Annotated in this window: 38 protein-coding genes and 1 tRNA gene; 26 read left to right on the top strand and 13 right to left on the bottom strand. The window is 71.7% G+C overall.

Going from position 1 to position 44,620, the window contains the following annotated elements:
* Positions 1-212: 212 nt before the first annotated feature.
* Together ACFV9H_RS16250 and ACFV9H_RS16245 are read left to right on the top strand one after the other, a co-directional pair.
* Positions 213-1,586 (top strand): hypothetical protein, encoded by a 1,374-nt coding sequence (locus ACFV9H_RS16250; protein ID WP_385398216.1) that lies wholly within the window; start codon positions 213-215, stop codon positions 1,584-1,586.
* 67 nt (positions 1,587-1,653) lie between these two features.
* Positions 1,654-1,729, top strand: a tRNA-Ser gene (locus ACFV9H_RS16245).
* A 22-nt stretch (positions 1,730-1,751) separates the two neighbouring features.
* On the opposite strand, the gene msrB is transcribed toward ACFV9H_RS16245, so the two are convergent.
* The 4 genes from msrB to ACFV9H_RS16225 form a co-directional block, all read right to left on the bottom strand.
* Positions 1,752-2,159: a peptide-methionine (R)-S-oxide reductase MsrB gene (msrB, locus tag ACFV9H_RS16240; protein ID WP_385398214.1), complete on the bottom strand. Its 408-nt coding sequence runs from the start codon at positions 2,157-2,159 to the stop codon at positions 1,752-1,754.
* Between the two features lie 15 nt (positions 2,160-2,174).
* Complete coding sequence (gene murC / locus ACFV9H_RS16235) at positions 2,175-3,572, bottom strand: UDP-N-acetylmuramate--L-alanine ligase (RefSeq protein ID WP_385398212.1); 1,398 nt, start codon at positions 3,570-3,572, stop codon at positions 2,175-2,177.
* Positions 3,573-3,640: 68 nt separating this feature from the next.
* Positions 3,641-4,108 (bottom strand): indole-3-glycerol phosphate synthase, encoded by a 468-nt coding sequence (locus ACFV9H_RS16230; protein ID WP_385398210.1) that lies wholly within the window; start codon positions 4,106-4,108, stop codon positions 3,641-3,643.
* A 148-nt stretch (positions 4,109-4,256) separates the two neighbouring features.
* Entirely contained in the window at positions 4,257-5,039 is a 783-nt protein-coding gene (locus ACFV9H_RS16225; RefSeq protein WP_385398208.1) for a pyrimidine reductase family protein, read from the bottom strand.
* Positions 5,040-5,123: 84 nt separating this feature from the next.
* Between ACFV9H_RS16225 and zapE the strand changes: the two genes are divergently transcribed.
* The 5 genes from zapE to ACFV9H_RS16200 all read left to right on the top strand — a co-directional run bounded on the left by zapE (position 5,124) and on the right by ACFV9H_RS16200 (position 10,197).
* Entirely contained in the window at positions 5,124-6,185 is a 1,062-nt protein-coding gene (zapE, locus tag ACFV9H_RS16220; RefSeq protein ID WP_385398315.1) for a cell division protein ZapE, read from the top strand.
* A gap of 60 nt (positions 6,186-6,245) precedes the next feature.
* Complete coding sequence (locus ACFV9H_RS16215; RefSeq protein ID WP_385398206.1) at positions 6,246-6,674, top strand: OsmC family protein; 429 nt, start codon at positions 6,246-6,248, stop codon at positions 6,672-6,674.
* A gap of 102 nt (positions 6,675-6,776) precedes the next feature.
* On the top strand, positions 6,777-8,135 hold the full coding sequence (locus ACFV9H_RS16210; protein ID WP_385398204.1) for an alkaline phosphatase PhoX: 1,359 nt from the start codon (positions 6,777-6,779) through the stop codon (positions 8,133-8,135).
* 266 nt (positions 8,136-8,401) lie between these two features.
* A complete protein-coding gene (locus ACFV9H_RS16205) occupies positions 8,402-9,238 on the top strand; it encodes a PPK2 family polyphosphate kinase (RefSeq protein WP_385398313.1) in 837 nt (278 codons plus the stop codon).
* A 17-nt stretch (positions 9,239-9,255) separates the two neighbouring features.
* Complete coding sequence (locus ACFV9H_RS16200) at positions 9,256-10,197, top strand: polysaccharide deacetylase family protein (protein ID WP_385398202.1); 942 nt, start codon at positions 9,256-9,258, stop codon at positions 10,195-10,197.
* Positions 10,198-10,208: 11 nt separating this feature from the next.
* Here the strand turns inward: ACFV9H_RS16200 and ACFV9H_RS16195 are convergent, their stop codons facing one another.
* Both ACFV9H_RS16195 and ACFV9H_RS16190 read right to left on the bottom strand, forming a co-directional pair.
* Positions 10,209-10,409, bottom strand: coding sequence for a hypothetical protein (locus ACFV9H_RS16195; RefSeq protein WP_385398200.1), 201 nt, complete (start codon positions 10,407-10,409; stop codon positions 10,209-10,211).
* Positions 10,410-10,449: 40 nt separating this feature from the next.
* On the bottom strand, positions 10,450-11,124 hold the full coding sequence (locus ACFV9H_RS16190) for an AIM24 family protein (protein ID WP_385398198.1): 675 nt from the start codon (positions 11,122-11,124) through the stop codon (positions 10,450-10,452).
* A gap of 71 nt (positions 11,125-11,195) precedes the next feature.
* Here ACFV9H_RS16190 and ACFV9H_RS16185 point away from each other — a divergent pair, with 71 nt between their 5' ends.
* From ACFV9H_RS16185 to ACFV9H_RS16165, 5 genes are all read left to right on the top strand, one after another.
* Positions 11,196-11,972: a peptidyl-tRNA hydrolase gene (locus ACFV9H_RS16185; RefSeq protein WP_385398196.1), complete on the top strand. Its 777-nt coding sequence runs from the start codon at positions 11,196-11,198 to the stop codon at positions 11,970-11,972.
* Positions 11,973-12,096: 124 nt separating this feature from the next.
* The gene (locus tag ACFV9H_RS16180; protein ID WP_385398194.1) at positions 12,097-13,407 is read left to right on the top strand and encodes a DUF692 domain-containing protein; all 1,311 of its coding nucleotides are present in this window, start codon (positions 12,097-12,099) and stop codon (positions 13,405-13,407) included.
* Positions 13,404-14,417 (top strand): TIGR04222 domain-containing membrane protein, encoded by a 1,014-nt coding sequence (locus tag ACFV9H_RS16175; RefSeq protein WP_385398192.1) that lies wholly within the window; start codon positions 13,404-13,406, stop codon positions 14,415-14,417. The genes ACFV9H_RS16180 and ACFV9H_RS16175 overlap by 4 nt, the downstream gene beginning before the upstream one ends.
* An 85-nt stretch (positions 14,418-14,502) precedes the next feature.
* A complete protein-coding gene (locus ACFV9H_RS16170; protein WP_385398190.1) occupies positions 14,503-15,288 on the top strand; it encodes a TIGR04222 domain-containing membrane protein in 786 nt (261 codons plus the stop codon).
* Positions 15,289-15,368: 80 nt separating this feature from the next.
* Positions 15,369-17,132 (top strand): alpha/beta hydrolase, encoded by a 1,764-nt coding sequence (locus ACFV9H_RS16165; RefSeq protein WP_385398188.1) that lies wholly within the window; start codon positions 15,369-15,371, stop codon positions 17,130-17,132.
* Between the two features lie 113 nt (positions 17,133-17,245).
* Here ACFV9H_RS16165 and hemQ read toward each other — a convergent pair whose 3' ends face one another.
* Positions 17,246-17,959, bottom strand: a complete 714-nt coding sequence (gene hemQ, locus ACFV9H_RS16160; protein WP_365168680.1) for a hydrogen peroxide-dependent heme synthase — start codon at positions 17,957-17,959, stop codon at positions 17,246-17,248.
* A 4-nt stretch (positions 17,960-17,963) separates the two neighbouring features.
* Positions 17,964-19,460 (bottom strand): protoporphyrinogen oxidase, encoded by a 1,497-nt coding sequence (gene hemG, locus ACFV9H_RS16155; RefSeq protein ID WP_385398186.1) that lies wholly within the window; start codon positions 19,458-19,460, stop codon positions 17,964-17,966.
* A 174-nt stretch (positions 19,461-19,634) separates the two neighbouring features.
* Here hemG and ACFV9H_RS16150 point away from each other — a divergent pair, with 174 nt between their 5' ends.
* Positions 19,635-20,639, top strand: a complete 1,005-nt coding sequence (locus ACFV9H_RS16150; RefSeq protein ID WP_385398185.1) for a DUF4349 domain-containing protein — start codon at positions 19,635-19,637, stop codon at positions 20,637-20,639.
* Between the two features lie 63 nt (positions 20,640-20,702).
* Positions 20,703-22,085: an FAD-dependent oxidoreductase gene (locus ACFV9H_RS16145; RefSeq protein ID WP_385398183.1), complete on the top strand. Its 1,383-nt coding sequence runs from the start codon at positions 20,703-20,705 to the stop codon at positions 22,083-22,085.
* On the opposite strand, the gene ACFV9H_RS16140 is transcribed toward ACFV9H_RS16145, so the two are convergent.
* Positions 22,082-23,206, bottom strand: coding sequence for an NADAR family protein (locus ACFV9H_RS16140; RefSeq protein WP_385398181.1), 1,125 nt, complete (start codon positions 23,204-23,206; stop codon positions 22,082-22,084). The two genes, ACFV9H_RS16145 and ACFV9H_RS16140, sit on opposite strands and share 4 nt — an antisense overlap.
* A gap of 49 nt (positions 23,207-23,255) precedes the next feature.
* The gene (gene hemE, locus ACFV9H_RS16135) at positions 23,256-24,323 is read right to left on the bottom strand and encodes a uroporphyrinogen decarboxylase (protein ID WP_385398179.1); all 1,068 of its coding nucleotides are present in this window, start codon (positions 24,321-24,323) and stop codon (positions 23,256-23,258) included.
* Between the two features lie 91 nt (positions 24,324-24,414).
* Here hemE and ACFV9H_RS16130 point away from each other — a divergent pair, with 91 nt between their 5' ends.
* From ACFV9H_RS16130 to ACFV9H_RS16120, 3 genes are all read left to right on the top strand, one after another.
* The gene (locus ACFV9H_RS16130; RefSeq protein WP_385398177.1) at positions 24,415-25,071 is read left to right on the top strand and encodes a DUF3000 domain-containing protein; all 657 of its coding nucleotides are present in this window, start codon (positions 24,415-24,417) and stop codon (positions 25,069-25,071) included.
* Between the two features lie 268 nt (positions 25,072-25,339).
* Complete coding sequence (locus tag ACFV9H_RS16125; RefSeq protein ID WP_007267191.1) at positions 25,340-26,002, top strand: response regulator transcription factor; 663 nt, start codon at positions 25,340-25,342, stop codon at positions 26,000-26,002.
* A gap of 138 nt (positions 26,003-26,140) precedes the next feature.
* Positions 26,141-27,424 carry an HRDC domain-containing protein gene (locus tag ACFV9H_RS16120; RefSeq protein WP_385398175.1) on the top strand — a complete coding sequence of 428 codons (1,284 nt, stop codon included), beginning with the start codon at positions 26,141-26,143 and terminating at the stop codon, positions 27,422-27,424.
* 36 nt (positions 27,425-27,460) lie between these two features.
* Here the strand turns inward: ACFV9H_RS16120 and ACFV9H_RS16115 are convergent, their stop codons facing one another.
* Positions 27,461-28,633 carry an alpha/beta fold hydrolase gene (locus ACFV9H_RS16115; protein ID WP_385398173.1) on the bottom strand — a complete coding sequence of 391 codons (1,173 nt, stop codon included), beginning with the start codon at positions 28,631-28,633 and terminating at the stop codon, positions 27,461-27,463.
* Positions 28,634-28,965: 332 nt separating this feature from the next.
* Between ACFV9H_RS16115 and ACFV9H_RS16110 the strand changes: the two genes are divergently transcribed.
* The 8 genes from ACFV9H_RS16110 (at position 28,966) to ACFV9H_RS16075 (ending at position 40,515) form a co-directional block, all read left to right on the top strand.
* Complete coding sequence (locus ACFV9H_RS16110) at positions 28,966-30,192, top strand: acetyl-CoA C-acyltransferase (RefSeq protein WP_361754051.1); 1,227 nt, start codon at positions 28,966-28,968, stop codon at positions 30,190-30,192.
* Positions 30,189-32,327, top strand: coding sequence for a 3-hydroxyacyl-CoA dehydrogenase NAD-binding domain-containing protein (locus ACFV9H_RS16105; protein ID WP_385398170.1), 2,139 nt, complete (start codon positions 30,189-30,191; stop codon positions 32,325-32,327). The genes ACFV9H_RS16110 and ACFV9H_RS16105 overlap by 4 nt, the downstream gene beginning before the upstream one ends.
* A 150-nt stretch (positions 32,328-32,477) precedes the next feature.
* Positions 32,478-33,542 carry a signaling protein gene (locus ACFV9H_RS16100; RefSeq protein WP_385398168.1) on the top strand — a complete coding sequence of 355 codons (1,065 nt, stop codon included), beginning with the start codon at positions 32,478-32,480 and terminating at the stop codon, positions 33,540-33,542.
* Between the two features lie 268 nt (positions 33,543-33,810).
* A complete protein-coding gene (locus tag ACFV9H_RS16095; RefSeq protein ID WP_385398166.1) occupies positions 33,811-35,733 on the top strand; it encodes a hypothetical protein in 1,923 nt (640 codons plus the stop codon).
* A 52-nt stretch (positions 35,734-35,785) separates the two neighbouring features.
* Positions 35,786-37,294, top strand: coding sequence for an SDR family NAD(P)-dependent oxidoreductase (locus ACFV9H_RS16090; protein ID WP_385398164.1), 1,509 nt, complete (start codon positions 35,786-35,788; stop codon positions 37,292-37,294).
* 2 nt (positions 37,295-37,296) lie between these two features.
* Positions 37,297-38,103 (top strand): rhamnogalacturonan acetylesterase, encoded by an 807-nt coding sequence (locus ACFV9H_RS16085; protein WP_385398162.1) that lies wholly within the window; start codon positions 37,297-37,299, stop codon positions 38,101-38,103.
* 11 nt (positions 38,104-38,114) lie between these two features.
* Complete coding sequence (locus ACFV9H_RS16080; RefSeq protein WP_385398160.1) at positions 38,115-38,924, top strand: Ig-like domain-containing protein; 810 nt, start codon at positions 38,115-38,117, stop codon at positions 38,922-38,924.
* Between the two features lie 13 nt (positions 38,925-38,937).
* A complete protein-coding gene (locus tag ACFV9H_RS16075) occupies positions 38,938-40,515 on the top strand; it encodes a glycosyltransferase family 2 protein (RefSeq protein ID WP_385398158.1) in 1,578 nt (525 codons plus the stop codon).
* A 61-nt stretch (positions 40,516-40,576) separates the two neighbouring features.
* Here the strand turns inward: ACFV9H_RS16075 and ACFV9H_RS16070 are convergent, their stop codons facing one another.
* Positions 40,577-41,716, bottom strand: a complete 1,140-nt coding sequence (locus tag ACFV9H_RS16070) for a hypothetical protein (RefSeq protein ID WP_385398156.1) — start codon at positions 41,714-41,716, stop codon at positions 40,577-40,579.
* 127 nt (positions 41,717-41,843) lie between these two features.
* Between ACFV9H_RS16070 and ACFV9H_RS16065 the strand changes: the two genes are divergently transcribed.
* Positions 41,844-42,905 (top strand): LCP family protein, encoded by a 1,062-nt coding sequence (locus ACFV9H_RS16065; protein ID WP_385398154.1) that lies wholly within the window; start codon positions 41,844-41,846, stop codon positions 42,903-42,905.
* Between the two features lie 7 nt (positions 42,906-42,912).
* On the opposite strand, the gene ACFV9H_RS16060 is transcribed toward ACFV9H_RS16065, so the two are convergent.
* A complete protein-coding gene (locus tag ACFV9H_RS16060; protein ID WP_385398152.1) occupies positions 42,913-44,409 on the bottom strand; it encodes an amino acid permease in 1,497 nt (498 codons plus the stop codon).
* Positions 44,410-44,620: the final 211 nt, after the last annotated feature.

Raw genomic sequence — 44,620 nt, 5'->3', positions numbered from 1 at the left:
CAGCGCGGCCGCGCGCCCCCCGCACCCCCCCCCCCCGCCCCGCGGGGGTTCCCCCCCCCCCCCCCCCACCGCCGCCGGGCCGGCGGAGCCCCCCCGCCGCCCCCCGCGGGCGGCCCCCCCACGACCAGGGAGCCCACGGGCGACCGCACTGAGGGAAGTGACCGCCGGTTATCCGGTGGAGGTCCCGTGCGCTCGATGGCAAGGTGTGGCGCATGCCTTCGCCCCATGCCGAGCAGCTGCTGCGCGAGTTGCACGCCTCGCTCGGGCTCCGCAAACGCCCCGAGGACATAGCCCAGCTGATCCAGGACCTGTTCGCCGCCCGGCAGGTCACGCTCGACCCCGCCGCCGCCGAAGCCCTGGAGAAGGCCTCCGAGCACTCGCTGCACAGACTGTGGCACGGGTACACCTCCATGCTCGAGGACTTCGCCCGGCCCGTCGGCGCGCAGCGTCAACTCGCCCGCGCCACCGCGTTGTTCGCGTCCGTGCCCGCGATTCCCGAGAGGGCCTGCGACGATCCCGCGGAGATCGAGGCCGTGATCCGCCGGGCCGGCGAGGAGATCCACCGGCAGTACGGGGAGAACGACTTCGGCCTCGACCGGCTGAACCGCGCCGAGCGCGCCGAAGCCGGCATCGGCGAGGTCTCCAAGCGCCAGTACAACAAGCGCTTCCGGCTGCTGCGCCGGATGGAGGCCAAACTGGCCCGGCTCGTCCACGAGCAGCGCCGCCGCGAGGTCACCATGACCGGCAAGGGCGCGCTCGCGCACACCCTGTCGTACGAGCTCTTCGCCGCCGACCCGGACAGCGCGGCCTTCGTCGCGTACCTCACCGCCCGCGCCAACATGCGCAGCGTCTTCACCAACGGCACGCAGCGCCGCCCGTACGACGAGGTCGCCGACGCGCTGTTCCTGCGGCTGCGCGCGGCGCCCGAGCAGGCGAACTGGTACGCCGTCGCGCACGTCCACCCCACCGCCGAGGTGCTGGGGCACCTCTCCGACGAGGAGCTCACCCGGCTCCTGGTCCGCTGGAACGGCTTCCTGCGGAGCGTGGCCGAACTGCTGGAGGACGCCTGGAACCGTTCCCGCATCGAACCCGCGAGCATGATCGTGCGGCGTGGCGACGACTCGTCGACGTGGAACCAGGCGGCGCAGTCCTGGAGCACCGCCCGCGCGCATTGGTTCGCGCTGATGACGGAGCTGGGCCGGGAGGATTTCCTGGAGCGCGTGTGCCCGGGCAAGGTGCCCCGGCTGATGGCGGCCGACGTGGCCTACTGGCACCGCAGGAGCGGCGGCGGGCTGCATCCGGACACCTACGTGTGGGCGGAACTGCCCCGGCCGTGGGAGGTCCTGCGGGGCGAGAAGGAATGCCCGCGCTCACTGGTCGAGGCGGCCTGCAAGCGCAACGGGGTGGACCCGGTGGCCGGCGGCTGGACGGCGCCCCGGCCGGCCGCGCAGGCCGTCCGCTTCAGCCGTACGCCGGAGCTGGTGCACGGCGTGGCGGTCGCCGATCCGCTGATGGCGAGCGCCCTGCGCTCCGCCGGGGTGTTCTCGGGCCGGGGCAAGCGTGCCGCCGCCGAGGAATGGCTGTGACGCGCCGGCCGTCCCGGACCAAAAACGGTTGCCCGCGACGGCCGTGCTCCACGAGGATCGGGGCGGCGGCGAGGAAGCTCTGCGGAGGAGCGCCCGGCTCGACTCCCGGGTGGACGTAGGTTCGAATCCTGCCCTCGCCGCCATCCTCACAGCCGCCCTCGTCCGTCAGCCCTCGTCCGGGGTCAGGCGCAGCGAGATCGAGTTGATGCAGTAGCGCTGGTCGGTCGGGGTCGGGTAGCCCTCGCCCTCGAAGACGTGCCCGAGGTGCGAGCCGCACTTCGCGCAGCGGACCTCCGTGCGGACCATGCCGTGCGAGGTGTCGGCGATCAGCTCGACCGCCTCGGTGTCCTTCGGGTCGTAGAAGCTCGGCCAGCCGCAATGCGACTCGAACTTCTCCGAGGAACGGAACAGTTCGGCGTCGCAGCCGCGACAGGAGTAGACGCCCTCCGTCTTGGTGTCGGTGTACTCACCGCGGAAGGCCGGCTCGGTGCCCGCGAGGCGGAGCACCTGGTACTCGGACGGGGTCAGCTCGGCCTGCCACTGCTCGTCCGTCTTCTGGACCTCGTACGACATGACGTTCCCGCTCCCTCAGCTCGACAGGCGGGCGAGGATCTGCGGTCCCAGATCCGTGACGTCGCCCGCGCCCATGGTGAGAACGAGATCGCCGGGCTTGGCCATTCCCGCGATGACGTCGGCGACGGCTTCCTTGGAGTGCTCGGCGGTGACGTCGGCTCCGGCGGCGCGGGCGGCGGCGATGATGATCTCGCTGGTGACGCCCGGGATCGGGTCCTCGCGGGCCGGGTAGATGTCCAGGACCACGGAGGCGTCGGCCAGGGAGAGGGACTGGCCCATCTCCTTGCCCAGTTCCTGGGTGCGGGAGAAGAGGTGGGGCTGGAAGACGACCAGGATCCGGGAGTCCCCCGCGGCGCCGCGGATGGCCTCCAGGTCGGCGGTCATCTCGGTCGGGTGGTGCGCGTACGAGTCGATGACCTGCACGCCGGCCGCCTCGCCCTTGAGCTGGAGGCGGCGCTTGACGCCGGTGTACTTGCCGAGCGCGGAGGCCAGGTTGTGCGCCGGGATGCCGAGGGCGACACCGGCGGCGAGGGCGGCCACGGCGTTGTGCGCGTAGTGGCGGCCGGGCACGGAGACGGTGAAGGTGAGCATCCGGCCGCCGACGACGACGGTGACCTCGCTGGTCAGACCGCGCGGGGTGATCTTGGTGATCCGGACGTCGGCCTCGGGCTCCTCGCCGTACGTGACGACGTTCAGCCCCTCGCGGCCGGCGACGCGGCGGGCGATCTCGGCGGCGCCCTCCTGGCCGTGGGCGACGACCAGGGTGCCGCCCGGCACGACCTTGCCGACGAAGGTCTCGAAGGACTCGTAGATCTCCTCCATCGACGCGTAGTTCGCGTGGTGGTCGAGCTCCGCGTTGAGGATGATCGCGACCTGCGGCGCGTACTTGTGGAAGCTGCGGTCGCTCTCGTCCGCCTCGGCGACGAAGATGTCGCCCTCGCCGTGGTGGGCGTTGGAGCCGGGGGCGTCCAGGTCCCCGCCGATGGCGTACGAGGGGTCCAGGCCCAGCGCCGAGAGGGACACCGCCAGCATCGAGGTGGTGGTGGTCTTGCCGTGCGTACCGGCGATCGCGATCGGCCGCAGGCCGTCCATCAGGGCGGCGAGGGCGTCGGAGCGGTGCACGACGGGGATGCCGAGCTCGGCGGCGCGGGCCAGCTCCGGGTTGTCGGCGCGGATGGCGCTGGAGACGACCACGCAGGTGGAGTCCTCGGCGAGGTTGCCGGCGGCGTGCCCGCCGTGGACCGTGGCCCCCTGGGCGCGCAGCGCCTGGGCGGTCTCGGAGTCACCACGGGAGTCACTGCCGGCCACCCGCGCGCCGCGCTGGGCGAGGATCTTCGCGATGCCGGACATGCCGGCGCCGCCGATGCCGATGAAGTGGGGCCGTTCCATGGCGGTCGGCAGGCCGGGCTTCATTCAGGTCGCTCCAGGATCGAGTATCGAGTGCTGTGCAATTGCGCTGTCGGGCTCTGACGGCCCACAGCCTATTCGTTGTGGGCGAAGAGCTTGAGCACCGGAACGCCGACCTTGTGGCGGGCCCGGGAGGCCCAGTCCCGGTGGAAGAACTCCTCCACGAAGTGCGGGGCGGTCAGGACGATCACCTCGTCGGCCCCGGTCTCCTCGACCACGGACTTCAGCTTGTCGAGCGGATGGTGCTCGATGATCTGTCCGATGACGTTGGCGCCCTTCTTGCGCAGGGCCTCCATCGAGTGTTCGAGTGCCTGCTCGGCGGGGCCACGGGCGTCCGCGCCCTCGGGTTCGTCGCCCTCGCGAATGGCCTCGGGGAGCTCACCGAGCGCTACGTCGTCGATGGCCCGCAGCAGCCGGTCCTGGTCGCCGCGGGGTTGCATGAGGACGACGAAGGAGACGGAGTCGTCTCCGTGCAGGGTGGTGACGAAGTCCACGTCCACCGCGGTCAGGGGCTGCTCGATCATCAATACGCTCGTGAACACGGACGCCCTCTCCTTCATGGGCCGAGGCCCGGTGGCCGGCCCCCTGCGGAAACCATCCTGCCCCGCTCTCGCGCGGGGCCATGCGCAGATATATGTGCCCAGGTATGTGCCCTGCGGAAGCTAACCGGAACGAGAAATTCCGCCTTTGTCAGATCCGACGGTAACGCGTGAAGAGGAAGCCGGCCTCTTCCAGTACACAGGCGGGCGCGAGCCGGTGCGGAACCGTGACGGAAGGTCCGCCGGCGATCCGCTGGGCGTCACCGGCCGTGAGCATCGGGGAGATCGTCAGGCACAGCTCGTCCAAGGCGTCGGCGGCCACGAACTGCCCCAGCAGCCGGGGCCCGCCCTCGGTGAGCTGGCGGCGCAGGCCCCGCGCGGCCAGCTCCCGTACGACGCGGGCCGCGTCCACGCGCGCGCCCTCGCCCGCCACCACGACCTCGGCGCCGGCCTTGGCGGCCTCGGCCACCCGCCCGGGGGGCGCGGCGGCGCCCGTGAGCACCAGGGTGGGCACCAGGGGGGAGGTGAAGAGGGGCAGCGTGAAGTCGAGGTCCATGCTCGCGGTGACCACCGCGATGACCGGGGCGGGGCCCTGGCCTGCGGCCGCGCGGCGGGCCGCGAAGGCCTCCCGGGCCCGGGCCGGGCGGTAGCCCTCCTGGCGAACCGTTTCCGCTCCGACGACCACCACATCGGCCAGCGCCCGCAGGGTGCCGAAGATCCGCATGTCGGTCTCGCCGGAGATGGGCTGCGAGCGGCCCTCGTGCTGGCCGGCCCCGTCCAGGGTGGAGACCATGTTCGCCCGCAGCCAGTGGGCGTCGGGGCCGAGCTCGGGGTAGGCGTACGCCTCCGCGAGCTCGTCCAGGGACCACTCCCGGTCGGCCAGGGCCTCCGGGGAGGCGGGTGTCTGATCGGTCACAGGGAACAGGCGTCGCATCGGTGCAGTCTGACACGCCCCGTAGAGTTAAGGGCTGTGCCGACATCACTCTCCGCCCCCGGTTCCGCCTCCGGCCGGCCCCCGATAGCCGACGCGGGCCCGCAGGCACTGTGCGCCCGCGAGCCGCGCGTGCCCGCCGAACGGCTGGTGGCCGAGATGGTCCCGCCGCCGCGTTTCGACTCGGTGCGCTTCGACACCTACGACCCGGACCCGACGCAGCCCAGCCAGGCCGAGGCCGTCACCGTCCTCAGCGGCTTCGCCGCCGGGCTCGGCGGGGCGCACGCGAGCGGCGCCGCGAAGAAGCGTTGGTTCTCGAGGAGCCCGAAGAACACGGCCCCGGCCGCCCCGCGCGGGGTCTACCTCGACGGCGGCTACGGCGTCGGAAAGACCCATCTGCTGGCCTCCCTGTGGCACGCCACCCCGGCCGAGCCGGCGCTCAAGGCCTTCGGCACCTTCGTGGAGCTCACCAACCTGGTCGGCGCGCTCGGCTTCCAGCAGACCGTGCAGACGCTGGGCGGGCACCGGCTGCTGTGCATCGACGAATTCGAACTGGACGACCCGGGCGACACCGTCCTGGTGTCCTCGCTGCTCAGCCGCCTCGTCGAGCAGGGCGTGGCGCTGGCCGCGACCTCCAACACGCTGCCCGGCAAGCTCGGCGAGGGCCGCTTCGCCGCCGTCGACTTCCTGCGGGAGATCCAGGGCCTGTCGGCGCACTTCCGGCCGCTGCGCATCGACGGCCAGGACTACCGCCACCGCGGCCTGCCGGAGGCCCCGGCGCCGTTCTCCGACGAGCAGGTCGCCAAGGCCGCGTACGCGACCCCGGGCGCGAGCCTCGACGACTTCCCCCACCTCCTGGACCACCTCGCCAAGGTCCACCCGAGCCGCTACGGCGCGCTGACCGACGGGATCACCGCGGTCTGCCTGACCGACGTGGGGGCGGTGCCGGACCAGTCGACGGCGCTGCGACTGGTGGTCCTCGCCGACCGGCTGTACGACCGCGAGATACCCGTGCTCGCCTCGGGGGTCCCGTTCGACCGGCTGTTCAGTGAAGAGATGCTGAACGGCGGCTACCGCAAGAAGTACTTCCGCGCCATCTCGCGGCTCACCGCGCTGGCACGCGACGCGAAGCCCCTGGTGTCCCACTAGGTTTGGGAACGCCGGGCTCTCGCGGGCCCGGCCGTTTCCACTTCTACGAAGGGATCCACCATGGCCGCCACACGCAACGCCCACGCCGTCTGGGAGGGCGACCTGCTCGCGGGCAAGGGCGTCGTCACCCTCGACTCGTCCGGCCTCGGCAACTACCCGGTCTCCTGGCCCGCGCGCACCGACGAGGCGGCGAACGGGCGGACCAGCCCGGAGGAGCTCATCGCCGCCGCGCACTCCAGCTGCTTCAACATGGCCTTCTCGAACGTCCTGGCGAAGGCGGGCAACCCGCCGGCCAAGCTGACCACTTCGGCCGCCGTCACCTTCGTCCCCGGCCAGGGCATCACCGGCATCCACCTCACCACCGAGGGCGAGGTGCCGGGCATCGACAACGAGGCGTTCGTCGCCGCGGCCGAGGACGCCAAGAAGAACTGCCCGGTCAGCCAGGCCCTGACCGGCACCACGATCACCCTGAGCGCCAAGCTCGTCTGATCGCGTACGGCTCCGGCGGGGCACGCCGCCGCCGGAGCCACCGCGTGGTACCACGGGCCGGTACCCCTCGCACATCGCCGGTTCCAGCACGGGGAGTTGCCGATGCCCGTCACCCGACGCAGCCTGCTCGCCGCCGGCGGGATCGCCTTCGGCGGGGCTCTCGGAGCCCTGTTCGCCGGCTCCCCCGGTTCCGCCCGGGCCGCGAAACGGGGCTACGGGCCGCTGCTGCCCGACCCGCGCGGCCTGCTCGACCTGCCGGCCGGCTTCTCGTACCGGGTGCTCTCGCGCGCGGGCGATCCGCTGCGTTCCGGCGAGGGCACGGTGCCCGCCAATTGCGACGGCATGGCCGCCTTCGGCGCCGGGGGCGGGCGCGTGCGGCTGGTGCGCAACCACGAGAACCGGGTCACCGCCGCGCTGCGGGTGCCCGCCGTCCACGGACTGACGTACGACCCCCAGGCGCTCGGCGGCTGCACGGCCCTGGAGCTCGGCCCGGACGGGCGGGTCACGGCCGAGCGGGTCGCCCTGGCCGGCACCGCCGTCAACTGCGCGGGCGGCCGCACCCCCTGGAACACCTGGCTGAGCTGCGAGGAGACCGAAGACCGGGCGGGCACCTCCGGGTACACCCGGGACCACGGCTACGTCTTCGAGGTGGACCCGGCCGACCCGCACCGCTCGGGCGCCGTCCCGCTCACCGCGATGGGCCGCTTCGCGCACGAGGCCGTCGCCGTGGACCCGTACCGGGGGGTGGTCTACGAGACCGAGGACGCCTTCGTCCGGCCGTTCGGGCTGTTCTACCGCTTCCTGCCGGAGCGGCCGCTCGGCGGGCTCGGCTCGCTGCGGGCGGGGGGCCGGCTGGAGGCGCTGCGCGTGCCGGGAGTGGCGGACCTGTCGGTGGTGGACGAGCCCGGGGCGGAGTTCCCGGCGCAGTGGGTGCCGGTACCGGACCCCTCGGCGGCGGGGACCCCGATCCGGCACCAGGACTTCGGGCGGGGCGGGATCACCCACGCGCAGAAGCTGGAGGGTTGTTACTGGGGCGGCGGCGCCGGCGGGGGGATCCACTTCGTCTCCAGCTTCGCCCGCCGCGGCGAGGGCGCGGAGGCCGACCACCACGGCCAGGTGTGGTTCTACGACCCGCTGCGCGGCAGGCTCCGGCTGGAGGTGCGGTTCGGGCCGGCCTCGGACGTGGCGCTGCCGGGGGACTCCCCGGACAACATCTGCCTGGCCCCGGACGGCGGCCTGATGGTGTGTGAGGACGGCGGCGGGGAGCAGTACGTCTTCGGCGTGACGGTGAGCGGCGAGGTCTACCCGATGGCCCGCAACGCGGACGACATCGGGCGGCCGGGAGCCGCGGAGTTCGGGGAGTTCGCCGGGGTCACGTTCTCCCCCGACGGGCGGACGATGTACGTCAACGCGTACGCGCCGGGGACGACGTTCGCGGTGACGGGGCCCTGGCAGCACTGACCCGACCTCGCGGTTCCGTTCGATTTGGTGCAAGATCGAACGGAATCGACGGGATTGGGGTGGCGACGGTGGCCAAGGACAAGAACAAGGAGCGCACGGAGTCCGCGGATCGGGCCGGGGGCCCGCAGAAGCGCGAATCCCCGCCGGAGGCCGGGGGCAAGGCGGGCCGGACCGCAGGCCCGAAGAAGCGCAAGGCCGGGCCGGAGGCCAAGGGCAGGGCGGGCCGGGACGGGAGGGGCGCCAAGGGGGGCGCCGGGGTCGAGCGGCTGTCGGCGCGGGAGGTGTTGCGGGCTCCCGTCGGCACGACGATCGACCTGGCGGACTTCGATCCCGCCGCGATCCCCCTCGGGCCCGCCGACAAGGCGGCCGGGTCGGCCGCCACCTCCGAGCTGGCGGGGCGGCTCGCCTCGCTCCAGGAGCGGCTCTACGCGGCCAGCACCGCCGGCGACCGGCGCCGCCTCCTGCTGGTCCTCCAGGGCATGGACACCAGCGGCAAGGGCGGCACCGTCAAGCACGTCATCGGCATGTTCAACCCCTCCGGCTGCCGCATCCGGGCCTTCAAGGCGCCCACCCCCGAGGAGCAGCGGCACCCCTTCCTCTGGCGCGTCAGGAAGTCGCTCCCCCAACCGGGCGAGATCGGCATCTTCGACCGTTCGCACTACGAGGACGTCCTCATCGCCCGCGTCCGCGAACTGGTGCCGCGCAGCCGGCTCGGCCGCCGCTACTCCCAGATCAACCGCTTCGAGGAGTCCCTCGCCGACGACGGCGTCACCATCGTGAAGGTCTTCCTCCACATCGGCTACGAGGAGCAGCGCAAGCGGCTCCTGGAGCGGCTCGACAACCCGGACAAGCACTGGAAGTTCAACGCCGGCGACATCGAAGAGCGCGGCGCGTGGCCCGCGTACCAGGCGGCGTACGAGCTGGCGCTGGAGCGCTGCGCCGGCGAGGGCGCGCCCTGGTACATCGTGCCCGCGGACCGCAAGTGGTACCGCAATTGGGCCGTCAGCAAACTGCTGCTGGAGCACTTGGAGGCCATGGCCCCGCAGTACCCGAAGGGTGACTTCGACGTGGAGGAGTGCCGCAAACGGCTACTCGCCACATAGTCATATATTTTGCCTGCGTGACCATTTCTGTGCGCAAAGCGGCGGCCGTAGCCGCCCTCGGTGCCGCTCTCGGCGTCTGCCTTTCCGGTTGCGGGGGCGCTGCCGGCACCACGGGCGCCGGCCGCGAGGCCCGCCTGGGCAGCCCCTCGGCGTCCGCCCCGGCCGCGAACCCCTCCGCGTCCGCCTCCGTGCCCGCCTCCACCCCTGCCTCCGCCCCTGCCTCCACCCCCGCCTCTCCCCAGGCCGGTGCCCCCGGCAAGGCACCCACCATGGCGCCCGGCCCGAACGGCCTGACCCCCGTCTTCGAGCGGGCCGGGCAGCAGAGCGAGAAGACCGTCGCGCTGACCTTCGACGCCGACATGACCTCCGACCAGGGGCCGCGCGCCGCCGCCGGGGAGCAGTTCGACAACCCCCAGCTGATCTCGACCCTGCGCACCCTCAAGGTGCCCTCGACGATCTTCATGACGGGCCGCTGGGCCGAGGAGTACCCCGACCAGACGAAGTCCATCGGCACGGACCCGAACTTCGAGATCGCGAACCACTCCTACAGCCACCATGCCTTCAAGTCCCCCTGCTACGGGCTGCCCGCGCTCGACGGAGCCGCCGCCAGGGCGGACGTGGACCGGGCCTTCGACGCCTTCCGCAAGGCGGGCGCGGTCAACACCGTCCCGTACTTCCGCTTCCCCGGCGGCTGCTACGACGACGACGCGCTGCGGGCCCTGTCCACGGCCAAGGTCACGGCCGTCCAGTGGGACGTGGTCAGCGGGGACGCCTTCGCGAAGGACCCCGGCGCGGTGGCCGAGCAAGTGCTCGCCGGGGTGCAACCGGGCTCGGTGGTGGTCATGCACTGCACGCGCAGCGCGGCCCCGGTCACCGAGGAGGCCATCCAGAAGATCGTCCCGGAGCTGCGCAAGCGCGGCTACCGGTTCGTGAAGGTCTCCGAGCTGATCGGGAAGTAGCCGACGGCCCCTCAGCCGGAGCAGGCGGTGCGCTGCGCGTCCTGCCATTCGCACACCGGGCACAGCACCACGCCCGGTGTCGCGACCCCGTACTCGGTGGGCTTGCCGCACTCCAGGCAGTCCGCGTACGGCGGCCCCGCCACGGCCCCGCCACGCCCGGCCGGGGCCGCCGGGGCGGGGCAGTACGACTCGGTTCCGTCCGACTGGACCATGCGTACGAGCGTACTCGGCCGCGCCGCGCAGCGACGAGGTTCAGTGTGCGGCCACCGCCTCGGTGAGCTCGCTCGGGCGGACGATGACGAAGCCCTCGCCGCTGAGCTTCAGCTGGACCGCCTCGCCGGAGCCGCCGCGGATCATCGAGCCGACCGACTGGGAGCGGTGCAGCGCGGTGTCGAGCCGGGCGCTCCAACCGACCACCGCGTCCGTGTCCACGTACACCGGAGCCTGGGGGGTGACCGGGATGATGATCGGATGGCCGTCGCAGACCACGGCGAGCTTGCCGGTGCCGGTGAAGAGGCTGTTGAAGAGGCCGCCGCCGGTCATTCCGGCCCCCTTCACCATCTTGATCTCGTAGGAGAGGGTCGGGTCGAAGCAGAGCACGTTGCGGCCGTTGATGGTCAGGGCGTCGCCGGGCTCGAAGTCGACGATGAAGCAGTTGCCCGCCTGGTGCGCGAACCAGGCCTCGCCCTGGCCGCGTACGGACATCAGCGCCAGGCCCTCGCCGGTGACGGCGCGCTTGAGCATGCCGCCTATGCCCTGGCCCTTGCGTTCGAACTGGAGGTTGCCGCGGAAGGCGACCATCGAGCCTTGGCGGGCCAGCATTTCACCGTTGACGGCGTACTTCACCGACTTCGCGTTCTGCAGGGTCATGCCGGGTGCGGCGGCGGGCTGGGCCAGGTTCTCGGAGGCGAAAAGGTCACTCTTCATGCCGTCGATCCTCACCCGGCCCGGACCCCCTCGGCATCATCCTGAAGGGGGAGCCTGGCATCCTTGGCAGGATGAGCAGCCAGCACGCGAACGACACCTCAGAGGTACCCGCGGCCGTTCCCACGGCCGTTCCCGCGGTCGGGGCGGACAGCCCGTTCCGGCAGGAGCACGTCCTGCGCGACGAGGCCCCACAGTTCGTCCTCCCGCTGGTGGTGCGGATCGAGAAGACCGAGCCGCCCGCCCGGACGGACGCCCTGGAGACGGCGGCCCGCGCGGTGCTGGTCCTGCTGGGCGACGAGCGGGCACGGGGCGAGGGCGAGTGGGCCGAGGCCGTGCGGGACTGGCAGGACGCGCGGATCCGCAAGGTGGTCCGGCGGGCGCGCGGGGCGGAGTGGCGCAAGGCCGAGACCCTGCCGGGTGTCACGGTGCACGGTGACACCTCCGAGGTGCGGGTCTTCCCACCGGTGCCGCTCGACGGCTGGCCGAAGGAGCTGGCCAAGCTCCAGGTGTCGGGCACCGACCTGGACGACCCCGAACCGGTCGGCCCGGACACCGAGCCGGGGGTGCCCGTGCTGTGGCTCAATCCCGACCTCGACATGTCGGCCGGCAAGGCGATGGCCCAGGCCGGGCACGGCGCCCAGCTGGCGTGGTGGGAGCTGACGGACGCGGAGCGGGGACTCTGGCAGGCCTGCGGTTTCCGTCTGGCGGTACGAACGGCTCCGCGCGAGCGGTGGGCGGAGCTGAGCGGGAGCGGCCTGCCCGTGGTCCGCGACGCCGGTTTCACGGAGATCGCGCCCGGCTCCTGCACGGTCGTCGCGGACCATCCGGCGCTGCGGGCCCGGCTCTAGCCTCCGGGCAGGGCGGGGAACCTCAAATGTTGCTCTGAACGTCCCTTCCGGCGGGTTGGCCCGGCTCCGGCGGGGCCATCACACCGGTGACATCGGCACACGGCCGACGAAGGGGGCGGGGGACATGAAGCCCATGGAACAGCTGGGAGTGGGGATCGGCTGGCGGCCGGAGATCGCGGACGCCGTCGAGCGGCTGCCCGGCCTGGACTGGGTCGAGGTGGTGGCCGAGAACATCTGCGCGGACCACCTGCCCGATTCGCTCGTGCGGCTGCGCGAGCGCGGTGTCCGCGTCGTGCCGCACGGGGTCTCGCTCGGCATCGGCGGGGCCGACCGCCCCGACCCGGCGAAGCTCGCGGCGCTCGGCGAGCGGGCGGTGGCGCTGGGGGCGCCGCTCGTCACCGAGCACATCGCCTTCGTACGGACCTCCTCGCCCGCGTTGGAGGCCGGCCACCTGCTGCCGGTGCCGCGCACGCGCGACGCGTTGGACGTGCTCTGCGAGAACGTGCGGATCGCGCAGGACGCCCTGCCGGTGCCGCTGGCGCTGGAGAACATCGCCGCGCTGTTCTCCTGGCCGGACGAGGAGCTGACGGAGGGGCAGTTCCTGACGGAGCTGGTCGAACGGACCGGCGTCCGGCTGCTGATCGACGTGGCCAACCTGCACACGAACCGGGTCAACCGGGGCGAGGACCCGGCCGCGGTGCTCGACGCGATCCCGCTGGAGGCGCTGGCGTACGTGCACGTGGCGGGCGGTGTGGAGAAGGGCGGCGTGTGGCACGACACCCACGCGCACCCGGTGCCGCCCGTGGTGCTCGACCTGCTGGCCGGGCTCCGCTCCCGTGTGGACCCGCCGGGGGTGCTCCTGGAACGGGACGACGACTTCCCGCCGGAGCCGGAGCTGGCCGCCGAACTGACCGCGATCCGCGCGGTGCCGGCGGCTGCGCCGGAGCCGGAGGCCGAGCCGAAGGCGGGACCGGGGGTTCCGCCGGTGCCGGGGCCGGGGGTTCCGTCGGAACCGGGCGTCGACGAGGCGGTCCGGACCCGGGTGGGGCTCGGGCAGGCCGCCCTGCTGTCGGCGCTGGTGGCCGGGACGCCCGTGCCCGAGGGGTTCGACCGGCCGCGGATCCGGGTGCAGGCCCGGGCGCTGGCCGCCAAGCGGGCCGGCGTGGTGGCCAAGGTGGCGCCCGAGCTGCCCGGGATCCTCGGCGGCTCCGGTCCGTACCGCGAGGCCTTCCTCTCGTACGCCAAGGGCCGGCCGATGACCGGCGGCTACCGCCGCGACGCGCTCGACTTCGCCGAGCACCTGCTGGTCCGGGACCTGCCGGCCGACCCGGCGGCCCGGCGCCGGCTCACCGCCTGGTGGCGGGAGCGGGCCGGAATCCGCCCGCCCCGCCGGATCGTGCGCTGGGCCCGGACGCTCGTGGGGAGGGCGGCATGAGTTCCATCGAGTTCGTCGCTGTTGCGGTGTGGGTCGGGGTCGTCGTCTCGTGCGTGCTGCTGGCGCGCGGGCTGCGCCGCTCCCGGCCCGCGTCCGCCGGGTCCTCGGCCGTACTGCACGACCTGTCCGAGGCCGCGTTCCTGGTGGGCGGGCCGGGGGGCGTCGTGGACGCCGCGCTCGCCGCCATGCTCGCGGACACGCGGCTGGTCGGCGGCGGCCCCGGCATCGTCCAGGTGCGGCCCGGGGCGCGGGCCGACGATCCCGCCGAGCGCGCCGTCCTCCAGGCGCACGCGGCGGCGCCCTCGGGGTGGCTGTACCAGGTGCGGTACGCCGCCATGCTCGACCCCGCCGTCCAGGAGATCGGGGACTCCCTCGCGGCCCGCGGGCTGATCTCCCCGCCCGGATCCGGCCGGACCTGGCGGCGCTGGGGGGTGACCCAGGTCATCGTGTGCGCGGCCCTGATCCCGGTGTCCATTCCGCTGACCATCGTGGGGCTGGTCGCCCGGTCCGACTCGGTGCCGTTCATCGCGCTGGTGCTGCCCGTGCTGCTGGGCGGGATCGTCGTGGGCGGGGTCTGCGCGGCCCGGGCCAAGAGCCGGCTCACCCCGGCGGGGACGCGGGCGCTCTTCGCGATGCGTCGCGGGTACCTGAACGACCAGAGCCCGTACGTGCGGACCGCGCTGTTCGGGCTGCGCGGTCTGCGGGACCCGTACCTGCGGCAGCAGCTGGTGCCGGCCGCACGCGGCACCCGGCTGGCCGCGGCCCAGTCCGGGGCCCGTCCGCACCGCTCGGACGGCTCCTCCGGGTCCGCCCCCGAGCTCGTCCCCCTCGTCTGGTGCGCGGGGAGCGACGGCGGCGGGGGCGGATCGAGCTGCGGTTCGGGATCGAGCTGCGGCTCCTCGGGCAGCAGTTGCGGATCCTCGGGCGGCGGCTCCAGTTGTGGCGGCGGCGGCGGCAGCAGTTCGAGTTGCAGTAGTTCGTCCGGATCCAGCTGCTCCAGCAGCTCCTGACGTCCCATCACGGTCGCGTCACAAAGCCGCTCGCACCCCGACGCACCCCCTGACCGGGAACACCGGCTGCTTGTAGAAAGCGGAGATGTTCTGGGTCCTGTTCCTCCTCGCGGCCTGGGTGGGGGTGCTGGTTTCGTGCACCCGCCTGCTGAGAGCCGCGAGCCGAGCGGCGGAGCCCGCCGCGGGCTCCGCCTCCTTCCCCCACCACGACGAGCTGAGCCTGTACGAGGCCGCGTACCTCGCCGGCGGCCCCACCCGGGTGGCCGACCTGACGCTGCTCTCGATGCAGCGCCGGCGGCGGTTGCTGCTCGCCCACACCGGCTGGGCCACCGTGGTCGATCCCGTCGGGCTCGATCCGCACGAGCGGTCGGTGCTGGGGGCGTTCGGCCCGGACGGGCAGTCCCCGGTGCCGGCGCTGCGGGCCGCGGTGGCGGGGGGCGAGGCCGTGCGGGACCTCGCGGCCCGGCTGGGCGAGGCGGGGCTCGCGCTGACCGAGGGGGTCCGCTGCGGGGTCGGCGAGGGGGTCCGGGCCGTGCGGGGGGCCACCGTGCTGGTGCTGGGGATGGCCGCGGCCGCCCTCGCCGTGCCGGTGGAGGGGACCACGACCACGATCGTCCTGGCGTGGTTCGCGCTGCCGCTGATCCTCACCCTGGGCTGCCTGGCGATAGCCCGCTTCGACGGGTACCTGCACTCCTCCTGGGCCTCCCCGGCCGGGCAGCGGCTCCTGGTCGCCCTGGACCGGGAGCGCGGCGCGGCGGAGTCGCTGACCGCGGTGGCCGTACGAGGCGTACGCACGATCGGCGACCCCGAGCTCCGGGCGGCCCTGGGGTACGGCAACCGGGGGCGGATCCCGAGGCAACGGGGCCAATGAGGCCGACACCGCCCGCCGATCCTTTACACGGGCCTCACCCGGCCGTTTAGTCGGCTCATCGGATGACCCGAAGGGCCGCCATGCGTCTGCCTCCCACCCGCCACACCGCCGCCGCGGCCCTCTCCCTCACCCTGTGCGCTTCCGCCGCCGCCGGCACGGCTGGAGCCGAACCCGTGGCCCACCGCACCCCCGCCGTCGAGGGATCCCGGCCGGCCGACACCGAACCCACGGCCCGCCTGGCAGCCGAGTCGGCCGGAGCCGAACTCGTCGCCCGCCGCGCCACCGCGGCTGCCGCCGGCACGGCTGGAGCCGAAGCCGCACACGCAGGCAAGGCCCACCCCGCCGGAGGCGAAACGGGCGGGCTCGTGTTCGGGGCGTGCCCCGGGGTCGAAGGGTTGCCCGGGCACGTGCAGTGCGCGTCGCTCCGCGTGCCGATCGACTACGCGCGGCCCGACGGGCCGCAGATCCACCTCACCGTCAGCCGGGTCCCGGCGACCGGGGAGCACGGCGCTCGCCGGCAGGGGGCGCTCGTGAGCAATCCCGGCGGGCCCGGGGCCTCCGGGATGGCCTTCCCGCTCGCCGCCGGGCTCCCCGAATGGCGGCGCGTCGCCGCCGCCTACGACTTCGTCGGGTACGCCCCGCGCGGCGTCGGCCGCTCCGCCCCGCTGTCCTGCCAGGACCCCGCCGCGCGCAAGGGCCCGACCCAGGTCCCGACCGACCCCTCCCCCGCGTACAAGCGGCAACGCGTAGCCGCGGCCCGGGCGTACGCCCGTGGCTGCGCCCGACGGGCCGGCGCCGCGCTGCCGTACTACACGACGCTGAACAACGCGCGCGATCTGCACGTGCTGCGCGCCGCCCTCGGCGAGCGGCGGCTGACCTTCATGGGCGGCTCCTACGGCACGTACCTCGGCGCCGTCTACGCCACGCTCCACCCGGGCCACGTCCGCCGGATGGTGCTCGACTCGGCGGTCGATCCCGATCCGGGCCGCGTCTGGTACCGCGCCCAGCTCGGCCAGGTCGCCGCCTTCGAGCGCCGCTGGTACGACTTCCGCTCCTGGGTCGCCCGCCACCACGCCACGTACCGGCTCGGCACCACGCCGGAGGCCGTGCAGGCCGCCTACGAGCGCGTCCGGGACGCGTTGGCCCGTACCCCCGCCGCCGGAACCGTCGGGACCGGTGAGCTCCAGGCCGCGTACCTCCAGGCCGCGTACTACGACGACGTGTGGCCGGACCGGGCGGCGGCGCTCTCGGCCTTCCTGCGCGGCGATCCGGCGGAACTGGTCCGTCAGGCGGCCCCCGACCCGGCGACGGCGGCCGAGGTCGAGAACGCGACGGCCGTCTACACGGCGGTGTTGTGCAACGACGCCCCCTGGCCCGGGGACTGGGCGACCTGGGACCGGGACCACACCGAACTGGCCCGCACGGCCCCCTTCGAGGCCTGGTCCAACGCCTTCCTGAACCTCCCGTGTGCCTACTGGCCGGTGCGCGAGCGGCAGCGGCCTGTGCCGGTCGGAGCCCGCCCGGCGGCTTCGCTCCCCCGCACCCTGATCGTGGCGGCACAGCGCGACGGGGCGACCCCGTACCGGGGCGCGCTGGAGCTCCAGCGGCGGCTCGGGAGCGAGGCGGCTCTGGTCACGGAGGTGGGGGCCGGCTCGCACGGAGTGGTCGGTGGACGCAACGACTGCGTGGACCGACACGTGGAGCGGTATCTGCTGACAGGTGACACCTCAGGGTGGCGTGTCACGTGTGCGCCGCATCCGGAGCCCGCACCGGTGTCGCTGGACGACCGGGCAGCGAGCACCTCGGGGGCAACCCCCAGGGCACTGCTGTCGCCAGTCGTCTGAACTTCCGGGCGGGATCTCCGGCTGCGTCGATTCGGGGGCAGGGCCTCCCGATCCACCGGAGGAGCTCACCTGACGGTGTGGTCGTCCTCCGGTCCTTCCCCCCAGGGGAGGTATCAGGCGAGCCCGGCCACCAGATCGGCGACGGACTTGCGGCGTCCGGTGTAGAAGGGCACCTCTTCACGGACGTGCATACGGGCCTCGGAGGCGCGCAGGTGACGCATCAGGTCGACGATGCGGTACAGCTCGTCGGCCTCGAAGGCCAGCAGCCACTCGTAGTCGCCGAGCGAGAACGAGGCGACGGTGTTCGCGCGCACGTCCGGGAAACCGCGGGCCATCTTGCCGTGGTCGGCGAGCATGCGGCGGCGGTCCTCGTCGGGCAGCAGGTACCAGTCGTAGCTGCGCACGAAGGGGTACACGCTGACGTACTCGCGCGCGACCTCGTCGGCCAGGAAGGCCGGGATGTGCGACTTGTTGAACTCGGCCGGACGGTGCAGGGCCATGTTCGACCACACCGGCTCCAGCGCGCGGCCCAGCTTGGTGCGGCGGAACAGGTTGTACGCGGTCTGCAGCTCGTCCGCCGTCTCGGCGTGCCACCAGATCATGACGTCGGCGTCGGCGCGCAGGCCGGAGACGTCATAGGCGCCGCGGACGGTGATGTCCTTGGCGGCCAGCTGGTCGAAGAGTTCCTGGACCTCGTCGGCGTAGCCGGTGCGGTCCTCCGGAAGAACGTCCTTCAGCTTGAAGACGGACCACAGGGTGTAGCGGATGACCTCGTTGAGGTCCTTCGCCTTCTTCCCCGCGTTGGGAATCTTCTCTGGTGCAGTCATGTGCCTATTGTCCCGTGTGCCGATCAGTGGTCTGTGCCAGGGGTACCGAACGCGTGCCGAGCGAGGCGATCACCGCGTCCGCGGCCTTGCCAGCACTGGCGATACAGGCCGGAATGCCCACTCCGTCATAGAGCGCCCCGCACACCGCGAGACCGGGCAGGGCCGCGACGGCGCCGCGGATCCGCTCGACGCGCGCGAGGTGGCCGACCGGGTACTGGGGCAGTCCGCCGTCCCAGCGGGTGACGGCGGAGGCGACCGGCCGGGCCGCGAGGCCCACGGCCTCGCCCAGGTCGGCGAGGGAGACCTCGACGAGCTCCCCGTCCTCGCGTTTCAGATCGGCCTCGTCGGCGTAGCGGCCCACCGAGGTCCGCAGCAGGAAGAGCTCCGGATCGGCCCCGGCCCAGGCCCACTTGTTGCTGGAGAAGGTGGAGGCCTTGATGGTCCGGCCGTCGACGGGCGGTACGAGGAACCCGCTGGCACCGCCCCCGGCGACGGCGGCCGGCAGGTCGGAGCGGCGGAAGGCCATCGTGACCAGGGCCATGGAGGCGTACTCCACCCCGCGCAGCTCGGCCGCGGCGGCCGGCGCGAGCGCGTCGAGCAGCCGGGCGGCGGGCCCGGCCGGGGTGGCCAGGATCACCCCGTCGGCCTCGATGACCTCGGTGGCCCCGGTTGACCCGGTGTCGGCCACGACCCGCCAGCCTTCGCCCGTACGCACGACCTCGCGCACGGGGGTGCCGGTGCGCAGGTCCGCCCCGGCGGCCCGGCAGGCCTCGGCCACCGCGAGCGGGAGCCGTCCGATGCCGCCGTCGATTCCGGCGAAGACCGGGCCGGCCTGTTGGGGCGCGGCTTCGGCGCGGCGCTGCAGTTCGCGCACGCCGTCGCCGAGCAGGTGGTGGGTGCGGGCGACCTCGAAGAGCTGGGGCACGGCGGCGCGCATGGAGATGCGGTAGGCGTTGCCCGCGTAGACCCCGCCGAGCAGCGGTTCCACGAGCCGGTCGACGACCTCGTGGCCGAGGCGGGCGGCGACGTACTCGCCGACGGCGACGTCCTCGCCGATCTCGACGGGCGGCAGCTCGCGCTCGGCCTCGATCCGCGCCAGGCCCTCCGGGGAGAGCACCCCGGAGGCGGCGAGCGGTGCCAGGTCGCCGGGGACGCCCATGACGTGCCCGCGCGGCATCGGGCGCAGGGCGCCCCGGGTCCACAGGTGGGCGGTGGCGGTGGCGGGCGGCTGCAGGGCTTCGCCGAGGCCGACCGCGCGGGCGAGTTCCACGGCTTCTGGGCGGCGGGCGAGCACGGACTCGGCGCCGAGGTCGACGCGGGCGCCGGCGAGCTCGCCGGCGTACAGCTTGCCGCCGAGCCGGTCTCCGGCTTCCAGGAGCGTGACGCGGGCGCCGTCGGCGAGCAGCCGGTGGGCTGCCGCGAGACCCGCGATGCCGCCGCCGATCACGACGACGTGCCGGGTCCGGCCGGGACGATCCGTACGCATGTCCGCTTCGTGCATGGACACATCGTCTCAGATCGATCTCCGAGGCCGGAACGTGACCGCATCGCGACCGGCCCGGAACCGGGGAAGCGAAACCCGTGCCGGGGCTCCGCGCGTCGAAACGGCAACACCAGCCGATCCTCGGGGGTTTGTATGATGCGCGCTCCACAGAGACACCGTTCCGCGGCGGCCTTGGCCGCCCTTTCCCTGGCCGGGGCGCTCGCGCTGACCGGCTGCGGCGCGGACGGTGTCACGTCCGCCTCCGACGACAAGGCCGCCGTCGCACCCCGGGAGGGCGCGGCCCAAGCGCCCGCCCAGGACAAGGCGGGGGCCGGCGCCGCGGCACCACAGGCGGCGGACAAGAACGGGCAGCAGCCGCCCGCCGTGGTCCGGCCGAACGTCATCCGTACGGCGACGCTGGGCATCGAGACCACGGACCCGCAGAAGACCCTCGCGGCGGCCCGTACCGCGGCCGACGGGGCGGGCGGCTACGTCGGCAACGAGTCCACCAGGCGCGGCGAGGACGGCCGGATGACCTCCACGCTGACCCTGCGGGTGCCCGGCGAGCGCTATGACGCGGTGCTCGGCGCGATGGAGGGCGGCGGAAAGCTCCTGCACCGCAAGGTCGACGCGCAGGACGTCACGGAGAAGGTGGCCGACATCGGCAGCCGGGTCGCCTCGCAGCAGGCCAGTGTGGCGCGGGTGCGGGAGATGATGGGCAAGGCCTCGGCGCTGAGCGAGGTGGTGATGCTGGAGAGCGAGCTGAGCCGGCGCCAGTCGGACCTGGAGTCGCTGCTCGCGCAGCAGACAGCGCTGAAGGACCAGACCTCGATGGGCACGATCACCCTGGAGGTCTCGGAGCCGGTCGCGAAGCCGGTGGTGGCGAAGAAGAAGGAGAAGGAGCCCACCTTCCTGGGCGCCCTGCACGGCGGTTGGGACGTCTTCACGAAGATCGTGCGCTACCTGATGGTGGCGGTCGGCGCGCTGCTCCCGTTCGCGGCGGTGGCCGCCGTGGTGGGGCTGGGCTTCCGGCTGTACCGGCGGCTGCGCCCGGCGGCGCCGAAGACGGGGCCCGCCGCGGAGCCGGCCCCGGACCTGGCCGCGGACCGGGCTCCGGACCGGGCTGCTGAACGGGCTCCCGTTCCGGCGGCCCGCCCGGCCGGGACTTCGGACACCGAGGCCGACGTACACGACTGAACGCACGTTCGCCCGTAGCGTGTTCACCATCTGGTGGGCGGCGCTGAAGGGGCGGTAGTGACCATGGGGACGGAACGACTGGTGGTGGTCGGCGGTGACGCGGCGGGGATGTCCGCCGCGTCGCAGGCCCGCCGGCTCAAGGGCCCGGCGGAGCTGGAGATCGTCGCCTTCGAGCGCGGGCACTTCACCTCGTACTCCGCGTGCGGGATCCCGTACTGGGTCGGCGGCCGGGTCGCCGAGCGGGACGACCTGATCGCCCGCACCCCCGAGGAACACCGCGCCCGGGACATCGACCTGCGCACCCGCACGGAGGTCGTGGAGCTCGACCCGGCCGGATCGCGGGTGCGCGCCCGCGATCTGGACAGTGGATCCGAATCCTGGACGGGCTACGACAAGCTCGTCCTGGCCACGGGTGCCCGCCCCGTGCGCCCCAGGCTCCCCGGCATCGGCGCGCACGGGGTCCACGGCATCCAGACCCTGGACGACGGCCAGCGCCTCATGACCACTTTGGAGCGTACGGAGGGCCGCCGGGCGGTCGTCGTCGGCGCGGGCTACATCGGCGTGGAGATGGCGGAGGCCCTGGTCGAGCGGGGCTACGAGGTCACGGTCCTGCACCGCGGCGCGCAGCCGATGTCCACGCTGGACCCGGACATGGGCGGCCTGGTGCACAGCGCGATGAACCGCATGGGGATCCGTACGGTCTCCCGCGCCGAGGTGACGAAGATCCTCACCGACGAGGAGGGCCGCGCCCGAGCGGTGGCCACGGCGGCGGGCGAGGAGTACCCGGCGGACGTGGTCGTCCTCGGCATCGGCGTGGAGCCCCGCACCTCCCTCGCCCGCGCGGCCGGCCTGCCCCTCGGCCCTTCGGGGGGCATCCTCACGGACCTCTCGATGCGGGTCCGGGGCCACGAGAACATCTGGGCGGGCGGCGACTGCGTGGAGGTCCTGGACCTGATCGCGGGCCGCACCCGGCACATCCCGCTGGGCACGCACGCAAACAAGCACGGCCAGGTCATCGGCTCGGGCGTCGGCGGCGGCTACGCGACGTTCCCGGGGGTGGTCGGCACGGCCGTGAGCAAGGTCTGCGACCTGGAGATCGCCCGTACGGGGCTGCGCGAGCGGGACGCGCTGGAGGCGGGCCTGCGCTTCGTGACGGCCACGATCACCTCCACCACCACGGCGGGTTACTACCCGGGCGCGACGGAGATGACGGTGAAGATGCTGGCGGAACGCCGCACGGGCCGCCTGCTGGGCGTCCAGATCGTCGGCGGCGCGGGTTCCGCGAAGCGGGTGGACATCGCGGCGGTCGCCCTGACGGCGGGCATGACGGTGGAACAGGTGGTCTCCCTGGACCTGGGCTACGCGCCCCCGTTCTCCCCGGTCTGGGACCCCATCCTGGTGGCGGCCCGCAAGGCCGTCTCCGCGGTCCGCTCGGCGGGGGTCTAGCGGGCCTCCACCAGCTCGGAGCGGATCAGCTCCAAGAGGCGGCCCATCCAGTTCCGGCCGCTGCCGGGGCCCGCGTCGCGCCAGAAGGGTGCGTCGTAGAACCCGGTGTAGAGGACTCCGCCCTGCCCCGTGGCAACCAGGAGTTCGGCGAGCGCGGGGTGCTGGTCGAACTTGGCCCGCAAGAGCCCGGCCATCACCGCGAGCCGCACGTCGGCCCAGTCCGCCCGCCGGGCTGCCCGGCCGCCCAGCTCGTGCGCCTCGCGGGCGGTCGCGGCGGCGCGGATCCGGTCGCGGTCGGCGGTGTCCGCGGCGGACAGGGCCCAGTAGCCGTGGAGGACCGTGGGGTAGGTCCGCCCGCCGTACTCGAAGGGGGCGTCGTAGTCGTTGCGCAGGGCGAAGTGGCCGAGTTCGGCGGGCCATCCCCGCGGATGCACGGCCTCGTGGAGGACGATCGGGGGCTGCGGGGCACCGGTCGGGTCGTCCGCGTGGTGTACGGCCTGCCGCAGCTCGGCTCGCTCGACCGCATCGTCCCCGCGGGTGAAGTAGTCGCGGGCGGATTGGTGCATCTGCTCCGTGACCACCGGGCCATCCCCGTCGACGGGCTGCCCGATGTCGGTCGTGAGGATCCGCAGCGGCCGGTCCTGCCTGTCCATGTCACCGAGGACGTACACCCGCAGGTGTGCCGGGACGGCAAGGTACGCGTCCCGGAGCCGGGCCCGCTTGGTCTCGGTCGTCTCCCGCTGGTAGTCGCGGACGGCCTCCCACAGCAGGTCGCGGGCCCTGGGCCGGCCGCCTAGGGCGGCGATCTCGTCGGCCACCTCCAGGAGGAACGACTCGCCGGTCACGGGCTCCGGGTAGCGGGACTCCCACTTCGAGGCGGGTGGTACGGGCTCCTCCGCGTCCGGCGGGGTGAGCGCGACCTTGCCGGAGGCGAGTCGTCCGCCGAGCCCGGCCAGGTCGGTCGCCTGGGACCGACCGAGGGTGATCAGGCCATCCGCGTACGCGAAGAGGTGCTCCGGGTAGTACGTGTCGACCAGGTCGTGCCTGCGCCACACGAGGCACCAGGCCCCGTCGATCCGTTCTCCATCGGATATGCGAAACGTCGGTCCGTGCCATGTCATGCAGGGCACGGTACCGACGTTCGATCTTGTCCGAGGCGGCTTTTCCGGGTCAGCGGGCCGTCTTGGTGTGGACGTAGTCCACCAGGCGCGTCAGCGCCTCCGGGTCGGTCGTCGGGAGGACGCCGTGGCCCAGGTTGAAGATGTGGCCCTCCAGGCCGGCCGCCGCCGCCAGGACCTCGTCCGTCTTGGCTTCGACCGCCTCCGGGGTGGAGAAGAGGACGGCCGGGTCCAGGTTGCCCTGGAGCGCCTTGCCGGGGCCGACGCGGCGGGCGGCCTCGTCGAGGGCGACCCGGTAGTCGACGCCCACGACGTCGGCGCCGGCTTCGCCCATCAGGCCGAGCAGCTCACCGGTGCCCACGCCGAAGTGGATGCGCGGCACCCCGTACGAGGCGACCGACTGCAGGACCTTCGCCGACGCCGGCATCACCGAGCGGCGGTAGTCCGCCGGGGCGAGCGCGCCGACCCAGGAGTCGAAGAGCTGGACGGCGGAGGCGCCCGCCTCGATCTGGACCTTGAGGAAGGCGGAGGTGATCTCCGCGAGGCGGTCCAACAGGTCGGCCCACAACTCCGGGTCCCCGTACATGAGGGCCTTGGTGTGCTCGTGGTTCTTGGAGGGACCGCCCTCGACGAGGTAGCTCGCGAGAGTGAAAGGCGCGCCCGCGAAACCGATCAACGGCGTGGAGCCCAGTTCACCCGTGAGCATGCCGATCGCCTCGGTGACGTACGAGACGTCCTCCGGGGTGAGGTCGCGCAGCTGTGCGAGGTCCTCGCGGCGGCGGATCGGCTGGGCGACGACCGGGCCGATGCCCGGCTTGATGTCGAGGTCGACGCCGATGGCCTTCAGCGGGACCACGATGTCGGAGAAGAAGATCGCCGCGTCGACGTTGTGGCGTCGCACCGGCTGCATCGTGATCTCGGTGACCAGGTCGGGGCGCATGCAGGACTCCAGCATGGCCGTGCCTTCGCGCACCTTGCGGTACTCGGGGAGGGAGCGCCCGGCCTGCCGCATGAACCACACGGGGGTGTGCGGCACCGGCTCTCGCCGGCACGCCCTCAGGAAGGCGGAATCGTACGTCTGACTCGGCTGGCCCGTGGGGCGGTTTTCGTTGGCGCTCACGACCCAAATCTTCGCACGTATGAAGAAGTGCCCGGCCCGGCGCGGGTGTGGCTGCGCCGTACGGGCGCTCGTTCCGCCTAGTCTTCCCGGCATGGCTGCGGCTCAGGGACGATTTTCAGATGGCGCTGACGGTACGGACAGCGCGAAGGAGAGCTCCGTCCCGCTCCCGTTCCGGCGGGCGGTCGACGGCTTGAAGAAGGCGAGGCTGCGCACGGGGATCGAGATCGATCCCACGAAGCCGCCGCAGAGATTGGCGCCGTACGCCTACGCGCTGGAGGCGGCGGTAGTGGAAGGGGAGGACGATCTGGCCGACGGCCGGCTCATCCTGCTCCACGATCCGGCCGGGCACGAGGCCTGGCAGGGAACCTTCCGGCTCGTGACGCTCGTACGGGCGGAACTGGAGCCGGAGATGGCCACGGACCCCCTCCTCCCGGAGGTGTGCTGGTCCTGGCTGACGGGGGCGCTGGAGGCGCGCGGGCTGGCGTACGGAGAGGCGAGCGGCACGGTGACCATGGCGAGCTCGCACTACTTCGGCGGGCTCGCGGAGCGCCGTCCGGCGACGCAGATCGAGATCAGGGCCTCCTGGACGCCCCGCGAAGGAGTGGGCGGGGTGCCGGACACCTCGGCGCACCTGTCGGCGTGGTGCGAGCTGCTGTGTCAAATCGCGGGGCTGCCGCCGGTGGGTCCGACGGACACGGGCACGGGAGTGGTCTCCCTGCCACAGCGGCGGGGTCCGCACCACCCGTAGCCGCGGGGCCGTACGGACGTACGACGAATACGGGGGAACAGCCGGTCGAAGCCCGTGGCGGTGTGTCGGAACGCGGCATCCGTTGCGGGCTTCTGATCACCCTATGATCGATCGTGCGTCCGAATTGCCCGAATTGTTACTCACCAAATCGTGATCATTCCCTAAAGCCGGGCGGGTGACGTGCCGAAGGAGTCAGTGACCATCCGCACGGTTCGCACCGGCTTCCTTCCCCGAGCCGGCCGTCCCGCCACTCCCCCAGGAGGCCTAGGTGTCCGTTCTTCTCGAGCAGCCCGCAAGCCTGGTCGCCTACCGCCCGAACAAGCCGACGGCCATGGTCGTCGTGGCCGACCCGCGCGTCCGTTCCACCGTGACCCGCCATCTGTGGGCCCTCGGAGTACGTGACGTGATCGAGGCTTCGTCCATCGCGGAGGCCCGCCCCCGCGTCGGCAGCCCGCGCGACATCTGCGTGGCCGACGTACACCTGCCCGACGGTTCCGGTCTCACCCTGCTGTCCGAGACCCGCGCCGCCGGCTGGCCCAACGGCCTGGCCCTGTCCGCCGCCGACGACATCGGCGCCGTGCGCAACGCCCTCGCGGGCGGAGTCAAGGGCTACGTCGTCACCGGTACGCGGACCAACATCGGGCTCCCCACCCGGCCCGGCGCCGCCCCCATCGGCGCCGCCGCGGCCCGTATGCACCGCCGCCCCCCGGGTGCCCCGAGCCACCCGGGCGGCTACCGCGAGCTCTCCGGCCGCGAGGTCGAGGTCCTGCGCCTCGTCGCGGAGGGCCAGTCCAACAAGGCCATCGGCGTCTCGATGGGCCTGTCCGCCCTGACCGTCAAGTCCCACCTCGCCCGGATCGCCCGCAAGCTGGGCACCGGCGACCGGGCCGGAATGGTCGCCGTGGCACTGCGGACCGGGATCATCCACTGAGCGCGGGCGGCCGCAGCTCCCGGATAGCCGGCCGGGAGCCCCCCGGCGGACTCCCCGCAAACTCCACGCATACCGATCGCGCCCGTCGACGGAACGTTCCGGCGACGGGCGCGTCGCATCCACGGATACCCTTGAGCGGTGACCGACGCCCAAGAGACCGCAGCAGACCTGCGCACCACCACCGGGGGCGGCCCCCCGGACGATGTCGTCAGTTCGTCCGATGGGCCGCCGATTCCATTGCTGGAGCCCCGTGAGGGAATCCCTCCGGTGGTCGCCGACGCCGCCGCCCTCGCCGAGGTGGTCGCGGCCTTCGCCGCGGGTACCGGCCCCGTCGCCGTCGATGCCGAGCGCGCCTCCGGGTACCGCTACGGCCAGCGCGCCTATCTGGTGCAGCTGCGCCGCGAGGGTGCGGGCTCCGCGCTGATCGACCCGGTGGGCTGCCCCGATCTGTCCGCACTGGGCGAGGCCCTGTCCGGCACCGAGTGGATCCTGCACGCCGCCACCCAGGACCTGCCCTGCCTGCGCGAAATAGGCATGGTGCCGAGCTCCCTCTTCGACACGGAGCTGGCCGGTCGGCTGGCCGGCTTCCCGCGGGTCGGACTGGGCGCCATGGTCGAGAGCGTCCTCGGCTACGCGCTGGAGAAGGGCCACTCCGCCGTCGACTGGTCCACCCGCCCGCTCCCGGAGCCGTGGCTGCGCTACGCCGCGCTGGACGTGGAGCTGCTGGTCGACCTGCGGGACGCGCTGGAGAAGGAGCTGGACCGGCAGGGCAAGCTGGAATGGGCCCGCCAGGAGTTCGACGCGATCGCCGCGGCCCCGCCCGCGCCGCCGCGCAAGGACCCGTGGCGGCGCACCTCGGGCATGCACAAGGTGCGCCGGCGCCGGCAGATGGCGGTCGTACGGGAGCTGTGGGAGTCCCGGGACCGGATCGCGCAGCGGCGCGACGTGTCCCCCGGCAAGGTGCTGGGCGACGCCGCGATCGTGGAGGCCGCGCTGGCGCTGCCGGTGAACGCGCAGGCACTGTCCGTGCTGCCCGGCTACGGGCAGCGGATGGGCCGGCGCCAGCTGGAGCAGTGGATGGCCGCCGTGGACCGGGCGAAGGCGCTGCCCGAGAACGAGCTGCCGCAGCCGGGGGCGACCCCGGCCGGTCCCCCGCCGCCGCGTTCCTGGGTGGACAAGGACCCGGCCGCCGCGGCCCGGCTGTCGGCGGCCCGCACGGCCGTCTCGGCGCTCGCGGAGGGGCTGAACCTGCCCCAGGAGAACCTGATCACCCCGGACACGGTCCGCCGACTGTGCTGGGAGCCGCCGCAGCGGCTCGACGCGGACGCGGTGGCCGAGGCCCTGGCGGGCTACGGCGCCCGCCCGTGGCAGATCGAACAGGTGACCGCGGCCCTGGTCACGGCGCTGGCCGCGACCGCCTGATCCGGCCGACCGCCGGAAACGTGTGCGGGGTTCTCACTACAAGGGAGTGAGAGCCCCGTCCTCGTCCCGGTCGAAGGCGCCGGAGGTCGCACCCTCGACCTTGCCCTGCTTGAGCCAGTGCTCGGACATGGTGTGCACCAGCTTCGACTCGCGCTCCCAGGGAATTTGGTGGCTCGCGCAGGCGATCCGGAACATCAGCTTGTCCGACCCGGGCATGGCCTTGTAGAGCTCGGGCACCGAGAAGTACAGCAGGCCCAGGTCCGGCGAGGTGTTCACAACGGTGTCGTACGCCCCGTACACGAGGCACACGGGTACCGTGCCGCCGAGCGTCCCGTTCAGCGGGGCGGTGGTGGAGTTCCAGCCCCACCAGTACGAGTTCCGGACGCGGTTCAGCCCCTCCGGCGTTCCGGCCACCGTGCCGCCCCAGTAGCGGCCGATCGGGTCGGTGTCCATCACCGCCTTCCAGACGATGTCGACCATGTCGTTCTCGCGCTGGTCCGGGCAGTGCAGGTCCCTGTCCCACACGGTCTTGAAGCCGCCTTTCGTGCCGACGCTCATCGGATAGCCGAAGGCGGCTGCCGGAGCGGACACCGGCAGCGGCACCGGTGCGTCGAAATCGGTCCCGGGCGCGCTCGGCCTGCCCTTCGGCGGGAAGATCGGCGCCAGCAGGAACAGGCTGCGCACCTTGCCGGGGTGCTGGATGGCGTACGGCCCGAGCTGCTGGGCGGCCGCGGAATAGCCGATGAGGTCGACCTCCGAGGCGCCGGTGATCCCGAGGATGAACTCGACGACCGTGTCGACCTCGTCCCAGTCGCTCTGCGAGTTGTTCAGCTGCGCCGCGTAGTTCGGCCCGCCGGTATAGAGCGTCGGATTCGGATTGGGGACGAGGAGGCCCTGCTGCGCCGGGCTGACGTTGCGCCGGTCGTCCATCTTCGGGCGGGTGGACAGGCCGGATCCCTGGAGTTCCATCACGAAGACGTCGAAGTCCTTCTTCGCCAGTTCGTCGGCCCAGCTGTACTTCTTGTGCGCGAGGTCGAAGGCTGCCAGCCCCGGGACGCTCCGGCCGTGCAGCATGAGGACGGGCCGGCGCGGGCCGCCGGTCGGCGTGCCGTTGCGCTCGCGGACGAAGAGTTCCACGTCCTCGCCCTTGTTCGCGGGGATGGTCGAGACGTGGGGCACGTGGTGGTCGGTGACGACGGGTGCGGGCATCGCGGCACTCCTTTTCGGTCGGCGGGCCCGGGGCGTGTACCGGACCGAGCCCAGCGTCGGACCGGGGTGCGTCCAATGCCACGGACGTCACCGTGCCCGCCGCGCGCGCGACCCGTTCGGGTAGCCCGGAACGCGCCGATCGGCCGGGCGCACGGCGGGGGCGCAGGGGGCTCACGGGGCCCCGGCCGGTGTGACCTTCGCCGCTCCTCGGGCAGGGGGTGTGCACACGGGTTACCCGCAAGTAGCATGGGCCGGGTGAGCGGGCGCTCAGTGACGTAAGCCGAGCATGCCCCCGCGCAGCAGTGCACACCCGCACCTGGAGGAGAGCCAACGTGCCTCGTACCGTCAGGGACGTCGTCTTCGTCGACGGCGTCCGCACCCCGTTCGGCAAGGCGGGCCCGAAGGGCATCTACCACGAGACCCGCGCCGACGACCTCGTCGTGAAGGCGATCCGGGAGCTGCTGCGCCGCAACCCGGACCTGGACCCCGCGAAGATCGACGAGGTCGCCATCGCCGCGACCACGCAGATCGGCGACCAGGGCCTGACGCTGGGCCGCACGGCCGGCATCCTCGCGGGCCTCCCGCAGTCCGTCCCGGGCTACTCCATCGACCGCATGTGCGCCGGCGCGCTGACCGCCGTGACCGCCGTCGCCGGCGGTGTGGCCTTCGGTGCGTACGACGTCGCCCTCGCCGGCGGCGTCGAGCACATGGGTCGCCACCCCATGGGCGAGGGCGTGGACCCGAACCCGCGCTTCGTCTCCGAGAAGCTGGTCGACGAGTCCGCCCTGTTCATGGGCATGACCGCCGAGAACCTGCACGACCGGTACCCCACGATCACCAAGCTCCGCGCCGACGAGTACGCCGTGCGCTCGCAGGAGAAGGCCGCCAAGGCGTACGCCGACGGCAAGATCCAGCAGGACCTGGTCCCGATCTCGGTGCGCAACACCAACGAGGCGGCCGGTGAGACGGGCTGGGGCCTGGTCACCACCGACGAGCCGATGCGCCCGGGCACCACGCTGGAGAACCTGGCCGGCCTGAAGACCCCGTTCCGTACGCACGGCCGGGTCACCGCGGGCAACGCCGCCGGTCTCAACGACGGTGCCACCGCCGCGATCATCGCGTCCGAGGACTTCGCCCGGGAGAACAACCTCCCGGTCAAGATGCGCCTGGTCTCGTACTCCTTCGCCGGTGTCGAGCCCGAGGTCATGGGCTACGGCCCGATCCCGGCCACCGAGAAGGCCCTCGCCCAGGCCGGCCTGTCCATCGAGGACATAGGCCTGTTCGAGATCAACGAGGCCTTCGCGGTCCAGGTCCTCGCCTTCCTGGAGCACTACGGCATCGCCGACGACGACGCCCGCGTGAACCAGTACGGCGGCGCAATCGCCTTCGGTCACCCGCTCGCCTCCTCCGGCGTCCGCCTGATGACGCAGCTGGCCCGCCAGTTCGAGGAGCAGCCGCACGTCCGCTACGGCCTGACCACCATGTGCGTCGGCTTCGGCATGGGCGCCACGGTCATCTGGGAGAACCCGAACTTCAACGCCGAGGGAGACTCCAAGTGAGCACCACCGCTGAGCTCCTGAAGGGCGCGGCCGAGCTGTTCCCGGACGAGGTCGTCACGTCCGCGCACGTCCGCCACCTGGACCTGCCGTTCGGCGCCGGGCGCTTCGCGCTCATCACGCTGGACAACGGCTTCGACCACACCAAGCCGACCACCTTCGGTCCGCAGTCCCTCGCCAACCTGAACGCGGCGATCGACCAGGTCGAGCAGGAGGCCCTCGCGGGCTCCATCGTCGGCGCGGGCATCACCGGCAAGCCGTTCATCTTCGCGGTCGGCGCCGACCTCAAGGGCGTCGAGCTGCTGAAGAACCACGACGAGGCGCTCGCCATCGGCAAGGGCGGCCACGACGTCTTCAAGCGCCTCGCGGCGCTGGCCGTCCCCTCCTTCGCCTACTACAACGGCGCGGCGATGGGCGGCGGTGTCGAGGTCGGTCTGCACTGCACCTACCGCACCGTCTCCAAGGCCATCCCGGCCTTCTCGCTGCCCGAGGTCTTCCTCGGTCTGGTCCCGGGCTGGGGCGGCTGCGCCCTCCTCCCGAACCTGATCGGCGCGGAGCGCGCGGTCTCGGTCATCATCGAGAACTCGCTGAACCAGAACCGCCAGCTGAAGGGCAAGCAGGTCTTCGAGCTCGGGATCGCCGACGCGATCTTCGAGGGCGCCGACTTCCTGGAGCAGTCCCTGCTCTGGACCGCGAAGGTCCTGAAGGGCGAGACCGAGGTCGTCCGCGACGAGATCGACCGCGGCGAGGCCTGGGACGCGGCCGTCGCCAAGGGCCGCTTCATCGCGGACTCCAAGGTGCACGGCGCCGCTCCGGCCGCCTACCGCGCGCTGGACATCATCGCCGCGGCCAAGGACGGCGACCTGCAGGCCGGCTTCGACGCCGAGGACACCGCGCTCGCGGACCTCATCATGGGCGGCGAGCTGCGCTCGGGCATCTACGCCTTCAACCTGGTCCAGAAGCGCGGCAAGCGCCCGGCCGGTGCCCCGGACAAGTCCCTCGCCCGCCCGGTCACCAAGGTCGGCGTGGTCGGCGCGGGCCTGATGGCCTCGCAGCTGGCGCTGCTGTTCCTGCGCCGCCTGGAGGTGCCGGTGGTCCTCACCGACATCGACCAGGAGCGCGTGGACAAGGGTGTGGGCTACGTCCACGCCGAGATCCAGAAGCTGCTCGGCAAGGGCCGCATCAACCAGGACAAGGCCAACCGCCTGACCGCCCTGGTGACCGGCGTCCTGGACAAGGCCGAGGGCTTCGCGGACGCGGACTTCATCATCGAGGCCGTGTTCGAGGAGATGTCCGTCAAGCAGAAGGTGTTCGCGGAGGTCGAGGCGGTCGCCCCGGCGCACGCGATCCTCGCCACCAACACCTCCTCGCTGTCGGTGTCGGAGATGGCCTCGAAGCTCCGGCACCCGGAGCGCGTGGTCGGCTTCCACTTCTTCAACCCGGTCGCGATCCTCCCGCTGCTGGAGATCGTCCGCGGTGAGCAGACCGACGACGCCTCGCTGGCCACGGCCTTCGGTGTCGCCAAGAAGCTGAAGAAGACCGCGGTCCTCACCAAGGACGCCCCGGCGTTCGTCGTGAACCGCATCCTGACCCGCTTCATGGGCGAGATCCAGAACGTCATCGACGAGGGCACCCCGGTGGTCACCGCCGAGAAGGCCATCGAGCCGCTCGGCCTGCCGATGTCCCCGCTGGTGCTGCTGGAGCTCGTCGGCCCGGCGATCGGTCTGCACGTCTCCGAGACCCTGAACCGCGCCTTCCCGGAGCGCTTCACCGTCTCCCCGAACCTGGCGGCCGTGGTCAAGGCCGGCAAGCGCGGCTTCTACGTCTACTCCGCAGAGAACAACTTCAAGCCGGAGCTGGACCCCGAGGTCGCCGCCCTCCTGGTGCAGGGCGATGTCGTCCTGACCGAGGAGCAGGTCCGCGACCGCGTCCTGGACGCGGTGGCGCAGGAGATCGGCCTGATGCTGGAGGAGGGTGTCGTGGCCGAGGCCCAGGACATCGACCTCTGCCTCATCACGGGCGCCGGCTGGCCCTTCCACCTGGGCGGCATCACGCCGTACCTGGACCGTGAGGGTGTCTCGGAGCGCGTGAACGGCAAGAAGTTCCTGGCCCCGGGCCTGGCGAGCGTTCCGGCCTGACGACCGAGGTCTGAGGTCTGACATATCGCCACGCAGTGGCGCAAAGGGATATCGGGCGTCCGTCCCCCACCGGGGGGGCGGGCGCCTGCCCCGTTCGAGAAACCCGCTGGTCGGGGGCCGACACAGGGGCCGAACGGCCCTGATGACAGAATGCCGAGCATGGCGGACATTCAGACTCCTTTTTCCCGGCGAACCTTGCTGTTCGCCGGAGGCGGGGTCGCCGCCGCCATCGCCGCGGGCGGCCTGACGTGGGCACGCGACTCCGAGGTGGCCGAGCCCGGGGCGGCCGAGCGGACGGGTCCGCCGCCGATGGCGGGCGAATTCGACATACGGTCGGGCACGGAACTACTGGCACCGACGCAGCTCTTCAACGCGACGGGCCCGCAGTCCTTCGCTTTCGACGACACGAACGGGCTGATCTACACCCTCCAGACCCTCCAGGCGGCCATCCACCTTTCCGACGAGCAGGAGCCGGTGGCCGCCGCCGACCGCAAGCGCGCCGGCGATATGTGCCTGACCCGGCTGACGAGTACCGGGGAAATCATCGGCTACATGTACCTCCGCGGGTTCGGGCACGGCATTTCCTTCGGCGTCGAGCCGGTGGGGAAGCGCACATACCTGTGGGTGGAGGGGAGCGCCGACCCGCGGACCGGCTACGGCCGGTCAGTGGCCCGTACGCTGTTCAAGACCGGCACGACCCTCGACAGCTCCGACCCGGCCGTGACCCATTTCGACCCCGTCCCGGGTGCGTCCGACGTCACGCCCTCCCTCGATCTGGCCGGCGGGCGGGTGCTCGTGAGTCACGAACGCGATGACGAACAGAAATTCGCCGTATACCAAATGGAGGATTTCCTGGCCGGGCGCACGGAATCGGCACGGTTCATCAATGCCGGCGTACAGGTCAGGGAAGAGGAATGGTTCCAGGGCTGTGCGCTGCACGGCGACTTCATCTACATACTGACGGGCAATCCGTACACGGGCAAAAGTGGAGCCAATCCACAGAAGTCCGGCGGAAATACGTACATCTCCGCGATCGACGTCAACACCGGAAAGGCGCAGGGACGCCAGCGCGTGACCGTGGCGCCCGATCTCCCCTACCGGGAGCCGGAGGGGATGGCCATCAGCCTCGCAGGGGGCCGGCCCGGACTGTGCATCGGCTTCTCCGTGAAGACCCGGGACTACCGCGAACTGACCCTGTATCGCTTCACGAGCTGAGATGTCGCATTCAGGACGAAAGTCCGTCATCTTCGCCGGACGGGGGTCTCGTTATCCATGCGTGACCTTAGCTGCGTGATAAAGCCCACGCGTTGGCCTGGGGTTCACCAGGAGTACTAACACCGTCCATACGGCTGCTTATACTACTCCGACACTTCAAGCCATTCTCAAACCTCCACGGGGGAGGCACTGCACGATGGGCTCCAAGCGACGCCAGGCTGTCCTCGGCATCTTGATCAGTGCTGGGCTCATTCTCAGCTTCATCGGCATGATGGCAGCCGTCGCCGTGGCCTCCCTCACCACATTCGTGTACTGCGCGGTCGGCAGCTATGCCTTCGACCTGCTCCTCCACAACACCGAGTCGACGACGCTGGAACGGCTGCGCGACTCCCGCTTCGGCCTCACCATGCGCTTCCTCATCCGGCAGTTCCTGCTGCTGGGCCTGTGCGGAGCGCTCGTGGACATCGAGTCCTTCGTGGCGCAGATGACCACCATCGGCCTGCTGCTGCTGTTCATCCTGCAACTCGCGTACGGCGCGCTCCTCAAGCACGTGCGCAAGCAGCGCAACGAGGTGCCGTTCACCACCCGCGGGCTGGATCTGGAGGCGCTCGGCATCCGCCGCATGCCGCACCCGTTCCTGGTCGACAAGCACGTCCGCAAGACCCTGCACCTGGACATCCCGCTGATGGCCGGCGCCCTCGCCACCATCGCGACCGACGACTGGCGCTGGGTCACGTACGGGATGATCACCACCGTCTTCCTGGCCTACCTCTCCCTGATGGTGCTGCTGCCCGGGGCGCGCGACGCGCTCAAGCTGCCCACCAACGACGAGGCCATCGACGAGCTCAACTACCAGCTGGCCGAATACCGCCCCCAGGTCGCGCTCTACTTCACCTTCGCCGCCATCTCCAAAGACTTCATGTACCAGGTGAACATGTGGCTGGAGGCCCTGGAAGAGCTGGACCTGCGCCCCATCATCGTGCTGCGCGAGCGGGCCACCCTGCGCTACCTGGACGCGACGGCGATCCCCGTCATCTGCGTCCCCAAGGCGGACAACCTCGCACGGATCGAGATGAACGAGCTCCGTGTCGCCCTCTACCCCGGCAACGCGGGCAAGAACGTGCACATGCTCCAGCGCGCCGAGGTCAAGCACGTCTTCATCGGACACGGCGACAGTGACAAGCTCGCGAGCAGCAACCGCGTCAGCAAGGTGTTCGATGAGATCTGGGTGGCCGGCCGGGCCGGTCGTGACCGCTACGAGCGCATCAAGCACGCCGTGACGCACAACCAGATCGTCGAGGTCGGCCGGCCCCAGCTCATGCCCCTGCACCGCTGGACCGGCAAGGTCGCGGGCCCGCTGCCCACCGTCATCTACGCCCCCACCTGGGAGGGCTGGACCGACGACGCCTGCTACACCTCGGTCATCCCGGCCGGCGAAAAGCTGATCCAGGCACTGCTCGACCACGAGCAGGAGATCCGGATCATCTACAAGCCGCACCCGCTCACCGGCTCGCGCTCCGCCGAGGCCGCCGCCGCACACCGCCGTGTCATCGCCCTCCTTCAGGAGGACAACGCCCGGCGCTTCGGCCGCAACGCCACCGACTCCAAGTCGGCGGCCAAGAAGCTCGCCCGGATCGACCAGCGCATCGCCGACCTCTCCGAACGCGGCGTCCGCTCCAAGTACCCGGACCTCACCGAGGAGGAGCGGACCGCCCGTATCAGGCGGAGCCGCAACCAGGCGGCGACCCTGTACTGGAGTGCGATTCCGGATGCCGCACACCATGTGGTGACCGAGCGGATCCCCGCCCTGTACGACTGCTTCAACCAGTCCGACCTGCTCATCGGAGACATGTCGAGCGTCGTCTCCGACTTCGTCGCGACGCTGAAGCCGTACGCGATCTTCAACCTCGACGGCCTCCCCGACCAGGAGTTCCGCAACGAGCAGCGCACCGCGTACGCCTCGTACCTGCTGGACACCGACTGCAACGGCCTGAGCACCGCCATCGAGGCCATGCTCAAGCCGCACCAGGACGTCATGGCGCCCTACCGGGAGCAGCTCAAGGAGTACCTCCTCGGGCAGGAATACCCGCCTTCGGGCGTCCGCTTCAACGCCGCCGCCAACAACCTGTACCGGCGCGGGTTGCTCGATCACCCAGTGGAGTACCCGGAGCAGACGCACCTGCCCGCGTAGCCGGACCCCGTACACCATTCGAGCCCAACCCCGTGCCAGGAAGAAGGAGACCTTGTCCTCCAGTGCCACCCCGCGCCGCACCATCGCCGTCGTCCTCGCCGGGGGCACAGGTCAGCGCATAGGTCTTGAGATACCCAAGCAGTTGATCAAGATCGCCGGAAAGTCGATCCTGGAGCACACCCTCCACATCTTCGAGACCGCTCCCGACGTCGACGACGTCATCCTCCTGATGACGCCCGACTACGTGGACGACGCCCAGCGCATCGTGGACCGCGCCGGCCTGAGCAAGGTCAACCGGGTCCTGGCCGGCGGTTCGGACCGCAGCGCGACCACCCGTATCGCGATCCGCGCGGCGGCCGAGGGCCTGGGCGCCGACGAGGACTGCAACCTCCTCTTCCACGACGCGGTCCGCCCGCTGCTCTCGCAACGCGTCGTCAAGGAGTGCGTGGAGGCGCTGGAGACCTACCAGGCGGTCGACGTGGCCATCCCCTCCTCCGACACCATCATCGTCACCCGTACCCACGGCGACGACGGCGAGTTCATCACCGAGGTGCCCGACCGCTCCCGGCTGCGCCGCGGCCAGACCCCGCAGGGGTTCCGGCTCTCCACCATCCGCGCCGCCTACGACCGGGCCGAGGGCGACCCGTCGTTCCAGGCCACGGACGACTGCTCCGTCGTGGTCAAGTACCTGCCCGACGTGCCGGTACACGTGGTGCAGGGCGACGAGTACAACATGAAGGTCACTCAGCCCGTCGACGTCTTCATCGCCGACAAGCTGTTCCAGCTCGCCTCTCACACCGCGCCCGCGCAGGTCGGCGAGGCCGCCTACCGCGAGCAGCTGTCCGGCAAGACCGTCGTCGTCTTCGGTGGTTCGTACGGCATCGGCGCCGACATCGCGCGCATCGCCGAGGGCGTCGGGGCCCGCGTCTTCGCACTCGGCCGCTCCACGACCGGTACCCACGTGGAGAACCTGGACCACGTCGAGGAGGCCCTCGCCCGGGCCTATGCCGAGACCGGCCGCATCGACTACGTGGTGAACACCGCCGGCGTGCTGCGCGTCGGCCGCCTCGACGAGACCGACAACGAGACGATCCGGGAGGCGCTGGAGGTCAACTACCTCGCCCCGGTGAACATCGCCCGGGCCTCGTACAAGTACCTGAGCGAGAGCGAGGGCCAGCTGCTCCTGTTCACGTCCAGCAGCTACACGCGCGGCCGCGCCGGGTACAGCCTGTACTCCTCCACCAAGGCCGCCATGGTCAACCTGACGCAGGCGCTCGCCGACGAGTGGGCCGGCGACCGCATCCGCGTCAACTGCGTGAACCCCGAGCGCACCGCCACCCCGATGCGGACCAAGGCCTTCGGCGAGGAGCCCATGGCCTCCCTGCTGTCCTCCGAGTCGGTGGCCCTGACCTCCCTGGACGTCCTGCTGTCGGAGATGACGGGCCACGTCATCGACGTGCGCAAGCAGGACCCGACCTCATCCCCCGCGCAGCGGTCCGCCTTCGAGGCCGCTCTGGAGTCGGTGCTTCTGACCCAGACCGCGGAGGAGCAAGAGGTCTAGGCATGACGTACACAACCGGGCAGCCCCAGGGCGGCCGCAGTCGCATCTTCATCGCGGGTGACTCGACCGCCGTCACCCGTCCGTACAGCTACCTGCCCATGGCGGGCTGGGCTCAGGCGCTGCCGCTGTTCCTCACCGACGCGGTCGAAGTCGTCAACTGTGCCCGCGCCCGCGCGAGCTCCAAGAGCTTCCGCGAGCGCGGGCGGCTCCAGTGGATCCTGGACAACATCGCGCCCGGCGATCACCTGCTGTTCGGCTTCGGCCCGATCGACCGCAAACCGGACGCGGGCCTGCACACCGAGCCGTTCTCCACGTTCCAGGAGCACATGGCCGCCTATGTACACGGGGCGCGGGAGCGGCAGGCCCACCCGGTGATCCTCCTGCCGTACGAGCTGCGCCGCATCGACGCGCACGGCAACGTCGGCCGCCCCCTCGACGAGCACGTCCTCGCGTCCCGGCTGCTCGCCGAGGACGAGCACGTACCGGTCGTCGACCTGCACGGTCAGAGCCTGGAGTGGTGGGAGGAGCTCGGGCCGGAAGCGTCCAAGTCCGTGTTCACCTTCCTTCGACCGGGTGAGCCGCTCCAGAGGAACGTCGTGGACTGGGACAACGTGCACGTACGGGCCGAGGGCGCGATCGAGTGCGCCCGGTTCGTCGCGCGCAGCATGCTGGAGCAGGGCATCATCCCCTCCCATTGGGGAAGGGACCTCGACCGCCGCCGGTTCTCGTACGACGAGATGGGCTGGCTGGACGAGGAGACGTTCCAGCACCGCACCTCGTCCCGTGTGTCAGAGTTCCCCTCTTCGTAGGAGTCCAGCTCGTGTATCTCCTCTGCCGGGGCCGCGCCCTGGGCGGTGACCCGTCGCTGGGCGCCGTCTACGCGGGTCTCTACAGTTCCGCCGAACCGCGGGCCGGCGTGACCGCCGGGGACTCCTTCGAGATCGGCGTGTCCATGGCGCCGGACCAGGGGGCTCCGCGCGGCTGCGCATACCTGTTGGAGGCGCCGCTCACCGAAGCCGCCGAGATCGTCGGGGTGCAGGGGCTGGAGTACTTTCCGCGCCAACGCTGGTTCCGGCTGCGGGCCGAGGCGGGCGAGAGCAGCACGGGTGTCCTGCAGCTGCGCGTCGGCGCCGCGGTCACCGCGCACCGCATCAGGCCCCAGTTCATCGTGGGCGTCCCCGACGCGACCGGGCGCAAGATCGTGCGTACCGGAAAGCTCTCGGGCGCGGCGCTGCCGCTGCGCCGGCCGGGCGTGGCCAGGGGACTGCGCATCACGGCCGAGCCGGGCGGCACGGGCTCGGTCAACGTGCTGGCGGCGGCCCCCGCGGGGAGCACGGTCGTCTCCGTGACACAGCCGCGGGCCGGCTCCGCAGAGGTGTCCTACGACGGCTGGGTCGCCTATACGCCCGTCCCCGGCTTCACCGGCTACGACCGGCTGGAGTACACGGTGACCACGCCGGAGGCCGTGAAGCTCACATCGCACGTAAACGTCTTCGTGGGCGCCCCGGCGCAAGCCCAGCGGGTGTTCCCGGAGTACCCGACGGACGTGGCCTTCCGGCCCTGGCAGTGGCCGGAGCTCAGTGGGGAGATGCCGTGGCCCCCGCCGCAGCAGCCCGCGCGGAACCGATGAGGATCACAGGATCATGAAGATTACGGACGTGACCGTCGTCCTGCGGGTGTGCAACCAGGCCGCGACGCTCGAAGCCTGTCTCTCCTCTCTCGCCGCCCAGTCGATCGGCACCGACCGCCTGGAGGTCATCGCCGTCGACGACGGCTCGACGGACGCGAGCGGCGAGGCACTGGCCCAAGCGGCGCAGCGGTACCCCGAATTCCTGCGCGTCGGGCGGGTGGCGCGCGGACTGAGCGCGGCGACGGCCCGCAACTGGGCACTCAGCCAGGCCACCGGGCGGTACCTCATCTTCCTGGAGGCGGTGGACCGGCTGGCGCCGGACGCCCTGGCCCGGATGGTCGCGGCAGCCGACACGAACGAGGCCGACGTCGTGCTCGGCAAGCTGGAGAGTTCGGGCCGGCACTCGGTCGCGACCTCCATGTTCCGCAAGAACCAGGCCTACACCGACGTGTACGCGTCGCGCGCCTACTGGTCGCTGACGCCGGACAAGCTCTTCCGCACCAGCATGGTGCAGCGGCGCGGGCTGGCCTTCCCCACCGACCTGCTGATCGGCGACGACCAGGTGTTCACGGCCGGCGCGTACATCGGGGCGGACAACGTCTCGGTGGTCGGCGACCGGACCTGTGTCATCAAGGGCCCCTCGCAGGCGCCCCCGGTCACCCTGCCGGACCGCATCGCGCTCGTCGCACGGATGCTGGCGCTGGTCAGCGCGCAGTTGCCGGAGGGACCGCGCCGGGACCGGCTCCACTCGCGACACCTGGAGGTGGAACTGGGCAAGGCGACCGAGGTCGCGTTGCTGACCGCCACGGACCAGGCGGAGCGCGAGCAGACGCTTTGGGGCGCGGCCGAGATCCTCCGCTCCCAGGTCTCACCCGGTGCGCTGGCGCTGCTCCCCCGGATGCCGGCAGTGCGTTTCGCGCTGCTGGCGCGCGGCCAGGTCGCCGAGGCCGCGGCGATGGCCGCCTTCGAGAAGGACAGGGACCGGCCGGGCGTACGCAAGACCGTGGAGAACGGGCGGGTCTTCACGACCCTCCCGTTCTTCCGTGATCCGCAGGTCGGGCTGCCGGACGAACTGTTCGACATCACCGACGACATGACCGTCAGTCACCAGCTGCAGAAGATGCGCTGGGACGGGCCCGCGCTGATCCTCGACGGATTCGCCTTCTTCGAGCAGCTGTCGACCAAGGACCGGGCCACCCGGCTGGTGCTGCGGGAACAGACGAGCGGGGCGGAGGAGAGCTTCCCCACGACCGCCCGGCGCGACGACACGCTGACCAACGCCAAGGGCAACCCCCGGGCGATGGGTCGCTTCTCGGCCCGGCTCAACCTGGCGCAGACGCCCGACGGCCGACCGCTTCCGCCGGGGGTCTGGGACCTCTATCTCGCTGTCAGCTACGAAGGCGTCACCCAGGAGGTACGGCTCGGTCCACGCCGCGCCGACGACCTCGACACGACGGCCCGCCGGCCCGTGCCCTTCGCGCCCGCACCCGGCGCCCAGGGCCTCGAACTGGTGGCGACGCCGTACTACGCGAAGTCCGGTGGGCTCAGCGTGGAGGTCGCGCAGCGCAGCCCGCTGCCGGACCGCGGCTGACCCCGCGGGGCCCGGCCGGGCCTGACCCCGCGGGGCCCGGCCGGGCCTGACCCCAGGGGGCTCAGGCCCGCTGCCAGGGGCCGAAGGCCAGGCCCTGCTGGGTGGTGTCCTGGCGCGCGACGGCCAGGGCGCCGCTCTCACCAACGGCGGCCACCACGATGCGGCCCGCGTCGTCCACGGCCACCTGGGGGGCGTGCAGGCCCCGGCCGCCGAGGGAGGCCCACCAGATGCCGTACCCCTCGTTCTCGCTGACGTAGGCGGTGAGTTCGACATCGCCGTCCGCGCCGTTCTGCGCGAGCACCGTGCAGTCGTAGCCGCCGACGAGCGCCTGGCCGACGCCCGGCGTGCCACGGCCGCCCGCCCCGCCGAGCCCCATCATGCCGCTCTGGACGCCCGGGTGCCCGGCCCGCCAGGCGACCAGCGAGCCGTCGCCGGGGTGGCGCCAGAAGTACGTGGCCCTGCGCGGGCCCGTCTCGCATCCGACGGGTGCGCCGACCATCCGCGTGGCGATGCGGTCACCGAGCCTGAACTGGCCCTGTGCCGCGCCCACCCAGCGGTCGATTCCGGCCGGGCCGGCGGCGAGGATCTCCAGCGGTCCGCCGGCGGGCATCACCGCGGTCACCTCACCCGGGTAGGGATCGGGGGCGATCTGCTTCCACCCACCCCATACGCCCTCGGCGTTGCGGCTGCGCCGCACGATGCCCCCGTGGCGCAGGGACACGATGACGTGCACGGCGCCGGAGCGCTGGTTGACGGCGATGCACGGCGGGCAAGCCGGGCCGTCCTCCGTCGGGCCGCCACGTACGCCCGGGGTGCCGAGGCTGCGCCAGTCGGTCAGGCCGCGGCCCGACTGGAACTGGGTGGCGACGGCGATTTCCTGCCCGCCGGAGCCGTCCGTGGCCGCACGCAAGGTAACGAAATGGATATAGCCTTCGTTGCTCTGGGCCATGGCCACCAGCCCGGTCCAGCCGGGTACGTCCAGCTCCTCGGGTCCCGTCCAGCCGCCGGCGGGGGTGGACTCGGTCCAGCGGAGCAGTCCTCGTCCCGCGCAACCGTAGGCCGTCAGTCGGCCGTCACTGCCCCTGAACAGCCATTTTCCGGTGGGGACGGAGGGCTGGAGGGGGCCGGTTCCGCCCGGCGCGGTGTCCTGCGCCCTACGAGCCTGGTAGCCGGCTCTGTCACCGCCCCTGCCTCGGTTCACGCCACCGTCGTCCTTCCACCATGTGCTTCACGTTGTGTGAGCGTCCGCTCCGGTCAACCCCGGTCCGACCCACTCGAACGCGCCACCTATTATTCACATTCATCTATAGCAGAAGGGCTCTGCCTCCATGACCGACCAGCCCGCCACGTCCCCGCGCACCACCAGGCGCAAGCCTCGTCGCGGTCGGCGCGTCCTGTCGATCGTTCTGCTGTCGTTGGCGGTCCTGATCCTCGCCATCGGCGGTGTGGGGTGGTGGATGTATAGCAGCCTCGACAGCAACATCTCCAGCGTCGACCTGGACAAGGCGATCGGCGACAACCGCCCGCAGAAGGTCGTGGCCGGCGCGCAGAACGTCCTCGTGCTCGGCTCCGACTCCCGGGCCGGCGCCAACGGCGAGCTCGACCACGGCGATGTCAGCGGTGCCCGCTCGGACACCACGATGCTGATCCACATACCCGAGGGCCGGTCCAAGGCCACCGCGATCAGCATCCCCCGCGACACCCTGGTCACCCGGCCCGAGTGCAAGGACGGCGACGGCAAGACCGTGCCGGCCCAGAAGCGCGCCATGTTCAACAGCATCTTCCCGGCGGCCGGTCCGGCCTGTGTGGTCAAGACCGTGGAGCAGATGTCCGGGGTGCGCGTGGACCACTTCGTCGTGGTCGACTTCGCCGGCTTCAAGGAACTGGTCGACGCGCTCGGCGGAGTGACCGTCAACCTCGACAAGCCGATCAGCGGCGCCAAGGGCGGCCTCAAGCTCGACGCCGGCGAGCACAAGCTGAACGGCACCGACTCGCTCAAGTTCGTCCGTACCCGCTACGGCTACGGCGACGGCAGTGACCTCGGCCGCATCAGCCTCCAGCAGACCTTCATGATGGCGATGCTGAAGGAGATCAAGAAGCAGGACGCCCTCGGCAACCCGGCGCGCCTCTACACGCTCGCCGACGCCGGGACCAAGTCGCTGACGACCGACTCCGAACTCGCCTCCCTCACCGCGCTCGCCGACTTCGCGCAGAGCATGAAGGGCGTGGACCCGGACACCATGGAGACGATCATGCTGCCGGTCGCCTACGACAAGGTGGACCCGAACCGAGTGATCGTCGCCGAGCCGCAGGCCACGCGGCTGTGGGAAGCCCTCCGCAACGACCAGAAGATCCCGGCCGCCGCGAAGGACTCCCCCGCCAAGGGCTGACACACCGCTAGAACTGCGCGTCCCGGCCGGTCTTGCCCAGCCGGCTGTGGCTCCGTCCGTACAGGAAGTAGACGACGAAGCCGATCACCATCCAGATCGCGAAGCGCAGCCAGGTCTCGGCCGGCAGGTTGAGCATCAGCCAGACCGAGGCCGCGATCGACAGGATCGGGACCACCGGCACCCACGGAGTGCGGAAGGACCGGTGCAGGTCGGGGCGGGTGCGGCGCAGGATGATCACGCCGAGTGCCACGACCACGAAGGCGAAGAGCGTGCCGATGTTCACCAGTGTCGCGAGCTCGTTGATGCTGGTGAACCCGGCGACGATCGCGATGACGACGCCCAGCAGGATCGTCGGCCGGTACGGGGTGCGGAACTTCGGGTGGGTCCGCGAGAAGAAGCGCGGCAACAGGCCGTCGCGGCTCATCGCGAAGAACACCCGGGTCTGACCCAGCAGCAGGATCATGCAGACCGTGGTCAGGCCCACCGCGGCACCGAAGCTGATGATGCCTCCGTACACGGGATGCCCGGCGGATTTGAAGGCGTCGGCCAGCGGGGCGCTCACCGACAGCTCGGTGTAGTGCTGCATGCCGGTGACCACGAGCGAGACCGCCACGTACAGCACGGTGCAGATGAGCAGCGAGCCGAGGATGCCGCGCGGCATGTCCTTCTGGGGCAGCTTGGTCTCCTCGGCCGCCGTGGCCACGACGTCGAAGCCGATGAAGGCGAAGAAGACGACGGAGGCGGCGGTGAAGATGCCCATGATGCCGAAGTTCGTGGGCTCGTAGCCGAAGATCAGCTGGACCAGTGGCGCGTCGAGCCCCGCGCCGCCCTCCTGTTTGACCGCCTTCGGGATGAAGGGCTCGTAGTTGCTGCCCTTGATGAAGAACAGGCCCGCGATGATCACGATGAGCACCACCGTGACCTTGATCGCGACGACGAGGGCGGTGATCCGCGCGGACAGCTTCACTCCGACGACCAGGATCGCGGTCAGTACGAGCACCAGGATGAAGGCCAGCAGGTCGAAGGTGCCGCCCACCACGTCCGGCCCCTGGAGGGACACCGGTAGGTGAATGCCCGCGTTGTCCATGAGGGAGCGGACGTACCCGGACCAGCCGACGGCGACCACCGCGGTGCCGAGGGCGAATTCCAGCACCAGGTCCCAGCCGATGATCCAGGCCGGCAACTCGCCGATCGAGGCGTAGGAGAAGGTGTACGCCGATCCGGCGACCGGGACGGTCGAGGCGAATTCGGCGTAGCAGAGCGCGGCGAGCGCGCACACCACACCGGCGGCCACGAAGGCCAGGGCGGTGGCGGGGCCCGCGGTCTCCTTGGCCACCTTGCCGGTGAGGACGAAGATGCCGGTGCCGATGATGACACCGACACCGAAGACGGTCAGGTCCCAGGCGGAGAGCGACTTCTTGAGCTGATGCTCCGGCTCTTCGGTATCCCGGATGGACTGTTCGACCGACTTCGTGCGGAATGGGCTGTTCAGATCCGTACTCACCAACGCACCTCCGAACAAGGTGACGCACGCGAAAGGGCCGGGAGGCCCACCCTTCAAGGGTGATCTCCCGGCCCGTGACCTGCAACCGCGCGGCGATCTAGGGACGCCGATGACGCCTAGACGAGTAAGTCCGAAGTCTTCGGGCGCATGAAGCGAGGGTCTCGTTGATCCGTTTGTGACGACAGATCTCGAAACCCTCGCGACAGCACTG

It is taken from the genome of Streptomyces sp. NPDC059874, assembly GCF_042731135.1.
Lineage (GTDB): Bacteria > Actinomycetota > Actinomycetes > Streptomycetales > Streptomycetaceae > Streptomyces.
This window is presented reverse-complemented; position numbering and strand designations above follow the sequence as displayed.

What these genes read in the sequence shown, in the direction of transcription:
- ACFV9H_RS16250 (WP_385398216.1), top strand. Translation starts at nt 213, where the DNA reads ATGCCTTCGCCCCATGCCGAGCAGCTGCTGCGCGAGTTGCACGCCTCG.
- msrB (WP_385398214.1), bottom strand. Translation starts at nt 2,159, where the DNA reads ATGTCGTACGAGGTCCAGAAGACGGACGAGCAGTGGCAGGCCGAGCTG.
- murC (WP_385398212.1), bottom strand. Translation starts at nt 3,572, where the DNA reads ATGAAGCCCGGCCTGCCGACCGCCATGGAACGGCCCCACTTCATCGGC.
- ACFV9H_RS16225 (WP_385398208.1), bottom strand. Translation starts at nt 5,039, where the DNA reads ATGCGACGCCTGTTCCCTGTGACCGATCAGACACCCGCCTCCCCGGAG.
- ACFV9H_RS16215 (WP_385398206.1), top strand. Translation starts at nt 6,246, where the DNA reads ATGGCCGCCACACGCAACGCCCACGCCGTCTGGGAGGGCGACCTGCTC.
- ACFV9H_RS16210 (WP_385398204.1), top strand. Translation starts at nt 6,777, where the DNA reads ATGCCCGTCACCCGACGCAGCCTGCTCGCCGCCGGCGGGATCGCCTTC.
- ACFV9H_RS16195 (WP_385398200.1), bottom strand. Translation starts at nt 10,409, where the DNA reads ATGGTCCAGTCGGACGGAACCGAGTCGTACTGCCCCGCCCCGGCGGCC.
- ACFV9H_RS16190 (WP_385398198.1), bottom strand. Translation starts at nt 11,124, where the DNA reads ATGAAGAGTGACCTTTTCGCCTCCGAGAACCTGGCCCAGCCCGCCGCC.
- ACFV9H_RS16185 (WP_385398196.1), top strand. Translation starts at nt 11,196, where the DNA reads ATGAGCAGCCAGCACGCGAACGACACCTCAGAGGTACCCGCGGCCGTT.
- ACFV9H_RS16180 (WP_385398194.1), top strand. Translation starts at nt 12,097, where the DNA reads ATGAAGCCCATGGAACAGCTGGGAGTGGGGATCGGCTGGCGGCCGGAG.
- ACFV9H_RS16175 (WP_385398192.1), top strand. Translation starts at nt 13,404, where the DNA reads ATGAGTTCCATCGAGTTCGTCGCTGTTGCGGTGTGGGTCGGGGTCGTC.
- ACFV9H_RS16170 (WP_385398190.1), top strand. Translation starts at nt 14,503, where the DNA reads ATGTTCTGGGTCCTGTTCCTCCTCGCGGCCTGGGTGGGGGTGCTGGTT.
- ACFV9H_RS16165 (WP_385398188.1), top strand. Translation starts at nt 15,369, where the DNA reads ATGCGTCTGCCTCCCACCCGCCACACCGCCGCCGCGGCCCTCTCCCTC.
- hemQ (WP_365168680.1), bottom strand. Translation starts at nt 17,959, where the DNA reads ATGACTGCACCAGAGAAGATTCCCAACGCGGGGAAGAAGGCGAAGGAC.
- hemG (WP_385398186.1), bottom strand. Translation starts at nt 19,460, where the DNA reads ATGCACGAAGCGGACATGCGTACGGATCGTCCCGGCCGGACCCGGCAC.
- ACFV9H_RS16145 (WP_385398183.1), top strand. Translation starts at nt 20,703, where the DNA reads ATGGGGACGGAACGACTGGTGGTGGTCGGCGGTGACGCGGCGGGGATG.
- ACFV9H_RS16140 (WP_385398181.1), bottom strand. Translation starts at nt 23,206, where the DNA reads ATGACATGGCACGGACCGACGTTTCGCATATCCGATGGAGAACGGATC.
- ACFV9H_RS16130 (WP_385398177.1), top strand. Translation starts at nt 24,415, where the DNA reads ATGGCTGCGGCTCAGGGACGATTTTCAGATGGCGCTGACGGTACGGAC.
- ACFV9H_RS16115 (WP_385398173.1), bottom strand. Translation starts at nt 28,633, where the DNA reads ATGCCCGCACCCGTCGTCACCGACCACCACGTGCCCCACGTCTCGACC.
- ACFV9H_RS16100 (WP_385398168.1), top strand. Translation starts at nt 32,478, where the DNA reads ATGCCGAGCATGGCGGACATTCAGACTCCTTTTTCCCGGCGAACCTTG.
- ACFV9H_RS16095 (WP_385398166.1), top strand. Translation starts at nt 33,811, where the DNA reads ATGATGGCAGCCGTCGCCGTGGCCTCCCTCACCACATTCGTGTACTGC.
- ACFV9H_RS16085 (WP_385398162.1), top strand. Translation starts at nt 37,297, where the DNA reads ATGACGTACACAACCGGGCAGCCCCAGGGCGGCCGCAGTCGCATCTTC.
- ACFV9H_RS16075 (WP_385398158.1), top strand. Translation starts at nt 38,938, where the DNA reads ATGAAGATTACGGACGTGACCGTCGTCCTGCGGGTGTGCAACCAGGCC.
- ACFV9H_RS16065 (WP_385398154.1), top strand. Translation starts at nt 41,844, where the DNA reads ATGACCGACCAGCCCGCCACGTCCCCGCGCACCACCAGGCGCAAGCCT.